This window comes from Curtobacterium sp. YC1 (genome assembly GCF_016267665.1).
Classification (GTDB): domain Bacteria; phylum Actinomycetota; class Actinomycetes; order Actinomycetales; family Microbacteriaceae; genus Curtobacterium.
On record NZ_CP066341.1, the window covers coordinates 3,254,577 to 3,301,309 of the forward strand.

51 protein-coding genes (1 of these 51 only partly in view) are annotated in these 46,733 nt (G+C 70.2%); 18 read left to right on the forward strand and 33 right to left on the reverse strand.

All coding sequences use genetic code 11. The annotated features are described in order from the left end of the window. A protein-coding gene (locus I8920_RS15435; RefSeq protein ID WP_198657137.1) for a DUF4190 domain-containing protein crosses the window boundary here: on the forward strand, positions 1–287 show its 3' portion. 37 nt of this gene lie to the left of the window's left edge; the window shows 287 of its 324 coding nt (coding positions 38–324); its start codon lies beyond the left edge, outside the window; the stop codon is at positions 285–287. Between the two features lie 64 nt (positions 288–351). Here the strand turns inward: I8920_RS15435 and I8920_RS15440 are convergent, their stop codons facing one another. The 4 genes from I8920_RS15440 to I8920_RS15455 all read right to left on the reverse strand — a co-directional run bounded on the left by I8920_RS15440 (position 352) and on the right by I8920_RS15455 (position 3,685). Beyond that, on the reverse strand, positions 352–921 hold the full coding sequence (locus I8920_RS15440) for a manganese efflux pump MntP (protein WP_198657138.1): 570 nt from the start codon (positions 919–921) through the stop codon (positions 352–354). A gap of 231 nt (positions 922–1,152) precedes the next feature. Continuing rightward, a complete protein-coding gene (locus I8920_RS15445; RefSeq protein ID WP_198657139.1) occupies positions 1,153–2,004 on the reverse strand; it encodes a LamG domain-containing protein in 852 nt (283 codons plus the stop codon). Further along, the gene (locus I8920_RS15450) at positions 2,001–2,885 is read right to left on the reverse strand and encodes a S26 family signal peptidase (RefSeq protein WP_198657140.1); all 885 of its coding nucleotides are present in this window, start codon (positions 2,883–2,885) and stop codon (positions 2,001–2,003) included. The genes I8920_RS15445 and I8920_RS15450 overlap by 4 nt, the downstream gene beginning before the upstream one ends. Before the next feature lie 146 nt (positions 2,886–3,031). Next, positions 3,032–3,685 carry a hypothetical protein gene (locus I8920_RS15455; RefSeq protein WP_198657141.1) on the reverse strand — a complete coding sequence of 218 codons (654 nt, stop codon included), beginning with the start codon at positions 3,683–3,685 and terminating at the stop codon, positions 3,032–3,034. A 168-nt stretch (positions 3,686–3,853) separates the two neighbouring features. Between I8920_RS15455 and I8920_RS15460 the strand changes: the two genes are divergently transcribed. Beyond that, positions 3,854–4,303, forward strand: a complete 450-nt coding sequence (locus I8920_RS15460) for a MarR family winged helix-turn-helix transcriptional regulator (RefSeq protein ID WP_198657142.1) — start codon at positions 3,854–3,856, stop codon at positions 4,301–4,303. Between the two features lie 41 nt (positions 4,304–4,344). On the opposite strand, the gene I8920_RS15465 is transcribed toward I8920_RS15460, so the two are convergent. The 4 genes from I8920_RS15465 to I8920_RS15480 all read right to left on the reverse strand — a co-directional run bounded on the left by I8920_RS15465 (position 4,345) and on the right by I8920_RS15480 (position 7,494). Further along, positions 4,345–5,319, reverse strand: a complete 975-nt coding sequence (locus I8920_RS15465) for an NAD-dependent epimerase/dehydratase family protein (protein ID WP_198657143.1) — start codon at positions 5,317–5,319, stop codon at positions 4,345–4,347. Next, a complete protein-coding gene (locus I8920_RS15470) occupies positions 5,319–5,906 on the reverse strand; it encodes an MOSC domain-containing protein (protein WP_198657144.1) in 588 nt (195 codons plus the stop codon). Before I8920_RS15470 ends, I8920_RS15465 begins: the two co-directional genes overlap by 1 nt. A 77-nt stretch (positions 5,907–5,983) precedes the next feature. Continuing rightward, the gene (locus I8920_RS15475; RefSeq protein WP_198657145.1) at positions 5,984–6,439 is read right to left on the reverse strand and encodes a DUF6941 family protein; all 456 of its coding nucleotides are present in this window, start codon (positions 6,437–6,439) and stop codon (positions 5,984–5,986) included. A 65-nt stretch (positions 6,440–6,504) separates the two neighbouring features. Continuing rightward, a complete protein-coding gene (locus I8920_RS15480; protein WP_198657146.1) occupies positions 6,505–7,494 on the reverse strand; it encodes an SDR family NAD(P)-dependent oxidoreductase in 990 nt (329 codons plus the stop codon). A gap of 100 nt (positions 7,495–7,594) precedes the next feature. Here I8920_RS15480 and I8920_RS15485 point away from each other — a divergent pair, with 100 nt between their 5' ends. Next, the gene (locus tag I8920_RS15485) at positions 7,595–8,434 is read left to right on the forward strand and encodes a helix-turn-helix transcriptional regulator (RefSeq protein ID WP_198657147.1); all 840 of its coding nucleotides are present in this window, start codon (positions 7,595–7,597) and stop codon (positions 8,432–8,434) included. 51 nt (positions 8,435–8,485) lie between these two features. Here I8920_RS15485 and I8920_RS15490 read toward each other — a convergent pair whose 3' ends face one another. From I8920_RS15490 to I8920_RS15500, 3 genes are all read right to left on the reverse strand, one after another. Continuing rightward, complete coding sequence (locus I8920_RS15490; protein ID WP_198657148.1) at positions 8,486–9,472, reverse strand: S41 family peptidase; 987 nt, start codon at positions 9,470–9,472, stop codon at positions 8,486–8,488. A 150-nt stretch (positions 9,473–9,622) separates the two neighbouring features. Then, positions 9,623–10,621 carry a signal peptidase I gene (locus I8920_RS15495; protein ID WP_198657149.1) on the reverse strand — a complete coding sequence of 333 codons (999 nt, stop codon included), beginning with the start codon at positions 10,619–10,621 and terminating at the stop codon, positions 9,623–9,625. 21 nt (positions 10,622–10,642) lie between these two features. Further along, entirely contained in the window at positions 10,643–11,245 is a 603-nt protein-coding gene (locus tag I8920_RS15500; RefSeq protein WP_198657150.1) for a hypothetical protein, read from the reverse strand. A gap of 119 nt (positions 11,246–11,364) precedes the next feature. On the opposite strand from I8920_RS15500, the gene I8920_RS15505 reads away from it, so the two are divergent. After that, positions 11,365–11,853: a MarR family winged helix-turn-helix transcriptional regulator gene (locus I8920_RS15505; RefSeq protein ID WP_198657151.1), complete on the forward strand. Its 489-nt coding sequence runs from the start codon at positions 11,365–11,367 to the stop codon at positions 11,851–11,853. A gap of 109 nt (positions 11,854–11,962) precedes the next feature. On the opposite strand, the gene I8920_RS15510 is transcribed toward I8920_RS15505, so the two are convergent. Continuing rightward, positions 11,963–12,703: an alpha/beta fold hydrolase gene (locus I8920_RS15510; RefSeq protein ID WP_198657152.1), complete on the reverse strand. Its 741-nt coding sequence runs from the start codon at positions 12,701–12,703 to the stop codon at positions 11,963–11,965. Between the two features lie 70 nt (positions 12,704–12,773). Between I8920_RS15510 and I8920_RS15515 the strand changes: the two genes are divergently transcribed. After that, positions 12,774–13,469, forward strand: coding sequence for a helix-turn-helix transcriptional regulator (locus I8920_RS15515; RefSeq protein WP_198657153.1), 696 nt, complete (start codon positions 12,774–12,776; stop codon positions 13,467–13,469). Between the two features lie 68 nt (positions 13,470–13,537). Here the strand turns inward: I8920_RS15515 and I8920_RS15520 are convergent, their stop codons facing one another. Further along, positions 13,538–13,966, reverse strand: coding sequence for a winged helix-turn-helix transcriptional regulator (locus tag I8920_RS15520; RefSeq protein ID WP_198657154.1), 429 nt, complete (start codon positions 13,964–13,966; stop codon positions 13,538–13,540). Between the two features lie 123 nt (positions 13,967–14,089). Here I8920_RS15520 and I8920_RS15525 point away from each other — a divergent pair, with 123 nt between their 5' ends. Then, positions 14,090–14,743: an FMN-dependent NADH-azoreductase gene (locus I8920_RS15525; protein WP_198657155.1), complete on the forward strand. Its 654-nt coding sequence runs from the start codon at positions 14,090–14,092 to the stop codon at positions 14,741–14,743. Positions 14,744–14,838: 95 nt separating this feature from the next. Here I8920_RS15525 and I8920_RS15530 read toward each other — a convergent pair whose 3' ends face one another. The 3 genes from I8920_RS15530 to I8920_RS15540 all read right to left on the reverse strand — a co-directional run bounded on the left by I8920_RS15530 (position 14,839) and on the right by I8920_RS15540 (position 19,361). Continuing rightward, positions 14,839–15,675 carry an alpha/beta fold hydrolase gene (locus I8920_RS15530; protein ID WP_198657156.1) on the reverse strand — a complete coding sequence of 279 codons (837 nt, stop codon included), beginning with the start codon at positions 15,673–15,675 and terminating at the stop codon, positions 14,839–14,841. A gap of 54 nt (positions 15,676–15,729) precedes the next feature. Next, complete coding sequence (locus I8920_RS15535) at positions 15,730–16,446, reverse strand: alpha/beta fold hydrolase (protein WP_198657157.1); 717 nt, start codon at positions 16,444–16,446, stop codon at positions 15,730–15,732. A gap of 149 nt (positions 16,447–16,595) precedes the next feature. After that, entirely contained in the window at positions 16,596–19,361 is a 2,766-nt protein-coding gene (locus tag I8920_RS15540; protein ID WP_232832899.1) for an AAA family ATPase, read from the reverse strand. A 243-nt stretch (positions 19,362–19,604) separates the two neighbouring features. Between I8920_RS15540 and I8920_RS15545 the strand changes: the two genes are divergently transcribed. Continuing rightward, complete coding sequence (locus I8920_RS15545) at positions 19,605–20,300, forward strand: helix-turn-helix transcriptional regulator (protein ID WP_198657159.1); 696 nt, start codon at positions 19,605–19,607, stop codon at positions 20,298–20,300. Positions 20,301–20,397: 97 nt separating this feature from the next. Next, entirely contained in the window at positions 20,398–20,808 is a 411-nt protein-coding gene (locus I8920_RS15550; RefSeq protein ID WP_198657160.1) for a VOC family protein, read from the forward strand. Here the strand turns inward: I8920_RS15550 and I8920_RS15555 are convergent. Then, on the reverse strand, positions 20,750–21,340 hold the full coding sequence (locus tag I8920_RS15555) for a TetR/AcrR family transcriptional regulator (RefSeq protein WP_198657161.1): 591 nt from the start codon (positions 21,338–21,340) through the stop codon (positions 20,750–20,752). The genes I8920_RS15550 and I8920_RS15555 overlap by 59 nt on opposite strands. Positions 21,341–21,457: 117 nt before the next feature. Between I8920_RS15555 and I8920_RS15560 the strand changes: the two genes are divergently transcribed. The 3 genes from I8920_RS15560 to I8920_RS15570 all read left to right on the forward strand — a co-directional run bounded on the left by I8920_RS15560 (position 21,458) and on the right by I8920_RS15570 (position 23,895). After that, entirely contained in the window at positions 21,458–22,333 is an 876-nt protein-coding gene (locus I8920_RS15560) for an alpha/beta hydrolase (protein ID WP_198657162.1), read from the forward strand. Between the two features lie 3 nt (positions 22,334–22,336). After that, positions 22,337–22,927 carry a VanZ family protein gene (locus tag I8920_RS15565; RefSeq protein ID WP_232832764.1) on the forward strand — a complete coding sequence of 197 codons (591 nt, stop codon included), beginning with the start codon at positions 22,337–22,339 and terminating at the stop codon, positions 22,925–22,927. A 95-nt stretch (positions 22,928–23,022) separates the two neighbouring features. Beyond that, positions 23,023–23,895, forward strand: a complete 873-nt coding sequence (locus I8920_RS15570) for an oxidoreductase (protein ID WP_232832765.1) — start codon at positions 23,023–23,025, stop codon at positions 23,893–23,895. 392 nt (positions 23,896–24,287) lie between these two features. Here the strand turns inward: I8920_RS15570 and I8920_RS15575 are convergent, their stop codons facing one another. Further along, positions 24,288–24,776, reverse strand: a complete 489-nt coding sequence (locus tag I8920_RS15575) for a MarR family winged helix-turn-helix transcriptional regulator (protein ID WP_198657163.1) — start codon at positions 24,774–24,776, stop codon at positions 24,288–24,290. Positions 24,777–24,883: 107 nt separating this feature from the next. Between I8920_RS15575 and I8920_RS15580 the strand changes: the two genes are divergently transcribed. Continuing rightward, positions 24,884–25,675 carry an SDR family NAD(P)-dependent oxidoreductase gene (locus I8920_RS15580; RefSeq protein ID WP_198657164.1) on the forward strand — a complete coding sequence of 264 codons (792 nt, stop codon included), beginning with the start codon at positions 24,884–24,886 and terminating at the stop codon, positions 25,673–25,675. Positions 25,676–25,991: 316 nt separating this feature from the next. Here I8920_RS15580 and I8920_RS15585 read toward each other — a convergent pair whose 3' ends face one another. Next, on the reverse strand, positions 25,992–26,378 hold the full coding sequence (locus I8920_RS15585) for a hypothetical protein (protein WP_198657165.1): 387 nt from the start codon (positions 26,376–26,378) through the stop codon (positions 25,992–25,994). A 79-nt stretch (positions 26,379–26,457) separates the two neighbouring features. Here I8920_RS15585 and I8920_RS15590 point away from each other — a divergent pair, with 79 nt between their 5' ends. Next, a complete protein-coding gene (locus tag I8920_RS15590) occupies positions 26,458–26,934 on the forward strand; it encodes a MarR family winged helix-turn-helix transcriptional regulator (protein WP_198657166.1) in 477 nt (158 codons plus the stop codon). A 123-nt stretch (positions 26,935–27,057) separates the two neighbouring features. Here I8920_RS15590 and dnaB read toward each other — a convergent pair whose 3' ends face one another. From dnaB to I8920_RS15620, 6 genes are all read right to left on the reverse strand, one after another. Then, a complete protein-coding gene (gene dnaB / locus I8920_RS15595; RefSeq protein WP_198657167.1) occupies positions 27,058–28,422 on the reverse strand; it encodes a replicative DNA helicase in 1,365 nt (454 codons plus the stop codon). A 636-nt stretch (positions 28,423–29,058) separates the two neighbouring features. After that, the gene (gene rplI / locus I8920_RS15600; RefSeq protein ID WP_198657168.1) at positions 29,059–29,511 is read right to left on the reverse strand and encodes a 50S ribosomal protein L9; all 453 of its coding nucleotides are present in this window, start codon (positions 29,509–29,511) and stop codon (positions 29,059–29,061) included. 14 nt (positions 29,512–29,525) lie between these two features. Continuing rightward, positions 29,526–29,783, reverse strand: a complete 258-nt coding sequence (gene rpsR / locus I8920_RS15605; protein WP_017887834.1) for a 30S ribosomal protein S18 — start codon at positions 29,781–29,783, stop codon at positions 29,526–29,528. Between the two features lie 100 nt (positions 29,784–29,883). After that, entirely contained in the window at positions 29,884–30,462 is a 579-nt protein-coding gene (locus I8920_RS15610) for a single-stranded DNA-binding protein (RefSeq protein ID WP_198657169.1), read from the reverse strand. Between the two features lie 3 nt (positions 30,463–30,465). Then, positions 30,466–30,849, reverse strand: coding sequence for a 30S ribosomal protein S6 (rpsF, locus tag I8920_RS15615; RefSeq protein ID WP_198657170.1), 384 nt, complete (start codon positions 30,847–30,849; stop codon positions 30,466–30,468). Positions 30,850–31,024: 175 nt separating this feature from the next. Next, entirely contained in the window at positions 31,025–32,464 is a 1,440-nt protein-coding gene (locus I8920_RS15620; protein ID WP_198657171.1) for a CCA tRNA nucleotidyltransferase, read from the reverse strand. A 127-nt stretch (positions 32,465–32,591) separates the two neighbouring features. On the opposite strand from I8920_RS15620, the gene I8920_RS16230 reads away from it, so the two are divergent. The 5 genes from I8920_RS16230 (at position 32,592) to I8920_RS15645 (ending at position 40,693) form a co-directional block, all read left to right on the forward strand. Beyond that, entirely contained in the window at positions 32,592–36,737 is a 4,146-nt protein-coding gene (locus I8920_RS16230) for a DUF6049 family protein (protein ID WP_232832766.1), read from the forward strand. A gap of 92 nt (positions 36,738–36,829) precedes the next feature. After that, entirely contained in the window at positions 36,830–37,828 is a 999-nt protein-coding gene (trxB, locus tag I8920_RS15630; protein ID WP_198657172.1) for a thioredoxin-disulfide reductase, read from the forward strand. Positions 37,829–37,891: 63 nt separating this feature from the next. Beyond that, entirely contained in the window at positions 37,892–38,218 is a 327-nt protein-coding gene (gene trxA, locus I8920_RS15635; RefSeq protein WP_017887828.1) for a thioredoxin, read from the forward strand. 149 nt (positions 38,219–38,367) lie between these two features. Further along, the gene (locus I8920_RS15640) at positions 38,368–39,669 is read left to right on the forward strand and encodes an aminotransferase-like domain-containing protein (RefSeq protein ID WP_198657173.1); all 1,302 of its coding nucleotides are present in this window, start codon (positions 38,368–38,370) and stop codon (positions 39,667–39,669) included. 61 nt (positions 39,670–39,730) lie between these two features. Beyond that, the gene (locus I8920_RS15645) at positions 39,731–40,693 is read left to right on the forward strand and encodes a D-alanine--D-alanine ligase family protein (protein WP_198657174.1); all 963 of its coding nucleotides are present in this window, start codon (positions 39,731–39,733) and stop codon (positions 40,691–40,693) included. 537 nt (positions 40,694–41,230) lie between these two features. On the opposite strand, the gene I8920_RS15650 is transcribed toward I8920_RS15645, so the two are convergent. The 8 genes from I8920_RS15650 to rpmH all read right to left on the reverse strand — a co-directional run bounded on the left by I8920_RS15650 (position 41,231) and on the right by rpmH (position 46,221). Continuing rightward, positions 41,231–42,205: a ParB/RepB/Spo0J family partition protein gene (locus tag I8920_RS15650; RefSeq protein WP_198657175.1), complete on the reverse strand. Its 975-nt coding sequence runs from the start codon at positions 42,203–42,205 to the stop codon at positions 41,231–41,233. Further along, positions 42,205–43,098, reverse strand: coding sequence for a ParA family protein (locus I8920_RS15655; protein ID WP_269802230.1), 894 nt, complete (start codon positions 43,096–43,098; stop codon positions 42,205–42,207). Before I8920_RS15655 ends, I8920_RS15650 begins: the two co-directional genes overlap by 1 nt. Positions 43,099–43,179: 81 nt before the next feature. Continuing rightward, the gene (gene rsmG, locus I8920_RS15660) at positions 43,180–43,839 is read right to left on the reverse strand and encodes a 16S rRNA (guanine(527)-N(7))-methyltransferase RsmG (protein WP_198657176.1); all 660 of its coding nucleotides are present in this window, start codon (positions 43,837–43,839) and stop codon (positions 43,180–43,182) included. Further along, on the reverse strand, positions 43,836–44,330 hold the full coding sequence (locus I8920_RS15665) for a Jag family protein (RefSeq protein ID WP_198657177.1): 495 nt from the start codon (positions 44,328–44,330) through the stop codon (positions 43,836–43,838). The genes rsmG and I8920_RS15665 overlap by 4 nt, the downstream gene beginning before the upstream one ends. Beyond that, positions 44,331–45,299 (reverse strand): membrane protein insertase YidC, encoded by a 969-nt coding sequence (gene yidC, locus I8920_RS15670; RefSeq protein ID WP_198657178.1) that lies wholly within the window; start codon positions 45,297–45,299, stop codon positions 44,331–44,333. It abuts the gene before it with no gap. An 8-nt stretch (positions 45,300–45,307) separates the two neighbouring features. Then, the gene (gene yidD / locus I8920_RS15675) at positions 45,308–45,688 is read right to left on the reverse strand and encodes a membrane protein insertion efficiency factor YidD (protein ID WP_198657179.1); all 381 of its coding nucleotides are present in this window, start codon (positions 45,686–45,688) and stop codon (positions 45,308–45,310) included. Then, positions 45,685–46,035 (reverse strand): ribonuclease P protein component, encoded by a 351-nt coding sequence (gene rnpA / locus I8920_RS15680; protein ID WP_198657180.1) that lies wholly within the window; start codon positions 46,033–46,035, stop codon positions 45,685–45,687. Before rnpA ends, yidD begins: the two co-directional genes overlap by 4 nt. A gap of 48 nt (positions 46,036–46,083) precedes the next feature. Next, entirely contained in the window at positions 46,084–46,221 is a 138-nt protein-coding gene (gene rpmH, locus I8920_RS15685; protein WP_022889115.1) for a 50S ribosomal protein L34, read from the reverse strand. Positions 46,222–46,733: the final 512 nt, after the last annotated feature.

Sequence of the window (46,733 nt, forward strand, 5' to 3'; positions counted from 1 at the left end):
CGAACCCCTACGCCGCTGGCCAGCCCTACGGCGCGCAGCAGGCATCCGACCGCTTCAACGTGATGGCGATCGTCGGCTTCATCCTCGCCTTCGTGGTGAACATCGCCGGCCTCGTGGTCTCGATCATCGCGCTCTCGCAGATCAAGAAGACGGGGGAGCGTGGCCGCGGCCTGGCCCTGGCCGGCGTCATCATCAGCGCGCTCTCCATCGTGTTCGGCATCATCTGGGTGATCTTCCTGATCGCGGTCGTGGCGAACGCCCCCGCGAGCACCACCGGCGGGTACTGACCCCCGTCCGCAACGCATCGGAGGCCCGTGGCGATCGCCACGGGCCTCCGGTCGTTGCGGGGCGTCAGCCGATGACGCCGGTGTGCTCGAGCACGATGTTGACGCCGATCAGGATGAGGACCACCCCACCGGCGATCTCGGCCGGCTTGCCGAACCGGGCACCAACCCGGCGCCCGACGACGACCCCGACGAACGACAGCACCGCGGTGGTGATGCCGATGAGCAGCACCGCGCCGCCGATCGACACCGGCAGGAACGCCAACGTGACGCCGACGGCCAGGGCGTCGATGCTCGTCGCGACCGCGAGGACGAGCAGTTGCCGGACGGGCAGCCGGTCGGTGTCCTGCTCGGTGTCCTCGTGCGCCGAGAACGCCTCCCAGAGCATCTTCCCGCCGATCAGGGCGAGCAAGCCGAACGCGATCCAGTGGTCGAACGCGGCGATGTACTGCGCGAACGCCGAGCCGAGCAGCCACCCGAGCAGGGGCATCAACGCCTGGAACACGCCGAACGTGACGGCGATGACGAGCGCGTGCCGCACGTCGAAGCGCTTCATGTGCAGGCCCTTGCCGAGGGCGACGGCGAACGCGTCGGCGGAGACACCGAGGGCGATGAGGAACAGGGCCCAGAACGACATGGGGCGGCGCCTTTCGAGACGGTCAGGAGGAGACGCCGACGTCTCGGGACCTGACGATCCTGGCACGCCGCGGAGGACGAAAAGGCCTGATCAGGGGGATTCGTCGCCCCGAATCCGCGGGTTGGTGGGCCCGGTCCGCCGTCCCGGCCCGCGTGCTCGACCCGTCCAGGGGACGGACGGGAGGCCCGGGGCGGGCGCGGCCACGGGCCTCCCGTCCGACGGTCTGGTGCGTCAGGACCCGGCGGCCGCGTGCGCGGCCACCTGGCTGGCCGTCAGCTCGGTGCCGTAGACGGCGGCGTAGCGCATCGAACCGGTGAAGTACGGGTTGCTCGTCGCACCCGGCCACCCGCTGACCACGTCGTAGCCGATCCGGAAGTACCCGGTGAAGTTCTCGGGGCTCTTGAAGGCGGCGTTCGAGGCGACGAGGGTGCCGTCCACGTACAGGCGCATCCCGTTGGTGGGCGACATCGTCGACACGGCGTGGTGCCACGCGCCGTCGTTGACGGCCTTCGGCGAGGTGAGGACCTGCGTGGTGCCGTTGTAGGAACCGAAGGCGAGCTGCCCCGTGGTGGTGAGGTAGAGCTTCCGGTCGTGCTGACCCGACGCACCGGTCTGGCTGCTGCCGAACCCCACGAGCATGCCGCCGGCGACGGTGGTGCGGAACCAGACCTCCTCGCTGAAGGTCGTCGGATTGGCGTAGGAGCGGGGCGTGGAGACGAAGCTCGTCGACCCGTTCAGCACGTAGGCGCTGCCGGCGTCGCGCGGGCAGGCGTTCGGGTTCGGCGTGGCGGCCGTCATGGTGCCCTGGTAGGTGCCGTTCGCACCGCGTCCCGACCAGTCGGTGGCGGTCCTGGCGCCCGATGCCTCGGTCAGGCGGTAGGCGAACAGGGCGTTCGCGGCGTCGGCGCCGACGGCGCCCGTGCAGGTGAAGTACGGCGCGGTCGCGGCGCTGTTCGTGGTGTTCGTCACGCGGGCAGCGAAGGCGGAGCGGGTCGGCGCGAACTGGTTGAGCAGGACGACGACGGCCAGGGCCAGCACGAGCAGGAGGGCGACGACGCGGCCGTCACGCAGTCGGCGGATCACGAGGGACGCACCGCCTCGACGCGGCCGACGACCAGGCACGCCACGAGCGGGACCGCGCAGAGCGCGATGAGGGCGATCCAGCCGACCGGGTCGAGGTCGATGTTCGACATCAGCTGGTAGTGCCCGTTCTCGGAGAGTTCGTGGATCACGACCGAGCCGACCTGGCCGTCCACCAGGTGCACCGTGTTGCCGCCGACGGCGTCCACGCGCACGGGGAAGATGCCGGACGAGACGACGGTCGCCTCGACGCCGTCCGGGCTCGACGTGTTCGTGATGGTCGTGACGTTGACGAAGGGCTTGAGGACGAAGCCCGCGTAGGCGGTGGTGAGGGCGCCACCCGCGATGCGCAGGCAGGTCCGCGTCACCCGGTCGGTGAACGCGCTGGTCAGGGTCAGGATGATCAGCGTGCCGATGAGCAGGATCGGTGCGGCGCGGAAGAGCCAGCCGATGTGCGGCACCAGCAGGGCGGGGGCGCCGATCACGTCGTCCTGGGTGAGGGTCCACGGGTCGGTGGCGCCGTTGATGTCGCCGCGGGTGTGCAGGCCGCCGTCGGCGTCGATCGAGACGATGCGGTGGGTGTAGACGACGTCCGGGTTGGCGGCGGTCTCGAAGGTGACGATGTCACCGACCTCGAGGGTGGCGACGTCGACGGGCAGGTCGAGGACGAGGGTGCCGACCGGGGCGGCCACGCCCATCGAGGGCGTCTCGACGACGAACCAGCGGCCCCCGGCGGAGAGGAACAGGAAGGCGGCGGTGAGCAGCAGCGCGGCGACCAGGGCGACCGACCAGGCGAGGACGGACTCGGCGTGGGAGACCGGACGCCCACGGAGGGCCGGGCGGTCGAGCGTGCCGCTGAGCGGGACCACTGCCGTCTGGCTCATCTGCTGCTCCGTCGTTCGGGGTGGATCGGTGTGGGTCGTACGGGGGTGGCGACGCTCGGCCGGAGGGGGGTCGGTCGAGCGTCGCCGGTCTGGGGGGAGTGGGGGATGGGGTCCGGGCCGAGCCGTGTCGCTCGGCCCGGGCGGGATCAGGCCGTGAAGGTCCAGGTCATCGGGACCGAGGCGGCGAGGCCCTGGTAGGAGTTGCCGGCGGAGGAGTCGAGCGTCACCGCGAAGTTGAAGGGCACGGTGGCGCCGGCGGCCGGGGCCTGGGGCATCGTGAAGGCCGAGGCCGGAGCGCCCTTGAAGCTGGCGAGGGTGCCGCTGAAGACCGTGGTCGAGCCCGAGGTGATGACGAGGTTCATCTTGGCGCACAGGTCTGTCGCGGTGCCGTTGGCGGTGCCGTTCGCCGACTGGGTGCAGGTGGCGCCGGGGTTCAGCGTGAAGGTGCTGGCGTTCGCGGTGCCGGTGTTCTTGATCGAGATCGCCGTGTTGACCGTGTTGCCCGGGGTCATCGTGGTGCTGCCGCCGAACTTGTTGATCGTCGAGCAGGTCGCCGAGTTGGTCGAGACCGAGCCGCCGTCGGTGCTGAGGCACGTGACGGTCGCGCCGGCGTTCTGCTCCTGCATGATCAGCGTGCCGCTGCCGGCGGTGTTGCTGCTGTTCGTGATGCTCGCGGCGAACCCGGAGAGGGTGCCGGTGAGCGACAGGGAGAGGAGGACGGCGGCGAAGATACCCGCGAGGAGCGCCACGGGGGCGAAGCGGATCCGCTTCAGTGCGGAGGTGCGGAGCTTGGTGGACACGGGGTACCTCTTCGTTCGGTGGTGGTCGTCGGTCGGAGCAACCGGTTCGGGCCGGGTTGCTTCAATGACTAAGATAGTCACCGGTTCACCAAGTTTGCCACTCGTATACTTGCCCCAGTACGGGGGACGCACTTGTCCCCCTTGATACCGACACGGAAGAAGAGCCTCGTGGCACCAGCAGGACACGACGACGCGACCGACCTGATGGCGGCGTTCACGGCCGTCGTGCGCGCGAACGCCAGCCTCGTGAGCCAGCTCAGTGCGCGGGCCGGCGTGCACGAGAACGCCCTGCGGGCCCTCGTGCTCATCAGCGACACCGGGTACTCCACCCCCACCGAGGTCGCCGGGTACCTCGGGCTGACGTCGGGTGCGGTCACCAACATGGTCGACCGGATGAGCGCGGCCGGGTTGCTCGAGCGCGCCCCGAACCCCGCGGACCGCCGGGGGTCACTGCTGCGCCTGCTGGCCCCGGGTGACGAGGTCGTGGCGGACTACCGGCAGCGGTACGCGGCGATGCTGCGTGCCGTCGACGGTGCGCACGGCGGGGAACTGCACGAGCTGCTCAACGACCTGGCGACCAGCCTGTACGAGCAGGCGGCGGCAGCGTCGACCGACTGAGCGGATGACCGGGCGGCTGCTCGACCGGGTTGGCTGGCCGACTACCGGACAGCGACGAGGACGGCGCGCTCCTCTGCCGGGGTGAGGCCCGCACGTCGTCCGCGGTCCGTCCCCCGCGCCCGCTCGTCCTCGAGCACCCGGACGACGGTGTCACGGAGTGGTCGGGTCCTGCCACCCGCCCCGACGAACGCCGCCGTCGACCGCTGCGCGAACCCGGCGTCCGACACCGGGATCCACAGCGGGAGCGAACGAGGTCCCGCCCAGTAGCGGACGTCGTGCGCGAGCAGGACGTCGTCCTCCACCGCGACGAGCTCGTCGTCGTGGTCGGTGACGGCACGGACGGCCTCGAAGAACTCCGCCGTCGACACGGCCGGCCCGACGGCGTTGACGGTGCCGACCAGCCGGTCACGCCCTGCCCGGACCAGCCACGCGGCGAGGTCGGCGACGTCGATGACCTGCACCGAACGCCCGGCGGTGGTCGGCACCAGGACCGGGCCACCACGGTCGAAGCGTGCCGGCCAGTACCCGAAGCGGTCGCTCGGGTCACCGGGGCCGGCGATGAGCCCGGGCCGGGCGACGAGCAGGCGGGAGCCGACGCGCGACCGGGTGGTCCGTTCGGCGAGCACCTTCGCGTCAGCGTACTCGGTGGGGTCGGACGGTTCCACGAGCAGCGCGGACTCGTCGGCGCCCGGCTCGTCGTTCCGTGCGTAGACCGAGACCGTGGAGACCAGCGTCCAGTGCGCGGCACGGTCGGCGAGCGCGTCGAGTGCCGGGACGACGAGCTCGGGGGCGTGGGCGAGCTCGATCACGTCGTCCCAGGTGCCGCTCACCTGGTCGAGGGCGCCGGGCAGCAGCCGGTCCGCACGGATCAGGCGCGCTCCCTCGGGCACGTCGCCCGACAACCCCCTGGCCAGGCAGGTGACATCGGCCCCGTCGGCGAGCAGGTCGTCGACGATCGCCCGTCCGAGCCAACCGGTCCCGCCGAGCACCAGGACGCGTCGCGTGGGCTGGGTCATCAGACGGGCTGGAGCGGTCGTCGCTCGCCGTCGGGGAGCTCGACCCGGATGCGATCGCCGGGCCGGACGGTGCCGCCGCTCAGCACGACGGCCATCACCCCGCCCTTGCGCTCGACCGTGCCGTCCTCGGCGCGGCCGAGCACGGCCCGCAGCAGCCCCGGTTCGAAGCCGTTGATCTGCTGACACGGGTTCCGCAGTCCGGTGACCCGCACCGACGCGCCGTCGCCGAGGTGCAGGACGGCGTCGGTGGGCAGCCCGAGCAGGTCGATGCCGCGCGTGGTGACGTTCTCGCCCATCTGGCCGGAGTCGACCGCGAACCCGGCGTCGGCGACCTCGTCGAAGAGCTCGGCGTGGAGCAGGTGCACCTGGCGCAGGTTCGGCTGCGACGGATCGCGGGCCACGCGGGAGCGGTGCTGCACCGTGGTGCCGGCGTGCGCGTCACCCTCGATGCCCCACCCCGCCACCAGGGTCACCTCGTCGACCACCGGCTTGCTGAACCGGTGCTCGTCGTCCCTGCTCACCGCGACGACGCGCGGCTGCTCGGTTCCGTCGTCGTGCTCGTGGTGCTCGCGCTGCTCGTCGCTCATGGACCGATCCCCTGCCTGTCACGCCCAGTCAAGTGCGGAACCTCGAGCTGCACAACCGGTACGGGGCCGGGGCCTCGTCACGACGTGTGCTGCACCACGCGCATCGCCAGTCGGTGCGCGATCTCCCCGTCGACCTCGATGACCCACGAGTAGCCGCCGACCCGCTCGAGCAGCAGGTCGTTGATCGTGAAGGTGACCGGGTGTGTCTGGTCGTCGCCCGCGCGCAGCAACGTGCTCCGCCCTGTGGTGAACCGGTGACCGATCGCCGCGACCGCCGTCCCCTCCGGCATGCCTGCGGCGTGCCGTGCCAGCGGGACGGGCTCACCGTCCTCGGTCTCCAGGCGGAGGGTCACGTCGTGCTCCACCCCGGTGTCGTTCCACCCCACCTGCACCAGCACGCCGACGGCCACCCGTTGCTGGACCGCGGGGACCTGGGTCACCGCGAGCGTGTCCCAGCCCGCGCCGAGGACGTAGAGCTTCCCGTTCACCGACTCGGCGCTGTCCGCCAGGAACGCCGTGATGTTGATCGTCATCTCCGGAGCGTGCCACACCCGTCCGCGACGACACCGAGCAGTGCCGGAGCAGGACAGGCTCCGGGTCAGCGCTGGGCTGCGGGCCGCACGACGATTTCGTTGACGTCGACGTCCGGTCGTTCCGCCACCGCGTAGTCGACGGCCCGGGCGATCGCGTCCGCCGGGATCGCCTCGGCGCGGTACTCGACCATCGCGGCGGCTGCCGTCTCGTCGGTGATCGTCGACGCCAGCTCCGACTCCGTGACACCCGGCGAGACGGTCGTCACCCGGAGGCCGCGCGGCGACTCCTGCCGCAGGCCGTCCGTGATCGCCCGGGCCGCGTACTTCGTCCCGCAGTAGACGGCTGCCGTCGGCGTGACCTCGTAGGCGCCGATCGACGCCATGGTCACCACGTGGCCGGTGCCCTGCGCGAGCATGGTGGGCAGCGTCGCGGCGATGCTGTACAGCAGGCCGCGCACGTTGACGTCGAGCATCCGGTCCCACTCGTCGACGAGCCCCGAGGACAGCGGCGAGAGCGGCATGACGCCGGCGTTGGCGACGAGCACGTCGATGCGGCCGAAGCGGTCGAGGGCGGCCGCCGCGAACGCCCGGGTCGAGGCGAGGTCGGTGACGTCGAGGGACACCGCGAGCGCCGTCCCACCCGCGGCCTCGATCTCGGTCACGAGGGCGTCGAGCCGGTCGGTCCGTCGCGCACCCAGCACGACCGGGTGTCCGGCTGCGGCGAGGCGCACCGCCGTGGCCCGACCGATGCCGCTTGAGGCACCCGTGACCAGGACGACCTTCCGTCGGTGCAGGACCATGCCGCCGTGGTGCAGGACGTCGTCGAGGAAATCGCCGTCCGCGGTGAAACCGGTGTCGTCGCGGTACTCGACGTGGTTGCCGCTGACCTCGTAGCGCCCGACGTAGGCCGCCTCGCGGTCGCCTCGGGCCTCGACGTAGCGGCCGTCAGCCCGCAGTTCGTGCCGGACCCGGCCGTCGGCCGTGACCCACAGGCCGACGTAGGGGTGGGAGGGGTGTGATGCGGACGGGGTGGTGGTGGTTGCGTCGTCGTTCATGCCGTCAGCCTCGGCGCCGCCGGGGATCCTTCCCGTGCCGCGTCGTTCCGGGGTGCGCCAGGACCAGGGAGGCGCCCTGGGCCACGCCTACCCTGGGCACGTGACCCCGTCCGCCCCCGACCTGACCCTCGGCGCCTACCTGCGCGCCGTCCGCTCCCGACTGTCCCCGGAGACGCTCGGGTTGCCCGCCGGTGGGCTCCGCCGCGTGGCCGGCCTGCGACGAGAAGAGGTCGCCGTGCTCGGCGGGCTGAGCGTCGACTACTACACGCGGCTCGAGCAGGGACGGGAGGTCAGCCCCGGTACCGCGGTGCTGCAGGGGATCGCCGACGGGCTCGAGCTCGACGGCGACGAGCGCGAGCACCTGTTCACCCTGGCCGGGCTCGTCGCACCACCGCGGGGCGCCCGGCCGGCGACGTCCGCCACCCCCGCACTCGGCCAGCTCCTCGACTCGTGGTCCGCGCACCCGGCGTTCGTGATCGACCCGGCACACGACGTCCTCGCCGCCAACGCGCTCGCCCGTGCCGTCTACGCACCCTTCGGACGCTTCGACAACCTGGTCCGGATGATGTTCGCCGACCCGGCGGCGGAACGGTTCCACGCGGACTGGGCCAGGGCGGCCGACGCGACCGTCGCCAGTCTGCGCGCGGCGACCGCGGAGTTCGGGGGCGACCCGCGCCTCCAGGACGTCATCGCGACCATGCGCGGGACGAGTGCCGCGTTCGACGAGCGGTGGAGCGCCCAACGGGTGCTCCGCAAGACGGTCACGGCGAAGCGCTTCGTGCACGACGCCGTGGGGCGCCTGGAGTTCGACGCCCACACCTTCGCCGTCCAGGGGTCACCGGGTCTGCAGCTCGTCGTCTACAGCTGCCCGCCGGGCTCCGCGACGGCGCAGGCGCTCACGTTGCTGTCGGCGACCCCGGCGTCCGCACGGGCGAGGTGACCTGGTGGCGGCCCCGGCAGAGGAGCTGGCCAACCGTCGTCGACGTCCTGTTCACCGTCTCCGGAGCCACACCTCGGCCGTCGCAGCGACCTGCTCAGGCGCCGACCCCACGTCGGGGACGAGCGGATCGCCGTACCGTTGCCCGGTGCGGTCGGCGTCGACGGCGACCGTGAGGTTCACCACCGCACCGTCGTACAGGCGGATCGGTTGGTTCGCCGTGCTGTAGCCGTAGGTCGGCTCGCCGAAGGTCCGGACGTTCCGCTGCCCCGTGAAGCTGATCGCCACTCCTTCGGCGGAGCTGCCGGTCATCCCGTTCACCAGCACCGCCACCGGCAGGTCCGACTTCGGCATCGAACCCGGCGCGTCGGCCTGCACTGTGCCGCGCAACATCGCGCGGTCGCCGTCGATCGAGACGTCGTCCGATCGGTCGGCGTACTCGAACGTCATCACCCGACCGTCGGTCAGGAGGGGTGACAGGGCGGCGAGCATCGGCCAGATGTTCCCGCCGTGGTTGTCGCGCAGATCGACGATCCACCCGACGTCGGTGTCCTCCCGAGCGCGGTCGAGACCCCGGCTGATGACCCTGACCCATCGATCCGTGACCTCCTGGTCCCCGCTCACGAGCGTGGGGACGACGACGGTGGTCACACCCTTGCTGGTGCGCACGGTCGGGTCCTCTGCCGTCGAGCCGCTCTCCGAGCGACCGAAGGTCTTCTCGGCTTCCGCAGGGGTGAGGAACGCGCTGTGTCCTCCGCCGAGGTCCGTGGTGGCTCCGCGGAGGGCGTCGTAGGTGTCGCCGTACTCCTCCGCCTCGCGAACCGCATCAGCGACGCGCTGCCGGACCGTGGCGAGCTGTTCCGGGGAACTCCGGATGCCCGCCCCCATCCGGTCGACCGCCCGCTCGGCGTACCGCTGCGGTGACGGCGGGACGATCTCGATGCCGAGCCGGTCCGACACCACGACGCCGCCTCCGACGACGACGGCCACGACCGTGACCGCCACACCGAGGACCACATGACGACGCTTCAGAGCAGACACACCACACCTTCTCGCGAGGCCGGGACACCCTGCGTCATCCCGCCGAGTGACGTTGGGGACGGCGGGTCCGACGCGAGGAGGAGCGGTCTCCGACCGCACACCGGACGGGAGGCACGGTGCCAGCTGGCACCGTGCCTCCCGTCCGGTGGGTCACACGTCGCAGCTGGAGCGGCCGATGCCGAGGAACCGGACGGTCACGATGCGGACGGTGCTGGCCGCCGTCGCGGTCCACGTGCCGGTGAGGTCGGTCCGGACGCTGACGGTCGAGGAGCGCCAGGTGAACAGGTTCCACGAACTCAGCGTGGCGGCTCGGGATCGTGCGGGCTGCGTCGCAGCAGCCCGCCCGTCGACGAGGACGGTGAACCGGTCAGGGTCGGCGCCGGTGTAGTTCCATCCGACGGTGACGGAGCCGTCGCTGTTCGAGGTGCACGTCATGCCGGTGACCGGTGTTGCCGTCGCTGCGGTCAACGTGCTCGCCGACGTCGGAGCTGTCGTCGCGAAGCCGGCAGCGGCGGCCGGGGCGGGGAGGGCGAGCGCGCCGATGACGCAGGTCAGCGTGACGACCATGGCGACGGAAGCGCCCGGCCGACGCTGTTCGACACGGTGTCGTGCCCGGTGTCGTGCTCCGCGTTGCGTCGACAGCGGTGACGTGCGGTCGCGGGTGGCGGGGAGGACCGCGAGCGTGGTGACGGCGAGGAGGGCACCGGCGAGCAGGACGAGCGCACCGGTGTCGTGCTGGGACACCCAGACGCTGGGTGTGCCGATGAGGGGGACGCGGAGGTACCCGACGCCGGTGACCGCGGCCCGCGTGATCGGGGTGGAGTCAGGGGCAGGGTTCGCGTCGCCCTTGGTGGTCAGTGTCCCGTCGTGGTTGAGCGTGTCGAAGCGGTGCATGCGCAGGACGCCGGCGTGGTCGGGGTCGTGGAAGAGCAGCACCTGCCCCTTGCGGAGCTGGTGTTCGTCGACGGGCATCGAGACGACGACGTCACCGACTCGGAGCGAGGGTTCCATGGACCCGGTCATCACGGTGGTGCTCTGCCAACCGAGCAGCATCGGGGCGACCGCCCAGAAGAGCATGCCGAACACCGCGGCGAGGGCTCCTCGAGCGGCGATCACCGTGGTGAACCGGACCCATGGTGTCGAGCGCATGGTCGACTCCTCCTACCGGGGTCAGGAGTTCTGGGCTTCCCAGGTGAAGCCGAGGCTCGCCGTGGCGCCCATCAGCGACGCGGGGGCGTCGGGGGAGACGGTGTAGGTGATCTGGTAGGTCCGGCTGTCGGCCTTGTCGCCGGTGGGCTTCCAGGTGCCGATGCCGGTGGCGTAGTTCGTGCGGGTGGTCGCGAACGTGGCGAGCGAGTCGTTGTAGAGGGTTCCTTCGGCGCCGGAGGACGGGGTGAAGCCGCTGCAGGTGCCGTACCCACCACCGGTGCCCTGCTTGACCTGCAGCGTCACGTACGAGGCCAGCGCGTTGGTCTGGTGCACGTCCGTGGCGTAGAGCTTCACCGCGCTCGGGAGCGACCCGCTCGAGGTCACCGCGATGCAGTTGGTGCCGGTGGCGCCGGGCTTGAGGTTCGACGCGGAGAACAGCGCGCCGTTGGTCGCATCGTTGCTGAGCGCCACGGAGCCCATGGACCAGTTGTTGGCGTTGTCGCTGGTGGTCGCGGAGAACGCCGAGTACGACGCGGTGGACACCGCCACACCGGCGGCGACGAGTGCCACAGGGATGACGGCGAAGGTGGCGACGCGGGAGAGGGTGCGGCTCGGGATGCGCAAAGGGGGGTTCCAATCTCGGATGACTCGAAAATCGATCTACTAGAGACCCTACACCTCGAATTTCGAGTCAACCGAATTTCGTGCAGAACGGATATCGTTCAGACCGCTAGGATGGGGGCATGCCTGCGGTGAGCCACGAGATCGGCGCCCTCGACGACCGGCTGCTCGACGACGCGGTCGCGGCGTTCTACGCCGCCCAGGTGGAGCACGCGCACCTGATCCAGCACCTCGCGGTCGCGCACGACCTGAACCCGGTGGACCTCCGCGCGCTGAAGTTCCTGGGCGCGGCCGACGTGGACCGCACCCCGAAGGAACTCGGGACCTACCTCGAGATGGGGACCGGTGCCGTGACGGCCCTCCTGGACCGGCTGACCAAGCGAGGGCTCCTCGATCGGGTCCGCAACCCTGATGACCGGCGGAGCGTGCGGATCGAGCTGTCCGCAGACGGTTTCGCCATCGTGGGCACGCTCCGGTCCGCGTACCGGGCAGTACTCCACTCCTCGCTGCCCCGCGAGAGCGCGGAGATCTTCATCGAGTTCACCGGGCGCATGGCGGATGCGTTCCGTGCCGCGAGCACAGCAGACGTGGAACACACGACCGGGAAGTGACGGCTGGCCCGAGTCTCGAGGCTGCTCGGCACGATCGTCGAGCCGAGCCTTCCCAGGGCCGAGGCCCGGCATCTCCGACCTCGGGTCCCACACGCCGCCACTGCACGACCTACTGACGTGCGGCCGCGTCTGCGATCACCCGCGCCAGGTCCCCGGGACGGCTCCACATCGGCCAGTGACCCGTCGGCAGGTCGACGACGTCGACTCGTTCCAGCTCGGCGACCGGCGCGAACATCGGATGCCCTCCACGAGCGAGTTCCATGACCTGCGCGCTCGGGAACGAGCAGCACACCAACGTCGTCGGCACACGCCTGCGTGCCTCGTCGTGCAGCACGACGGGATCGCGGAGGAGGGAGGCCGGCTGCGTCACGGCTCGATCCCGGAACCGCTCCAGGTCCGCGTCGCTCAGGCCCTCGATGCTGGCTTGCCCGGCGAGCTGGTCGAACGGCGGCAGCGGCAGCTCCACGACCCCGTCCGGGAGGTCAGCCGCGAACGCCGACCCGGACGCCATCGGCCCGGAGTCGACCCAGACGACGCGACGGACGAGATCCGGATGGCGATCGATGAAGACGCTCACCGGGGCGTTCGCACCGCTGTGGGCGACGATCACCGCCGGCTCGGTCCGGGACACCCCGAGATGCTCGCTGAGCCGCTCGATCGCAGCGACCTGGTCGGCGAGGGACCTCGTGGTGCGGTCCGGATCCTCGGGGTCGAGTCCCGGCAGGGTCATCGGTGCCGGTCGCCATCCTGCTGCGTCCAACTCCTGGGTGACGGCGTCCCATGCCCACGAACCGAGCCAGTGACCGGCGATGAGGACGAGGGGCGTCTTGTGCGGAGGAAGCGTTGTCATGTGATCAGCGTGCTGGCCGGCGTTGACAGCTGTGTGTCACCATCTCCGTCATGATCTCTCGACGGCTTCGATGAAACGCACCGAGCGTCTGCACGCGATGTCGGAGATGCTGCGGCGTGGAGGCGCTCGTGGGTACACCGCCGAGCGACTGGCCCGCGAGTTCTCCGTGTCGACGCGTACGGTCAAGCGCGACCTCGCCGCGCTGGCGAACAGCGGCGCGGCGGTCTGGTCCCGGCCGGGCCCGGGCGGTGGGTTCGGACTCGTCGCGGGGAACACGCTCGCGCCGGTGACGTTGTCGCCGTCGCAGGCGACCGCGTTGCTGGCGGCCGTCGCCGCCGCACCCGACGCCCCGTACTCCGACCAGGCAGCGACCGGTGTGCAGACGATCCTCGACGTCCTCGATCCGATCACGAGAGAGCGTGCGGTCGAGCTCGCTGGCCGCGTGTGGGTGAACGCCGTCCGTGGCCCGACGCGCGCTGTGCAGTCCGCGCTCGAGGAAGGCATGGCAGCGCAGCGGGTGCTCCGTGTCCGGTACCGCTCCGCCGCCGGCGCCCGAACGGTCCGCGACGTCGAACCCGTCCTGTTCGCCTCCACCGACGGACAGTGGTACCTCGTCGCGTGGTGCCGGCTCCGGGATGCGATCCGCTGGTTCGCGGTGACCCGCATCGAACGTGCGAGCGTCACTGCGCAGCCGTGCGCCGGGCACACGGTGCGGGAGGTCGGCGACCCTCCGGAGCACGCGCGACCCGCGCACGGCCGTTCGTGAGCACCGAGCGCGGCGGACATCACTGCTGACGTCCTGGTCGCACCGTCAGCCCCGCCGGGGCGTCGTCGTCATCGATCGCCGACGTCGCCGTCGAACTCCTGCCGGTTGCCGACGATCACCTCCTGGTGTTCCCGCACCCAGTCGGCCAGGGCCAGGGCCACGGACTGGAGCGACCACCCGAGCGCGGTGAGCTCGTACTCGACACGGGGCGGCACTTCGGCGTGGACCGTGCGCGACACGAGTCCGTCGCGCTCGAGTGCACGCAGGGTCACGGTCAGCATCCGGCGCGAGATGCCGGGGATGACCTCGGAGAGCTCGGTGAACCGCCGCCGTTCGTCGCCGAGCACGCCGATCACCAGCAGGGTCCACTTGTCGCCCATCCGCGCCAGCAGCGACCGGAAGAGTTCCGGCTCCTCGCTCGTGCAGAGCTCGGCCATCGTGGGCATCGACTGGTCGAGCCTGGCCTGCAACTGCTGCAGTGCTGTCCGGTCCGTCATGAGGGCTCCCGTGGTCACTGCCGGGTAACAGGGGGTCGTTTGCGGTAACGGGACCCCGGCGGGCAGGGTTACCGATCGTAACCGTACCCCGGGTTCCTGGCCCGGGACGATCGAAGGAGTGCCATGACCCTGTTCCGCCTGGACGCCAGCATCCGCACCGAGGGCTCCGCCAGCCGCGCGCTCGGCGACATCGTCGAGACCGAGTGGAGCGCTGCGCACGCCGACGCTCCGGTGACCCGCCGCCACGTCGGCACCGATCCGGTGCCCGCCACCGCCTGGGCCGACGCCGTCGCAGCGTCCGTGACGCCCGAGTCCGAGCGCACGCCGGCCCAGGTCGCCGCGGTCACCCTGGCGAGCGAACTGACCGACGAGCTCACCAGTGCGGACGCGCTGCTGTTCGCCGTGCCGCTCTACAACTTCGGCGTCTCGCAGCACTTCAAGTCGTACGTCGACCTCGTGCTGACCGACCCGCGCATGGCAGCCGGCGCCGCACCCGCCACCGCGGGCAAGCCAGCCGTCCTGGTCACGGTGCAGGGCGGCAACTACTCCGCCGGCACGCCCCGGGAGGGCTGGGACCACGCCACGGCCTGGATGCGGCGCATCCTCGAGGACGTCTGGCAGCTCGACCTCGACGTCGTGACCCGCGAGTTCACGCTCGTCGGGGTGAACCCCGCTCTCGACCAGTTCACGGAGCTCGCCGACGAGCTGCGCGTCCGCGCCGAGGACCAGGCGGCCCGCCACGGCCGCGCCCTGGCGACCGTGCCGAGGGCCGCATGAACAGCAGAAGACGGGAGGCGCGGTGCCGGTGAGTCGATCGACCCACCTGCACCGCGCCTCCTGTCAGGGTCGCTGCGGACGCAGCGTCAGCGACGTCAGCTGCGGATGAACGCGAGGATGTCGGCGTTGAGGACGTCCGCGTGGGTCGTCAGCATGCCGTGCGGGTAGCCCTCGTAGATCTTGAGGGTCGAGTCGCTGAGCAGATCGGCCTGCTTGAGGGCGGCGTCCTGGTAGGGCACGACCTGGTCGTCGTCGCCCTGCAGGACGAGGACGGGGACGGTGATGGCGCGCAGGTCCTCGGTCTGGTCCGTCTCCGAGAACGCCTTGATGCCCTCGTGGTGCGCGACGGCGCTGCCCGTCATGCCCTGACGCCACCAGTTGGCGATGACCGGCTCCGACGGCGTCACACCGTCACGGTTGAAGCCGTAGAACGGGCCGGAGGCGACGGCCTGGAAGAACTCCGCGCGGTTGGCGGCGAGCGCCTGGCGGAAGCCGTCGAAGACCGAGATGTCGGTGCCCTCGGGGTTCGCGTCGGTCTTCAGCATCAGCGGCGGCACGGCGGCCACCAGGACGGCCTTGGCGACCCGGCCCTGGGGCTGGCCGTACCGGGCGACGTACCGGGCGACCTGGCCACCACCGGTCGAGTGACCGATGTGGATCGCGTCGTGCAGGTCGAGGTGCTCGACGACCGCGGACACGTCGCTCGCGTAGTGGTCCATGTCGTGGCCCGTGGCGATCTGCGACGAGCGGCCGTGGCCGCGTCGGTCGCTCGCGACGACGCGGAAGCCCTCGGCCAGGAAGAACAGCATCTGCGCGTCCCAGTCGTCGGACGACAACGGCCAGCCGTGGTGGAAGACGATCGGCTGCGCGTCGGCGTCGCCCCAGTCCTTGAAGTAGATCTCTGCACCGTCGTCGGTGGTCACGTAACCCATGGGTGTTCTCCTGTGCGTGTTGTCGGTCGGGGTGGTCGTGGTGGTCGTGGAGGGTCAGCCGAGTTCGGCGACGGCGTCGGTGATGAACGCCGCGACCTCGGTGGGGTGCGTCTGCATCACCAGGTGCGGCCCGTCGATCTCGAGCACCCTGCGGACGCCGGCGCGGTGGTAGCCGAAGCGTTCGACGTCCGGGTTGATGGTGTGGTCGGCACCGGCGACGATGCCCCAGGACGGCCTGGTCCTCCACGCCGCGACGGACGCGGTCTCGCCGAACGCGGCGGCGGACAGCGGACGCTGCGAGACTGCGAGGACCTCGGCCTGCCGGCGGTCGAGGCCGGCCGCGAAGACGGCGGGGAAGGCGTCGACGGCCACGGAGACGTCGGTGCCGGGCTCGGCCCCGTCGACGGGGTACGGCGCGTAGACCAGGTTGGCGGCGAGGTCACTGTCGGGGAAACCGCCCTGCAGGGCACCGAGGCTCTCGCCGGCTTCGAGTGCGTACGCGGCGACGAAGACGAGGCCGACGACGTTCTCGGCGACGCCGGCGACGGTGATGACCGCACCGCCGTAGGAGTGCCCGACGAGCAGGACCGGTTCGTCGATCTGCTCGACGAACGACCGGATCCAGGCCGCGTCACCGGACAGGCTCCGGTTGAACACGGGCGGGACGAGCACCGTGTGGCCCTGGTCGAGCAGGAGCCGGGTGACGGGCGCCCAGATGCCGGCGTCGGCGAAGGCTCCGTGCACGAGGACGATGGTGGGTGACGCGGTCACGGCGCGGTCCTTCCTGGTGCACGGCTGGTGCCGGACCCGGGGCGGTGGCGGGAGCGTGTGCTCCCGTCCGAGACGCTAGGGCGAGGGGCCGGTGGTGCACATCGGTCACCGTGACCGAGATCGACGGTCGGGTGACTGAGTCGGCCGCGTCAGTCGGTCGCGTGGGTCGGCCGGGCGCGTGACGCAGTCGGCGCCGTGACCCCGCCGGACGCGGGCGCGAGGACCGCCGGCAGCTGCTGCCTGCTCGAGACCCCGAGCTTCTGGAACGCCGCGTACAGGTGGGCGCCCACCGTCCTGGGCGAGACGAACAGGTGCTCACCGATGGCCCGGTTGCTCAGTCCCTGGGCCGCGAGCGTGCAGACGCGCAACTCCTGCGGGGTGAGCAGCTCGATGCTCCGCTGCCCGTCGGTCGGCATGCGCTCGCCCGTGGCACGGAGGGCGTCGCGCGTCCGCTCTTCCCAGGTCGGCGCCGGCATCGACTCGAACAGGTCCAGGGCGGCGTGCAGGACGGCGCGTGCGGTGGCGCTGCGGTTCCCCCGACGCAGGCGGCGACCGAGTCGCAACAGCGCTCGGGCCTGCAGGTACGGGATCGGCCACCGCTCGTGCTGCAGGGTCGCCCACGCCGCCTCGAGCTCGTCGTCCGGGAGCAGCGCGGTCCGCGCGTGGTCGAGGGCGGCGCGCACCATGGGGGCGTGCCAGCGCGCGTGGAGCTGCTCGAGGTCCGCCAGCCGCTGCTCGGCGGCCGTTCGGTTGCCGGACTCCAGGGCTGCGTCGACGTAGTCGTGCGAGGTCAGCACGGCGAAGGACGGGTTGTAGGCGTCGTCGTCGGGGTCGAACAGCCGTCGGAGGGGCTCGAGCGCGTCCGCTGCCCGGCCGGCCAGCAGGTGCGCCGACCCCGTCGCGCCGAGGAGCGTCGCCCGCATCGCACTCGAGCGGAGCACCTGCGCGCCGGCCTCGGTCCCGCCGGCGATCCGCTCGGCGTCGGGGTACTCGCCCTCGAGCGCGTCGAACCACGCGAGTCCACACCGGGCCGCTGCGGAGAACCCCGCGTCGCCGAGGTCCCGGCCGAGCGACGCGGCCTGTTCCGCCAGGACCCGTGCCCTGGCGACGTCGCCGGACAGGTACGTGGTCATCGAGGTCCCCATGAGCGCCTGCGGGAACGTCCGCAGCTCACCGCGCGCCCGCATGCTCGCGAGGGCACGATCGAGCAGGACCCGGGCGGTGTCGATGTCGCCCACCAGGTTCAGCGCGTAGCCGAGGAGCCACGCCGACGCTTCGTCGTGCGCCGCCGGCGCCGCCGCCAGTGCCAGATCCCGCACCCGGTCACCGCGCGCCACCGGCTCGGTCCGGGCTGCGAGCAGGAGCGCCCGCGGGTCGTCCTCGGGCAGCGAGAGGGCCTCGACGACGACGAGCATCGGGTCGCCCGGGTCCGCTTCGGCGGTGTGGTCCCACGCGATCGCGGCGAGGTGCAGCAGTGCGTCGGTGGCGTGCTCGATGCCGCCGGCCGCCTGCATGTCGGACACCGCGTGGAGCGCCGGTCCGAGGTCGCCGACGGCCAGGCCGGTCCGACCGGTGGGCAGCGTCTCGGCGACCCACGCCGCCCGAGCCGCGAGCAGACCGCGCGGTGCCTCGTCGCGGGCGCGCTGCACCAGCAGGGCCGCTTCGGACGTCCTGCCGGACAGTCCGGCGAGCTCTGCCGCCACGATGCGCCGCTCCACCCGTCTCGCCACGTCCGACGTCAGCTCGGCCGCACGCTCGTACGCCCGGCTCGCGACGAACGGGTCGGACATGGCGGTGCGTCCGTCGCCGAGCGCGACGATCTCGTCCGCCAGGGGGTCGTCGTGCCCGGTGGCGAGCTCGGCGCGCCACCAGATCGTCCGCGCCGGGTCGTCCTGGTGCTCGAGCACGAGCGACCGCAGCACCGCCGTGCGTTCCGACGGCGACGTCACGAGCAGGACGGCGGACTGCACGAGCGGGTGCCGGAACCGGATGGCACGCGGTGGGACCCACTCCAGGAGCGACGACGCCGAGGCCTGCTCCGTCCAGTCCGGCGACGGGAACCGGCCGATGGCACGCGCGGCGACCCGGGCGGCCTCCTCGGCACTGGTGCCGCCGGACAGCGCCACGGCGAGGATCGCCAACCGGACGGACTGGTCCAGCTCCGTGTACCGCGCGGCGAACTCCTGCTCGACCCGGCCCACGACGGGGCGTTCCCGGATGCGGTCCACCACGGCAGCCGACCGCCCGAGCTCGTGCAGCGCCAGCGGGTTGCCCTCGGCCCGGAGCACGAGGTCGCGTCGGGCCTGCCCCGTGGGCGCTCCGGAGATGCCGTCGAGCAGTTCGTCGGCAGCCGACTCGTCGAGCGGACCGAGGTGCAGGCGTCGGATCCCCGGCGTCTCGACCATGTCGGTGTCCCGCGTCGTCATGACGATGACGACCGGGTCCTCGCCGACACGACGGGCCATCATGCGGATCGCCCACTCGGACGAGGCGTCCATCCAGTGCAGGTCCTCGGCGACGACCAGGAGCGGACGTCCGGCGGCGGCGTCGGAGAGCAGTGTCAGCGCGGCGAGGCCGGCGAGCAGCGGCGAGGGCTGGATGCCCGTCGCGACACCGAACGCGACGTCCAGGGCACGTCGCTGCGGCGCCGGCAGGTCCACGATGCCGCCCCGCAACGGGTACAGGAGCATGTGGAGCGCGGCGTACGGCTCCGCCGACTCCGCCAGGGTGCCGGTCGTCGTGATCGCTCGAACGTCACGGGTCTTCGCGTACTCGAGCAGATCGGCGACCAGCGACGACTTCCCGATGCCCGCTTCGCCGTCGATCACCAACGCGGAACCACCGCTGGCGACGTCGCGGACCGCATCCCGCAGGGCCGCGCGCTCCCGCTCACGCCCGATGACGGGCTGCACCATCGTCACGTCGTCAGTATGGCAGCGGTCGGCAGCGGTGCCGCCGCCGCCCTGGCCGGGACCGCCGGCCGTCCCGCGGGCCCGCGCTGAGCAGCGGACTGGAGGCGCGGTGCCGGTGAGCCGGTCGACCCACCTGCACCGGGCCTCCCGTCAGGGTCGCTGCGGACGCAGCGATCCGGTGTGGCGGACCGCCCGTCCGCTGCTCCCGCTCGACGCGGGGGAGGCGACGTGTCGGATGATGGGTCGGTGAACCGGACCGATCGTCTCTACGGTCTCGTGGAGGAACTGCGAGCCGTGTCCCCGCGCCCGCGGAGCGCCCGTCGTCTCGCGGAACGCTTCGAGGTGTCCGTGCGGACCATCGAGCGGGATCTCGCCGCGTTGCAGCAGTCGGGTCTGCCGATCTGGGCGGAACCCGGCCGGACCGGTGGGTACGTCATCGACGCCTCAGCGACGCTCGGCCCGGCGGGGTTCACGCTGGATGAAGCCCTCGCGGTGCTGATCGGGCTCGGCGCGCTCCGCCACAGCCCGTTCCGCCAGTCTGCCCAGACCGCCGCCCGGAAGGTGCTCGCGGTCATGCCGGACCGGGACGCCGCACGTGCCAGCGCCTTCGCATCCCGGGTGCACTTCCTGGAGAGTGAAGAGCACACGACCGCACCGGTCGAGTTCGCCGAGGCGCTGCGTGCGGACCGTGTCGTGCAGCTGCGCTACCAGGATGCCGGCGGCGCGGAGTCCAGTCGCGACGTCGAACCGTTGGGGTCGATCGAGAAGGGAGGGCAGTGGTACCTGATCGCCTGGTGCCGGCTCCGACAGGAGGTGCGGGCCTTCCGCGGAGATCGGATGCTCTCGGTCAGCGTCACCGACGAACGGCCTCCGGTGCGCACGCTCCGCGCCGAGGACCTCGCGATCCAGTACGGACGACTCCGGTCCGTCGTCGACGACTGATCAGCAGCCGACGTCTTCGCGAAACACCGACAGGACGGTGTCGCGACGACCGGTGATGCTGATGCTCCCACCTGCACAGCACTCCTGGAGGAAGCCCATGTCGTTCGCATCCATCCGCATCGTCACCGACGACCTCGACGGTCTCGTCGCGTTCTACGAGCGGGTCACCGGCCGGCAGGCCGAGCGCCCCGCCCCGGTCTTCGCGCAGTTCAGCGGCCCCGGCGCGAACCTCGCGATCGCCAGCACCGCGACCGTCACGATGCTGGGCGGCGCGCTCGCTCCCGCGACGAACCGGTCCGTGTTCATCGAGTTCGAGGTCGCTGACGTCGATGCCGCTCTCGCCAGGCTCGAGCCCGAGCGCGAGGACGTCGTCCTCGAACCGACCACGATGCCCTGGGGCAACCGCTCCGCACTGGTCCGTGACCCCGACGGCAACGTCGTCAACCTGTTCAGCACGCCGACCACCGACCGGGCGGAGGGTGCGACTCCGGTGCCAGGGAGGCGATGAACCGTTCTGCGGCTGCATCGACGTCGGCGTCCGCGTCGACGAGCCCTTGCAGCAGCAGGCCGCGCAGGCCGGCGATGGCGATCAGGCTCTGCTGCCTGGCGTCCGTCGGTGCGTACCCGTCACGGATCGCTGCCGCCTCGAGGATGCCCGTCAGCCCGTCGGTGGCGGCCCCGAGATCAGGGAAGGCCTCGCCCTCGTGAACCGCGAGGCCGACCACGTGGAAGAACGCGCGAGCTCGATCGTCGTGCTCCGCGCTGGAGTAGCGGCGCCAGACGGCCCGACACAGGGGACCGAACCCGATCTCCGGGTCGATGGCGGCGATCGCGGCGTTGTCGCGGGCACGCGCCTCCGCCAGGATGGCGGCCAACAGGCCTGCCCGGGAGCCGAAGTGGTAGGTCAGCAACGTGTGGTGCACGTCGAGGCGCTCGGCGATGTACCGGATCGACAGGTTCGGGTTCGGTCCACCGGCTCCGAACTCGTCGAACAGGGCGTCCAGGAGGCGCTGCTTCCCCTGCCCAGCCGGTGCTCTCATGCCACCTCCTCCGACCAGTTCACCAGTGGTGAGTATCATCGCAGACGTCGAACTCACCAGTGGTGAGTTCGACGCAAGGGCCGACCGACGGTTCGGATCGAGGGAGGACGAGGGTCGATGAGCGGGATCCTGCACGGCTGTCTGCCGGACACGGAGTACTTCGAGGTGACGGCGCAGTCGGGGCACCGCTACGCCGTCTGGGTGACGACACCGCCCGGGTACGCGGAGTCCACGGATCCCCTGCCGCTGATCTACGTCGTGGACGGCAACTGGGCCGTCGGCCTGACCGCTCCGCTGATCGTCACCCAGTCGGACCCGTTCTTGTCGGTTGCTCCGTACATCCAGGTGACTGTCGGGTACGCCGGCGCGGAAGCCGCCGACTGGGCACAGGTCCGCAACCGCGACCTCGTCCCGCCCGGCGAGCGTGTCAGCGACGAGATGGTCGCGACGGTGACGGCGGCCCGGCGAGCAGGCAGGATGACCGACGAACAGGCCGACGCGTACCTCGAGGAACTCGAGGACACGCACGCCGACGTCTTCCTGGACTTCCTGACCGCCGAGCTCCATTCACGACTGCGGTCGCAGTACCGGGTCAGCGACACCGGACACGGCCTGTTCGGCTACTCGTACGGCGGCCTCTTCGCGCTCTACGCCTGGTTGCGTTCCGCCGCTCCGTTCGCGACGTTCGGCGCCGGCACTCCCGGGGTCACGATCCCGGACAGTCAGATGTTCGCGATGGTCGATGCCCTCCCGCAGCACACTCCGGACGGGCCGGCACCGCGGCTCCACGTGACGCTGAACGAGGTCGAGGTCCTCGGCGACCTCCCGATCTACCGCGGCATGGCACGGAACGTGCTCTCGATCCTCGACGAGCTGGACCACAAGGGACGAGGACAGGACATCTCACGTGCAATGCTGCACGAGACCCACGTGACGGGGCTGCAGGCGTCGTTCCTGAGCTACCTCACGACGTGCCACTCCAGGAGGCCGTGACCGATGTTCGACCAGGTACCGATGCTGCCCGTGGTGATCCCGCTGAGTGCTGCCTTCTTCCTCGTGCTGCTGTGCATCCTGCACGCACGCCACGGTGTCACCCTGCCGCGCGCGAGCGTGGCCGCGGCCCTGGCGGTCTACGCCGGCGGCATCCTCGCGAACACGGTGTTCCCGATCTACCTCGACTCGCCCGGGTCCGACGAACCACAGCCGCTCCCGCTGAACCTGGTCCCGGTCGTCGGCTACGAGGTACGCGACGCCGTGACCAACGCCCTCGTCTTCCTCCCGCTCGGCATCCTCGTCCCGCTCCTCCTCGCCCGGCCGACCTGGTGGCGCGTCCTCGCGATCACGGCAGGAGCGAGCCTCGGCATCGAGGTGGTCCAGTTCCTGGCCGCAGGCCTCGCCGCGGGTGGCCACATCGCCGACGTCAACGACTGGCTGAGCAACATCGTCGGCGGTCTGGTCGGCTACGGGTGCTTCACACTCGCACGCAGGCAGCCCACGCTCGCAGCGCTGTCGGACCGCTTCCGCTGGCCCTCCCGGGCGCGAGACCACTCCGGCGCACGCTCCCGCGACGCCGCACCGATCCGCTAGCCGATGAGCTCCCGCGACAGGTCGCCAGCGCTGACCGGATCGGATCCGGCCCCGCCTAGGCCGTCCCCGTGGTGACCGTGGTGGAGGCTCCGAGCGTGGCCGTCATCGGCCCGGGCGCCATCGGGACCACGATCGCCGCGCTCCTGCACGAACGCCACATCGCCGTGACGATCGCGGGCCGCTCCCCACGCGGGAGCCTGCAACTCGACACGGATCGGGGTGCGGTGACGGTCCCCGGGCCCGTCCTCACCGACCCGACGCGCAGCACCGCGGCCGCAGACGTCGTGTTCCTCGCGGTGAAGGCGACACAGACCGCCGCGGCCGAACCCTGGCTCACCGCACTCTGTGAGCCGTCGACCGTGGTCTGCGTGCTGCAGAACGGCATCGAGCAGATCGAGACCGTCGCGCCGCTCGTCCCGCGATCGACCGTCGTGCCGGCGATCGTCTGGTTCCCCGCAGAGCGCCGCCCGGACGGCATGGTGCGACTCCGCGGGACACCGCGGCTCACCGTTCCCCGTACCGACGGAGCAGACCGGATCAGGGATCTGCTGCAGCACACGGGTTGCGCGCTCGAGATCGCTGAGGACTTCCGGACGCTCGCCTGGCAGAAGCTGCTGCAGAACGCGGTGGCCGGGCTCATGGCCCTCACGGGGCGACGAGCGGGGATGTTCCACCGCGGTGACGTCGGGGGAGTCGCACTGGCCTACCTCCGCGAATGCCTCGCCGTCGCCCGAGCCGACGGAGCAGACCTCGCCGACGACGAACCGGAACGCCTCCTCGAGAAGTTCCGTGCCTTCCCGTCCGACATGGGCACCTCCATGCTCAGCGACCGCGAGGACGGGAGGCCTCTGGAGTGGGAGGCGCGCAACGGTGTCATCGGGCGCTTGGGGCGTCGGTACGGCATCCCGACGCCCGTCGGCGACGTCGTGGTGCCGCTGCTCGCGGCGGCGAGCGACGGGCCGGGGTAGTCCTGCCACCGGTCGACTACGAGCACGGCGATGGGTTTGACGGCTGATCGATGATCGCGCGTTCGGTAGCCGGTCGGCTGTCGGATACTGATGCAGAGCAACCGAGCGCCACAGTACGATTCCTGTGGCTTGCCCTAGCCGGTCACCCGCCCACAGGGCCCGGCCGAGTCTGGGAGAGGGAGGCAGCCCGTTCGAGCCGGGCCAAGTGTGGGCGCCCGCGGTGCTGGCCACGGTTCTCGTCAGCGATCGGCTACCGGATTGCCACATCTCACTGCCCGTGCGTCGGCCCTGATCGGCTGGAGTTCGTGTGGAGCCGATCCTTCACCGAGACTGGTTGCGGCGAACGATCGACAGGTCCATCGTTCTCCTTCGAGGGCAGCGGAAGGTGCGGCTCACGTGTCGCTCGCTGACGGCGGCTGCCACGTCGGTGCAGTGTCGACCGCGACCGCGATGACGCGCGCGATGTCGCCGAGCTGGTGCGCCTGCTCGGCACTGATGGTGTCGAAGACCAACCGCCGGACCAGGGCCTGGTGTGCGGGCGTCGATCCTGCGACCTTCTCGTGTCCGTCGCCGGTCAGCACCGCGAGCGTGAATCGGCCGTCAGCCGGGTCGACGACACGGCGGACCCATCCCCTCCGCTCGAGTCGCGTGACCGCTCGGGACAGCCGCGACAGTGTCGAACTCGCGTACCCGGCAAGGGTACTCATCCGTAGCGTCCGGTCCGGAGCGGTGTCGAGTGCGGTGAGCACGCCGTGTTCGAAGTGGGAGAGCCCGCTGTCCCGCTGCAGCTGCGCGTCGAGGGCAGCTGGCAACCGTTCGAGCAGCGTCGCCACGGCTGCCCAGACCTCGAGTTGCTCCTCGGTGATCGTCGGTCTCGCCATGTCCCCAAGGTAGCCGGACGTGACTTGCTCAGGCAAGCGACCGGCCGTACAGTGCTTGCTCAAGCAAGTCATTGCGTCGTCCGGCGTGAGAAGACCGAGGAGGAACCGTGGACCTGCAGCTCCGGGACAAGACGGCGTTCATCAGTGGATCGACGCAGGGCATCGGGTACGCGATCGCCTCCGCACTCGCAGCCGAGGGCGCGCGGGTGATCGTGAACGGCCGGGATCGCGCCCGGGTCGACGACGCCGTCGAACGCCTCGGGCGTGAGCACCCCGGTTCCGCCCCCACGGGGATCGTGGCGGACTTCGCCGCCCCTGACGCCGTCACCAGACTGCTCGAGGACCTCGGCCAGGTGGACGTCCTGGTCAACAACGTCGGGCTGTTCGGCCTCGCCGACTTCGAGTCCGTGGCGGACGAGGACTGGGAACGGTACTTCGCGGTGAATGTGATGAGCGGTGTCCGGCTGTCGCGACACCTCCTGGGTGGGATGCTCGAACGAGGCTGGGGCCGCATCGTCTTCATCAGCAGTGAGTCCGGCGTCAACGTGCCGGCGAACATGGTGCACTACGGCGTGACGAAGGCAGCGATGATCGCCCTCGGCAACGGCCTTGCCAAGCGGACGCGCGGCACCGCCGTCACGGTCAACACCGTGCTCGGCGGGCCGACGTACTCGGACGGCGTCGCGTCGACGGTCGACGCGATCGCGGCGGCCAGGTCGTTGCCCGTCGAGACGGTGCAGCGTGCGATCATCGGCGAGAACCAGACCACTCTGCTCGAACGGTTCATCGCGCCGGCCGAGATCGCGGCGCTCGTGACGTACCTCGCGAGCCCCGTGGCGTCCGTGACGAACGGTGCAGCCGTCCGAGCAGACGGCGGGGTGCTCACGGGCCTCCTGTAGGCGCAGCGCGGATTTGCCGACTGCTCGCGCTCTTCATCGGTCTTGCTGAGCCTGCAGTGCCGGCGCAGCATCGGCCACCGCCGCACATTCCTAGCGGTGTCGACTCCGCCGCAGCGGGAGTACCGGGAATCGTGCATCCGCAAGGCAACCGGGTGGTTTGTCGACGCGGACTTCCGCATCGCCGAACGTATGATGCGCCGCATGATCTGACTGCCCCGCCCCTCTCGTCGCCTCAACAGCCGATGGCCTCCCAAGAGGACGAACGGCCGATCCTGCCGGCGGCTCGGCCGTCCGTCACCGAGTTGGGCGGTCGGGTTTACGAGGCCGTTCCCATGCTCCGGTCGGCTTCGCTTCCGCGAAGCAGGGAGGTCACCTCGTGCACCTCCGAGAACCGTCCATCATCTGCAAGGGTGGCGAAGAGGTAGACCTCCTGCACGACGAGCGTCCCGTCCACCTTCGTGGCATGAACTTCATGTCGGTCCGCGTAGGCCGTGCCCTGGACGAGCTCGTCGAGGACTCGCACCTCGGCATGCGCCACGATTCCTCGCAAGTGGGTGATGTGGTCCTCGAACTGCGCACGATCGCTCCACATGCCGTCAGTCTTCTGCCGGTAGTCGTCGGCGAAGTACCGCCCGATCGTCTCATCGACGGAACTGTCTCGGTCGTTGAGGAGCGCTTTCAGCGCTGCCGCGATGTCGGCCATGGTGCATCTCCATTCCGTGCAACTTGCACAGACGGACGGTAGCAGGGATGTGTGCGACTTGCACACGTATGCTCGAGGCATGGACGCAGCAGCAACGATCGCGAACGCCCTCGGCGTGATCCTCACCCGCGGGTTCCGCAGCGGGCTCTACGGAAGCGTCACGCTCGGCGTGGCTCCGGGGCTCACCGAGGCGAACTACCCGATCCTCAGCTCGCTCGCGCGATCCGGCGAACCACGCTCGGCAGCGTCTCTGGCTCCAGACCTCGGCCTCGACCGCTCCGTCGTGAGCCGACGGGCCTCAGAACTGATCCAAGCCGGCCTCGTCGCCCAGCAGCCCAGCCCGCGCGACCGACGCCAAGCCCTTCTCACGCTCACACCGCGGGGCCGCACAGCCATCGACGAAGCTCGCCGCCGCTTGGAGACCGTGATCGCCGACCACACGAGCACCTGGTCCGAGGCTGATCGCGCGGCGCTCGCGACGCTCTTGTCACGCTTCACCGCCACACCGCTGGCGGCGACCGAAACCGGAGATCCCACCCACGAAGGTGTCCGATAGCGGGTCCTCCGGTGGACCCCTGGTCGACGTGGCCCGTCGGTACTGCCGAACAGCGTGTCCACGTCCGTCTTGCAGACACGGTGCGTGGCAGTCGGACAAGTCAGCTGGCGGACGACACGCCTCTTACTGCGGCATGTCCACGAACCGAGAGAACATCCCGTGGAACGCCACGGTGATGGTGTCCGTCGGCCCGTTACGGTGCTTCGCCACGATCAGGTCCGCCTCACCCTGACGCGGGTTGTCCTTCTCGTACGCCGACTCGCGGTGCAGCAGGATCACCATGTCGGCGTCCTGCTCGATCGATCCGGACTCACGCAGGTCGGAGATCTGGGGCTTCTTGTCGGCACGCTGCTCGGGCCCACGGTTCAGCTGCGACAGCGCGATGACCGGCACTTGGAGTTCCTTGGCCATCAGCTTGAGCGCACGCGAGAACTCAGAGACCTCCTGCTGGCGGCTCTCGACCTTCTTGCCCGAGGTCATCAGCTGCAGGTAGTCGATGACCACGAGCTTCAGGTTGTGCTGCTGCTTGAGACGTCGGCACTTGGCCCGGATCTCGACGAGCGTCATGTTGGGGGAGTCATCGATGAAGAACGGGGCGTCGTTGATGCGACCGCGGGTCTGCGCGATGGTGGTCCAGTCGCGGGAGTCGACGGTGCCCTTGCGCATGTTCTGCAGCGGGACGCTGGTCTCGGCGGACAGCAGACGCATCGCGATCTCGGCGCGACCCATCTCGAGCGAGAAGAACGCGGCGGTCTGGTCGTGCTTGATGGCGGCGGCGCGGCACAGGTCGAGCGCGAGCGTCGACTTCCCGAGTGCCGGTCGGGCGGCGACGATGATGAGCTGTCCGGGGTGGAAGCCGTTCGTCAGGCCGTCGAGCTGCGCGAACCCGGTGGGCACCCCCGTCATCTGGCCGTCGCGGCCCTTGGCGGCCTCGATCTCGTCGAGGGCGGCGGAGATGGCGTCGGTCAGGGGGACGTAGTCCTCGGTCTGCACGCCGCCGGCCACGTTGTAGACCTCGGCCTGGGCGCTGTTGACGAGGTCGGTGACCTCACCCTCGCTGGCGTAGCCCATCTGCACGATGCGGGTACCGGCGTCGACCAGGCGACGGAGCACGGCCTTCTCGGCCACGATCCCGGCGTAGTACCCGGCGTTCGCGGCCGTGGGCACCATGCTCGTGACGCTGTGCAGGTACTCGGCGCCGCCGGCTCGTGACAGCAGACCGGTCTTCGTCAGCTCGTCGGTGACGGCGATGACGTCGGTCGGCTCACCGTGCGAGTAGAGCGACAGGATGGCGTCGAAGATGACCTCGTGCTTGGGCACGTAGAAGTCCACGCCCCGAGCCGTCTCGATGACGTCTGCGACGGCGTCCTTCGACAGGAGCATGCCGCCGATGGTCGACTGCTCGGCGAGCATGTCGTGCGGCGGGGTCCGTTCCGTGCCGCGCTCCGCGTAGTCCTGCGGTGCGGGCTCAAGATGTGCGATCGACACACGCTCTCCTCTGTTGACGACGCGGACCAAACCCTGCGGGACGACGCCCACCGACCCGGGTCCGCACCCCGTTCTTACCCCCGGCAACCGACATCCCCGAGTCGCTGGGCCAAGCTACGGCCTCAGAGTTATCCCCAACAAATGCCCCTGTGGATAACTCTGTGGAGAGGCTGCGGAACACGCCGAACCGCAGTGTGGAGAACTGTGGACTGGGTTGGGGATAACAAGCCATGGGAACACAGTTTCGACCGCCTGACCTGGGGTTTCGAGTTTCAGACGGTGTGTGGAAAAGTGGGCTTCAAGTGCGCGTTGAAGGTTCCGATTTGACACGTTTCCACTGTGTAAAACGACTTGACAAGCGCCTCCCCTGTGGGGAGCGTTCTCGGGTCGCTCCCAGCAAGCCGAGGGTGCGGCAGAGCGGTAACCAGCCAGCCCAAGCCGAGCCGCGCCTCCAGTCCGACGCATCGTGAGCAGAAGATGTCGGGTCCGGCCCCGCGAGCCGACCATTCCTGCTCACGAAGCGACCCGAGCCGACCCGACTCCAGCCGACCCGACCCCGCCCGCAGTACCCCACACACGCAACGACGGGCGGGCCTCCCGGAGGAGACCCGCCCGTCGTGGAGCGGAACGTCAGTGCTACTTGGCAGCGACGACCTTGAGCGAGATCACGGCAGTGATGTCCTCGCGCAGACGCACGGTGGCCTCGTGGTCACCGACGGTCTTGATGGTCGCGGGGACCTCGACCTTGCGCTTGTCGAGCGAGCCGACGCCCTGCGCCTGGACGGCGTCAGCGACGTCCGCCGGACGCACGGAGCCGAACAGACGACCGTCCTTGCCGGCCTTGACCGACAGCTGGATGGTGGCGTTCTCGAGCTTCATCTTGAGGTCCTGTGCCTCTTCGATGGTGGCGAGCTCGCGCGCGGTACGCGCGGCACGGATCGACTCGACCTGCTTCTCGCCGCCCTTGGACCACGCGACAGCGAAGCCCTGGGGGATGAGGTAGTTGCGGGCGTAGCCGTTCTTGACGTCGACGACGTCACCGGCGGAACCGAGGCCGGAGACCTCGTGGGTGAGGATGAGCTTCGACATGTGTCGACCTCCGATCAGCGGCCGGAGCCGGCGTAGGGGAGGAGCGCCATCTCACGGGCGTTCTTCACGGCACGGGCGATGAGGCGCTGCTCCTGGACGGAGACGCCGGTGATGCGACGGGCGCGGATCTTTCCACGCTCCGAGATGAACTTGCGAAGGGTCGCGACGTCCTTGTAGTCGATGACGCCGACCTTGATCGACTTCGCGGGAGCGGCGTTCTTGCCGCCCTTGCCGCGAGGCTTCCGGCGATCGCCGGTGCTCTTTCCAGCCATTGTGGTTTTTCCTTAGAAGAAGAGTTGTGTGTCCGTCGGGACGCTGAGGATCAGAACGGAACTCGCAGTTGCCGCTGTCAGGCGGCGCTGCGTGCTCCGATCAGAACGGGGTCTCGTCGTCGAAGTTGCCGCCGGGGGTGCTCCACACGTCGTTCGACTGTGCGTTGCCGCCACCCTGCTGGCCACCCTGCGGGGACCACGGCGCGTCGGACTGACCGCCACCGTTGTTGTTGCCGCCGCCGTTCCAGCCGCCGTTGCCACCGCCGCCGGAGTTGCCTCCGCCGACCTGGCCACGACCGCCGCCGCCACTGCCACCCGCTGCGCGGGTGATCTGTGCGGTGGCGTACCGGAGCGACGGGCCGATCTCGTCGACCTCGAGCTCGATGCTCGTGCGCTGCTGACCCTCACGGTCCTGGTAGGAACGCTGACGCAGACGACCCTGCGCGATGACGCGCGAGCCCTTCGTCAGCGACCCCGCCACGTGCTCGGCGAACTCGCGCCACACACTCGCGCGGAGGAACAGCGCGTCGCCGTCCTTCCACTCGTTCGCCTGACGGTCGAACGTGCGAGGGGTCGACGCGATGGTGAAGTTCGCCACGGCGAGCCCGTTCTGCGTGTAGCGCAGCTCGGGGTCCGCGGTGAGGTTGCCCACCACCGTGATGACGGTTTCGCCGGCCACGGGTTACTCGGCGCTCGCGGTCGCGGTTGCGGACGCGTTGGCGGCCTTGCGGGCCGCACGTGCCTCGTCGCGCTGCTTCTGGGCGGCGACCTGCGCGATGCCCTCTTCGGCGCGGAGGACCTTCGTGCGGAGCACGGCCTCGGAGAGCCCGAGCTGACGGTCCAGCTCGTTGGCGGCCTCGGGGGTCGACGTGAAGTCGACGACGGCGTAGATGCCCTCGGACTTCTTGGCGATCTCGTAGGCCAGGCGGCGACGGCCCCAGACGTCCACGTTGTCCACGGTGCCACCCGCGTTGCGGATCACGGCGAGGAACTTGTCCAGGCTGGGAGCGACGGTGCGCTCGTCGATCTCGGGGTCGAGGATCGCCATCAGTTCGTACTGGTGCATGCGGAACCCACCTCCTCTGGTCTCAGCGGCCCCGGGCAGTTCCCGGGGCAGGAGGGTTGATGCATGTGCCCCGTCAACGCAGGTGCGCGAGGGGCAACCTGGGTAGCCTACCGGACTGCCTGGAGGCGCGCCACCGGCCTGTGGAGAGCGGTCGCGCCCGTCAGGCGGTCGCGTATCAGGCGCTGGTGTCGCCTCGGGCGCTCCACCAGGCGCGCAGGCGCGCCTCGGCCTCGTCGGACCCGAGGGGTCCTTCGTCCATCCGCGCCTCGAGCAGGAACCGGTAGGCCTCGCCCACGGCACGCCCCGGTGGGATGTCGAGGATCCGCATGATGTCGTCGCCGGTCAGGTCCGGCCGGATCGAGTCGAGTTCCTCCTGCTCGGACAGCACCCGGATGCGGTCCTCCAGGTCGTCGTACGCGAACGCCAAGCGGTCGGCCTTCCGCCGGTTCCGCGTGGTCACGTCGGAGCGGGTGAGCTCGTGGAGTCGCTCGAGCTGGTCCCCGGCGTCGCGGACGTAGCGGCGGACGGCCGAGTCGGTCCAGGCGCCCTCGGTGTACCCGAAGAACCGCAGGTGCAGCTCGATCAGGCGGGACACCGCGGCGATCGTGTCGTTGTCGAACCGCAGGGCACGGAGCCGCTTCTTCGCCAGCTTCGAGCCGACCAGGTCGTGGTGGTGGAAGCTGACGGCGCCGCCCGGTTCGAGCTTGCGGGTCGCCGGCTTGCCGATGTCGTGCAGCAGTGCCGCGAGTCGGAGCACGGTGTCCGGGGGATCGCCGGCGTGCCGCTCGGCCTCGTACCCGATGGCCTGCTCGAGCACGGTGAGCGAGTGCTCGTAGACGTCCTTGTGGTGGTGGTGCTCGTCGATCTCCAGGCGCATCTCGGGCAGCTCCGGCAGGAACCGCTCGGCCAGCCCGGTGTCGACGAGCAGCCGGATGCCGGGCACCGGGTCGCTCGTGTTCAGCAGCTTGACGAGTTCGTCGCGCACCCGCTCGGCCGACACGATGTCGATCGACCCGGCGAGCTCCTGCATCGCGGCCCGCACGTCGTCGTCGACCGTGAACCCGAGCTGCGACGTGAACCGTGCCGCTCGCATCATCCGCAGCGGGTCGTCCCGGAAGGACACGAGCGCAGCCTGCGGGGTGCGCAGGCGGGCGGCCAGCAGGTCCTCGACACCGCCGTGCACGTCCACGAGCTCGCGGGCCGGCAGCCGCAGGGCCATGGCGTTCACCGTGAAGTCACGGCGGAGCAGGTCGTCCTCGATGGTGTCGCCGAACGCGACCTCGGGCTTGCGGGTCTCACCGTCGTAGACGTCGCTGCGGTACGTGGTGATCTCGACCTGTTCGCCGGCGATCCGCGCGGCGATGGTGCCGAACTGTCGGCCGACGTCCCAGGTGGCGCTCGCCATCGGGTCCACGATCCGCAGGATCGCGTCGGGACGGGCGTCGGTGGTGAAGTCGAGATCGGTCACGGGCCGGCCGAGGAACGCGTCACGGACGGGTCCGCCGACGAGGGCGAGTTCGTGTCCGGCGTCGGCGAAGGCCCGAGCGAGGAGGGCGACGGGCTCGGTGGCGGCGAGTGCGTCGAGTCGTTCGACGGCCTGGGCAACGGACTGCATGACGGTGCTCATCCTCCCAGATCGAGGCCCCGAGTTCTCCACGAACCCCGCGCGCACGGGACCTGTTCATGGCAGTGCCTCATACACTCGTGCTCGGCCCGAACCGACCCCGTGGCCCGCTCCTCGTATGCAGATGCTCCGCACCACGCTCGCCGCAGCCGCGTCGACCCTCGTCGCGCTCGGCCTGGTCGTCGCGCCCGTCACCACCGACCACGCCTCGGCCGCCACGGTCTCCGTGCCGAAGACGCACGCCGCCGCTCCGGCCGCCGCCGACGAGGGCAAGGCGACCATCGCCATCGCCCCGGCGAACCGCGGGGTCGTGCAGCGCGACCAGGACCTCACCCTGTCGGTGACGGTCACGAACGACACCGACGCCGACCTGCCCGCGGGCACGGCCGAGTTCGACATCTTCCGTTCGGTGAGCACACGAGCCGTCCTGGCGAGCTGGCTCAGCGACACCACCACAACCGGTTACCTCGGTGCCCTGATGGACTCGGTGGACATCCCGGCGATCCCGGCGCACCGTTCGGTGACCATCGACTCGGTCGAGATCGTCTCGGGCAACGTCGCACTCGGCGGGTACTCCACGTTCGGTGCCCGACGCATCGCCGCGGAGTACACGGCGGGGGACGCGTTCGCCGTCGACCGCTCCGCCATCACCTGGTACCCCGACTTCGTGCAGGCACCGGTGAGCGTCTCCGTGGCCATGCCCGTCACCGTGCCGAGGTCGACCGACGGCGTCCTCACGCCCGCGGTGCTGGCCGCCGCGACGTCGATCGACGGCACCCTCACGCAGCAGCTGCGTGCCGCCGAGGACCACAACGTCGCCGTCGCCGTCGACCCCCGGATCATCGCGTCGATCCGGATCCTGGGCGACAACGCGCCGTCGAGCGCGACGGCCTGGCTGCAGCGCCTCGAGTCGCTCCGCAACGAGACCTTCGCGCTGCCCTACGCCGACGCCGACGTCACCGGCCTGCGGCAGGCGGGCGCGGACGGCATCCTGTCGCCGATCTCGCTCGACCAGTCCGTCGATCCCGAGGACTTCCCCGGCGCCGAGACCCCGGCGCCGACCCCGACCGCCACCCCGGGACAGACCACGTCGCCGACCCCGAGTGCCGCGCCGGGCGAGACCCCGGACGACGGCACCGACGAACCGCAGGAGACCCTGCCGACCACCGAGTCGCTGCTCGACTTCCCGTACTCGATGGAGTCCATCGCCTGGCCGACCGAGGGAACGGTGTCCTCTGCCGACCTGCCGGCACTGGCACGCGCGGGGACCGAGACAACGATCGTGTCGAGCGGCAACACCTCGGCCGGACCGGACACCACCATCGCCGCGTCCGAGAAGATCGGCGACGAGCACGTGCTCGTGTCCGACCAGTCGATGTCGTCGCTCCTCCGCACCGCCGCGACCGCCGGCGACCGCCAGACGTACGCGTCGTCGATGTCCGAGCTCACCGCGACCCTCGCCACGGCCGTCCCCACCGAGTCCGCCGCCGGGCCGATCCTGCTGACGCTCGGGCGGGAGTGGCCGTCCGACTCGACCCGCCTCGGCCAGGCCCTCGACGCCCTCGAGAACACGGCGTGGGTCGCCCCCGCCGACCTCTCCGTCGCCTCGGACGCGGTCGCCGGCTCGCTCACGCTCAGCAGTGCCTCCACCGGGAAGGCCCGCATCGACGACCTCCGCCGCCTGGTGCGGGGGGAGCAGGGGCTCGCGGCCTTCGCCACCGTCCTCGACACACCCGCCGAGATCACCGCTCCGGCTCGACTCCGCCTGCTGGCACTCGCGTCGAACGCCTGGCGTGACGACCCGCAGGGGCTCGGGTCCGCCATCGAGGCGCGCACCGCCGCATGGGCGAAGAGCACGACCGAGGTCGGCATCGTCGACTCGAGCAGCCTGACCCTGCTCGGCGACCAGTCCGCCCTGCCGGTCTCCATCCGGAACAGCTCCGCCCACCCGGTCACCGTGCGCCTGTCGGTGCGACCGTCCAACTCCGCGCTCCGGGTCGTCCGGAACGACATCGTCGTCGAGATCCAGCCCGACTCCTCCACCCGCACGACCGTCCCCGTGCAGTCGGTGGCGAACGGCACGGTCCAGCTCACCATGTCGCTGTCGAGCCCGACCGGCGTCACGATCTCCGACCCCGCGACGGTCGAGCTCAACGTGCAGGCGCAGTGGGAGACGCTGATCACGGCGGCCGCGGCGATCGCCCTGATCGGCATCTTCGGCTTCGGCATCTTCCGCAGCATCCGCAAGCGCGCCCGACGTCGCAACGGCGAGGTCGACGACGACGACGAGGACCCGAACCGCCCCCTGGCGGTCCAGCCCACGGTCGGAGGCACCCCGGCGCCCACAGAGCGGCCTGGAGGCTCGGATCACCCCGCCGCCGCCTCCACCGTCCCGGACGTGGCCGGGTCCGGCACCGGCGCAGCCGGTGTCGCCGGCGTCGGAGCGGGTCTGAGCGACGCGAGCCCGGCCTCGGCCGCGGTCGCAGCACCGGGCGGCGACCCCCTGCAGGACGCCATCGCTCGTGCCGGGGCCGAACCGCGCCTCCCGTCCGACACCGCACGCAACACCGTCGCGGACGACCGTGACCCCGAGGAGCCGACCATCAGCAGCAGCCAGCCCCAGCCCGACGTCGACGCCGAGCAGGGCGCCGAGCGCAACCTGGGCCGCGCGAGCGCGATGCTCGCCGCGGGCACGATGGTGAGCCGCATCCTCGGCTTCGCGAAGACCTTCGTGCTCGCCTACGCGATCGGGCAGAACGCGAGCCCCTCGGCGAACGCCTTCGCGGTCGCCAACCAGCTGCCGAACAACATCTACGCGCTGATCGCCGGGGGTCTGCTGTCTGCGGTGCTCATCCCGCAGATCGTCCGCGCGATGAAGAACGGGACCGACGGCGGGCAGTCCTACGTCAACAAGATCGTGACGCTCGGTGGCTCGGTGTTCATCGTCATCGCGGTCGTCGCGACGGCGATCGCGCCGCTGCTCGTGCGCTTCTACACGTCCTCCTCGTCGGACGCCGGTCCGGCAGCCACCGACCTCGCGGTCGCCTTCGCCTTCTGGTGCCTGCCGCAGATCCTCTTCTATGCGATGTACTCCCTGCTCGGCGAGGTCCTCAACGCCAAGCAGGTGTTCGGGCCGTTCACGTGGGCGCCGTTGCTCAACAACGTCATCGCGATCGCCGGGCTCGTGGTCTTCATCGCCTTGTACGGCGGCAGCGGCAGCCAGCTCGACGAGTGGACACCGGCGAAGATCGCCCTGCTCGCCGGCAGCGCCTCGCTCGGGGTGTTCGCCCAGGCGGCGTTCCTGCCCTTCTTCTGGAAGCGCGCCGGACTGACGTTCCGACCGGACTTCCGGTGGCGCGGTGTCGGTCTGAAGTCGACGGGCACGGCGGCCGGCTGGCTCTTCGCGATGATCCTCGTGACGCAGCTCGCGGGGGTCGTGCAGTCGGCCGTGGCGTGGAAGGGGCAGGACGACGGGCCCGGCAACGCCGTGCTCGGCAACGCGTGGCTCATCTTCATGCTCCCGCACTCGATCATCGCGGTCTCGATCGCCACGGCCTACTTCACGCGCATGAGTCATGACGCCGAACGTGGTGACCTGGACGCAGTACGCCGCAACCTCTCGCTGTCGCTCCGCATCATCGGGCTCTTCACGGTCTTCGCCTCCGTCGCCCTGGTCGTCGTCGCGGTGCCGTTCGGTCGCCTGTACGAGGGCACGTTCGAGAGCGCGCTGCAGGTCGGCGCCGTCCTCGTCGCGTACATGCCGGGGCTCGTGCTGTTCAGCATGCTGTTCGTGATCCAGCGGGTGTTCTGGGCCATGCACGACCACCGCACGCCGTTCCTGATGCAGTGCGTCCAGTCGGTGCTGTTCGTGGTCGGTGCCCTCGCCGTGTCGACCTTCCCGACCTCGGTGATCGGCATCGGTGTCGCGGCGTGCACGACGATCGCCGGGACTGCCCAGACGATCGTGGCGCTCGTCCTCGTGCGTCGGAAGCTCGGCAGCATCGAGGGTCCGGTCGTCACGCGGTCCCACGTGCAGTTCGTCATCGCCGCGCTGATCGCCGGCGTCGCCGGGCTCCTCGTCGTCAACTTCTTCGGGGCGTTCTCCGAGGCCGGGTTCGCGATGTCCGACCGCACGGGTGCCCTCATCACCATCGTCCTGACCGGCGCGGTGATGGCCCTGGTGTACTTCGGGGCGCTCGTCGTCGCGAAGAACGGCGAGATCGGCAACGCGGTCACCCTGCTCCGGAACAAGCTCGGCCGCTGAACGACGCCGATCACCGCACGCACGGGCCGCGTGGAATGCCGCGTCGCTACGATGGGTTGACCCGGTCAGACGCAACGGAAGGGCACTCAGGCATGCGCCAGCTCATCATCATCGGTTCCGGCCCGGCCGGGTTCACCGCCGGCATCTACGCCGCGCGCGCGGAGCTCAAGCCGCTCATCGTCGCATCCAGCGTCGAGACGGGCGGTGAACTCACCAAGACGACCGAGGTCGAGAACTTCCCCGGCTTCCCCGAGGGCATCCAGGGCCCCGACCTCATGATCAAGATGCAGGAGCAGGCCGAGAAGTTCGGCGCCGAGGTCCTGTACGACGACGCCGTCTCGGTCGACCTGACGGGCAAGATCAAGAAGGTCACCGTCGGCTCCGGCGAGACCTACGAAGCCCTCGCGGTCATCTACGCGACGGGTTCGGCCTACCGGCACCTCGGCCTCGCCGACGAAGAGCGCCTGTCCGGTCACGGCGTCTCGTGGTGCGCGACCTGCGACGGGTTCTTCTTCCGCCAGAAGAACATCGCCGTCGTCGGCGGTGGCGACTCCGCGATGGAGGAGGCGACGTTCCTCACCCGCTTCGCCGACAAGGTGACGGTCATCCACCGCAAGGACAGCCTGCGTGCGTCGAAGATCATGCAGGACCGCGCGATGAACGACCCGAAGATCGAGTTCGCGTGGAACAAGGAGGTCACCGGCATCACGGGTGACTCCGCGGTCGAGGGTGTCAGCCTGCGGGACACGGTCACGGGTGAGGAGTCGGAGCTCGCGCTCGACGGCCTGTTCATCGCGATCGGCAACGACCCGCGCACGCACCTGATCCACGGTCAGATCGACATCGCGCCCGAGGGCACCATCGCGGTGCAGGGCCGCTCGTCGAAGACCAACCTGCCCGGTGTCTTCGCCGCGGGCGACGTCATCGACCCGACCTACCGCCAGGCCATCACGGCGGCCGGCTCCGGCACGGTCGCGGCGCTCGACGCCGAGAAGTACCTCGCCGAGCTCGAGGACTCGCTGACCGACGAGGCAGAGGGTGTCGGCCCGACCGAGCCCGCCATCCTCGACGTCACCTCGGCGCACGCCTGACCCACGGAATACCACGACGGCCTCGCCGTTGTACCCCCTGAACGACTTCTCGAAGGAGCACACATGTCCAACGCCAAGGCTGTCACCGACGCCACCTTCTCGGACGAGGTCCTCAAGTCCGACAAGACGATCCTGGTCGACTTCTGGGCTGAGTGGTGTGGCCCGTGCCGCGCGGTCTCGCCGATCCTCGACCAGATCGCCGAAGAGCACGCCGGCAAGATCGAGATCGTCAAGCTCAACGTCGACGACAACCCTCAGTCGGCCATGAACTACCAGATCACGTCGATCCCGGCGATGAAGGTCTTCAAGGGCGGCGAGGTCGTCAAGACCGTCATCGGCGCCAAGCCGAAGCCCGCGCTCGAGGCCGACCTCGCCGAGTTCCTCGCGTAGGTCTCCCACACGAACGGCCCCGCTCTCCACGGAGAGCGGGGCCGTCGTCGTTCCGGGCCACGCGTTCGCGATCGGCCCCGTCGCGGAGCCGTGGTTCCCGAGGTCGATGTCGTAGTGTGGCGGGAATGTCCCACTGAACGGAGCACTCGATGACGAACGGCAACAGCCTCGACCCCTGGTACGACTCCTACGCCCAGCGCACCGCCGGGCTGAGCGCCTCCGAGGTCCGAGCCCTGTTCGCCGTCGCCTCGCGCCCCGAGGTGGTCTCCCTGGCCGGCGGGATGCCGTTCGTGTCCGCGCTCCCCAGAGAGCTCGTCACGGGCTCTCTGGACCGTGTCATGCACGAGGACGCCGCCATGGCGCTGCAGTACGGCGGGGGACAGGGCCTGCGGTCGCTCCGTGAGCACATCGTGGACGTCATGAGCCTGGAGGGCATCCGCGCGAGCGCCGAGGACGTCGTCGTGACGACCGGCTCGCAGCACGCCCTCGACCTCGTCACGCGGCTCTTCATCGACCCGGGTGACGTGGTGCTGGCCGAGTCGCCGTCCTACGTCGGCGCCATCGGTGTGTTCCGCTCGTACCAGGCGGAGACGGTGCACGTCGCGACCGACGAGCACGGGCTCGTCCCCGACGCGCTGCGCGAGGCGATCGCGAACCTGCGTGCCCAAGGCAAGCGGATGAAGTTCCTCTACACGATCCCGAACTTCCACAACCCGGCCGGCGTCACGATGAGCCGGGAGCGCCGCATCGAGGTGCTCGACATCTGCCGCTCCAACAACATCCTGGTGCTCGAGGACAACCCGTACGGGCTCCTCTGGTTCGACGAGCCGGCGCCGCAGGCGATCCGCTCCATCGACGAGGAGGGCGTGGTGTACCTCGGCTCCTTCTCGAAGACGCTCGCGCCGGGGTTCCGCGTCGGCTGGGCGCTGGCACCCCACGCCATCCGCGAGAAGCTGGTCCTGGCGAACGAGTCGGCGGTCCTCGCCCCGAACTCGTTCGGTCAGTACGTCGTCAACAACTACCTGGACGCCGCCGACTGGAAGGGCCAGGTCGACACGTTCCGCGGCATCTACGCCGAGCGCCGCGACGCGATGCTGTCCGCGCTCGGGGAGTTCCTGCCGGACCTGTCGTGGACGAAGCCGAACGGCGGGTTCTTCGTCTGGCTCACGCTGCCGGAGTCCCTCGACTCGAAGGGCATGCTGCCGCGCGCCGTCAAGGAGCTCGTCGCCTACACCCCGGGCACGGCCTTCTACGCCGACGGTCGCGGTGGCGGGAACATCCGGCTGTCGTTCTGCTACCCGACGCCGGAGCAGATCCGGATCGGCGTCAAGCGACTCGCGAACGTGGTCAACGACGAGCTGGAACTCATCGAGACCTTCGGCCCGGCGACCCGCCCCACCGCCGTCACCGAGTCCTCCTCGGTCAGCGCGCCGCCGCCGAACATCTCCTGACCAGCGCTTTTCCGCTGCGCGGGCCGCGCAGCACCGTACCTGCACACCGGAGGATCCCCGCATGGCCGAGCTCACCCGTCGTCACGTCGTCGTCGTCGCGGGAGGGATCTCCCACGAGCGGGACGTGTCCCTCCGCTCGGGCCGACGGGTCGCCGACTCGCTGACCGGCTACGGCTGGCAGGTCGACCTCCGTGACGCCGACGCCATGCTCCTGCCTGCACTCGGCAAGGAGCGCCCGGACGTCGTGTGGCCGGCCCTGCACGGCGCCTCCGGTGAGGACGGAGCCCTGCGGGGCGTCCTGGAGGCTCTGGACATCCCGTTCGTCGGCTCGCGTTCCACGTCGGCTCGGCTGGCATGGGACAAGCCCACGGCTTCGGCGCTGGTCGCCCGCGCCGGCGTCCGGACGCCGAGGTCGGTGACGCTGTCCCACGACGTGTTCCGCGAGCTCGGTGCCGTCGGGGTGCTCGAGGCCATCGCCGCCGAGCACCCGGTGCCGCTCGCGGTGAAGCCCGCTCGGGGCGGCAGCGCCCAGGGAGTCACGCTCGTCGACGACGTGCACGACCTGCCCCGCGCGATGGTGGCGGCCTACACCTACTGCGACGACGTCGTGATCGAGCAGCTCATCCGCGGCACCGAGGTCGCGATCGGCATCATCGACACCGGCGACGGTCCCGCGGCACTGTCCGCGGTGGAGATCGTCCCTCGCAACGGCATCTACGGGTTCGAGGCCCGGTACAACGCGGGGGAGACCACCTTCTACACGCCAGCTCGCCTGCCCGAGGAACACGCCGCGGCAGCCGCCGAGGCAGCGGTGGCAGCGCACCGCGCGCTGGGTCTGCGCCACCTGTCCCGTGTCGACCTGATCATCGACGCCGCCGGCACCCCATGGTTCCTCGAGGCGAACGTCCTCCCCGGGCTCACGGAGACGTCGCTCCTGCCGCAGGCGCTCTCCGCGTCGGGCTTCGACCTCGGTTGGACGTACGCCGAGCTGGCCGAGCAGGCCATCCGCGACCACCACTCCTGACCCAACGGTGTTCCACGTGGAACACCGACACAGCGCGAGGGCTTGGCGCGGCATCGTCCAGCGTGCCGAGAAGCGCACCCGCGGTCCGCGCTCGTGTTCCACGTGGAACACGCATCCATCGCTCGGATGGTCTCTGCGCTCAGCGGCGCTGTGCCGCCCGAAATCCCGCCGAGCGGGCACGAGGCCCCCGCGGAGCGTCCGCACCGCCCAGGAGCCCACTCAGGCGCTGCGTGGCACCACAGAGCCGAGCGGCGCTCCGGGTTGGAGCGCAAACCGGCCGTGCGCCTGCCGTCGCGCACCAATCGACGCGATCAAAACTCCTCAACGGTGCATGCGCCCAATCCATCGCGGCGCAGACATCATCCAAGACGTTTCGCCGGCACCTGTCGACAGGGACAGCGCGGCACAGCCTCGGGGCCCGTGCAGCACGATCGCCTGGCCTGCGCACGGGGAAGCGTTTCACGTGGAACACCGCCCGCGGCGAGAGCGGCGAGAGCGGCGAAGGCGGCGGGATCGCTGAGACGTCGCGCCGACGCCTCAGCTCGAGACGTCGCTGATGCCCAGCTCTCCGAGGATCCGGTTCAGGTCGTCGCCGTTCGCGAAGTCAATCGTCACCGAGCTCTTGCGCGCACCGACGGCGATCTTGACCCGGGTGTTGAGCCGGTCGCCGATCCGCTCGGCCAGGTCGTCGAAGTGCGCCTGCCGCTTGTTCGGCTGCGTGACCTGCTTCGGCGGGGTCTTCGACGACAGCTGCTGAGCGATGGCCTCCGCCGCACGGACGGACAGGTCCTCGTTCACGATCTTCTCAGCGAGGTACTCCATCGCCTCGGCATCCGGAGCGGCGAGGATGGCACGAGCGTGCCCGGCAGACAGCACACCTGCAGCGACTCGACGCTGCACGGGGGAGGGGAGCCGCAGCAGACGGATGGTGTTCGTGATCTGCGGGCGCGAGCGGCCGATCCGCTGCCCGAGCTGCTCCTGGGTGATCCCGAAGTCGGCGAGGAGCTGTTGGTACGCCGACGCCTCTTCCAGCGGGTTGAGCTGCGCGCGGTGCAGGTTCTCGAGGAGCGCGTCCCGGAGCATGGCGTCGTCCGGTGTGTCCTTGACGATCGCCGGGATCGTGCTCAGCCCGAGTTCCTTCGTCGCACGCAGACGCCGCTCACCCATGATGAGCTCGTACTGCGGCTCCGTCCCGGTGGCGCCCGCGATCGGGCGGACGACGATGGGCTGGAGCACACCGATCTCGCGGATCGAGTGCACGAGTTCCTGGAGCTCCTCTTCGCGGAACTCCTTGCGGGGCTGCTGCGCGTTCGGCACGACGTCGAGCGGGTTGAGGTTGGCGAGACGCGCACCCGGCACGGCCACCAGTTCATCGGCCGTCGGTGCCGCGGACGGCGATGCCGGCGATCCACCGGTGGGGAAGAAGACGTCGACCGGACGGTCCTGCTGCTCCGTCGCGGTCGGGATGAGTGCGCCGATACCGCGGCCGAGGCCGGTTCGCTTGGGTGCCATCAGTGCTTCGCTCCTCGTGCTGCGATCTCGGCGGCCGCTTCCAGGTAGGAGAGCGACCCGGTGGAGTTCACGTCGTACGCCACGACGCTCTGCCCGTAGCTCGGGGCCTCGCTGACGCGGACGGATCGGGGGATCATCGCCTGCAGGACCTGGCTGCCGAAGTGCTCCCGGACGTCGTTCGCCACCTGGTTCGACAGGTTCGTGCGGCTGTCGTACATCGTGAGCAGGATCGTGGAGACCCGGAGCTTCGGGTTGAGGTGCCGCTCGATGAGTTCGATGTTCCGCAGTAGCTGGCTCAGCCCTTCGAGCGCGTAGTACTCGCACTGGATCGGGATGAGGACCTCTTGCGCGGCGACGAACGCGTTGATTGTGAGGAGTCCGAGAGACGGCGGGCAGTCGATGAAGACGTAGTGGTACGGCTCGTCGAGCGACTGCAGGTACATCTCGAGGGCGGTCCGCAGCCGCTGCTCACGAGCGACCAGGGAGACCAACTCGATCTCGGCCCCGGCCAGGTGGATGGTCGCCGGCACGCACCACAGGGTGTCCGACTCGGGGGAGGCCTGCACGGTGTCCGCCATCGGAGCCTCGTCGACGATGACGTCGTAGATGCTTGCAACCTCGGCCTGGTGATCCACACCGAGCGCAGTCGAAGCGTTCCCCTGCGGGTCGAGGTCGATCACCAGCACGCGCGCACCGCCGTGGGCGAGCCCCGCGGCGAGGTTGACCGTCGTCGTCGTCTTGCCGACGCCGCCCTTCTGGTTCGAGACGGTGATGATCCGGGTCTCGGAGGGCAGCGGGAACTGCTGTGTTGCGATCGCCCGTCGACGACGGTTCAGGTCGGCGATCTCTCGGGCGAGTGGCGTCGATGCGTCGTAGTTGGTCGATGAACTCAACGAGTGCCTCTTCCCCGGTTCAGTGTTTCACGTGGAACGCGGGGCCACTGGCGGCCGGATGAACCGACCCGCGCCGCAGCGTCAGTCAACTGTAGCCCGGAAGACCCGCGTGGTCTCGGTGACCACACCGTCCCCGAGCTCGAGTACCTCGACATCAGCGAGGCGCTTCCGGAGGATCACCTTCCGCGCCTTCTCGATCTCCTCGTCGACCCGCGCACCCTTCATGAGGATGAGCTGCCCGCCGGACCGCGCGAGCGGCACCGTGAGCGGGATGAGCTTCGAGAGCGCACTCACCGCCCGTGCTGTGACCTGGTCGGCAACGATGTCGTCCGCGACGTCCTCAGCTCGGCCGCGGACCACGGTGACGTTCTCGAGCCCGAGGCGGTCGGCCTCGCTCCGGAGCCAGTCGGTCCGGCGCTCCATCGGTTCGATGAGCGAGAACTCGACGTCCGGACGGGCGATCGCGAGCACGAGGCCGGGGAGGCCGGCTCCGGAGCCGACGTCGGCAACGCGGCCACGGGCCTCCAGGAGGGGTGCCAGCAGAGCGGAATTGAGGATGTGTCGCGTCCACAGCCGGGGGAGCTCAAGCGGGCCGATCAAGCCCAGCTCCTCGCCTCGGCGAGCGAGCTCGTTCGTGAACGAACGTGCGAGGTCGATGCGGTCGCCGAAGAGCGTGATCGCGGCGGCGGGCTCGACCTCGAGCGCCGGCGCCTCCTCGGTGGGGACGGGTGCGTCCGTCATCGGGTGACGACCGTGTGGCGGTCCCGACCCTCGCCCTCGGACTCGGAGTGGAAGCCCTTCTCGGCCACCAGGTCGTGCACCAGCTTGCGCTCGTACGACGACATCGGGGGGAGTGCCGCGGTCGCCGAGCCAGCCTCGATGCGCTCCACGGCCGTGTCGACCAGGCGCTGCAGCTCCTCGGCGCGGGCGTCCCGCGACCCGCCGACGTCCAGGATGAGTCGGCTGAACTCGCCGGTCTCCGCCTGCACGGCGATGCGGGTGAGCTCCTGCAGCGCCGTCACGGTGTCCGGCTTGGACAGCACGCGAAGCGCCTCGCCGTCGTCCGTGACCGACAGGTACACGCGGCCGCCGCGCTCCTCGATCTCCAGGTCGCCGTCGAGGTCGCAGATGTCGAGGAGTTCCTCGATGTAGTCCGCAGCGATGTCCGCTTCGTCGCGGGCGTCCTCGGCCTCGGTGGTGTCGACGGCCGCGGCGGTGTCCTGCTCGGTCACTTACTTCTTCCCGTTCTTCTTCGAGCGCTGCTTGCCGACCGGCTGCTGACGCTGGGTGGTCACGCGCACGGCCTCGATCTCCGCCGCACCGGCACCGGCACCGGCCTCGGCGAGCACCGGGGTCGCGGTTCCGCGACGCTGGGCCTTCTTCGCCAGGCGCGCCTCACGCGCGAGCGCTGCCTCGGAGCCGGGGGTCGGCATGCTGCGGATGACGAAGTACTGCTGCGCCATCGTCCAGACGTTCGAGGCGAGCCAGTAGAACATGACGCCGAGGGGGAAGCTCAGGCCCGAGATGATGAAGACCAGCGGGAGGATGTACAGCATCATCTTCTGCTGGCGGTACATCGGAGACTCCTTGGTCTCCGGCGACATGTTCTTCGCGACGAGCTGCAGCTGCGTGATGAACTGCGAGGCGGTCATCACGACGATCATGACGCCCGCGATGACGCGGACCTCCCACCCGGAGGCGTTCGTGAAGGTCTCGTGCAGCGGTGCCCCGAACAGGGCCGCGTTGCCGAACGACGCCGCGAGGTCGTTCGTGAGCAGACCGATGCCCTTCTGGTTGATCTGTGCCTCGTGCAGCACGGAGTACAGCGAGAAGAAGATCGGCATCTGCAGCAGCAGCGGCAGGCAGGAGCTCAGCGGGTTGGTCCCGGTCTCCTTGTAGAGCGCCATGGTCTCGCGGCTCATGGCCTCACGCGAGAACTGGTCCTTCTTGCCCTTGTACTTGTCCTGGATCTTCTTGAGCTGCGGCGCGACCTCGAGCATGCGGCGCTGCGACTTGATCTGCCGCACGAAGATCGGGATGAGCGCGGCACGGACCACGAACGTCAGGAAGATGATCGAGAGGACCCACGTCACGCCCGCGCCGGGGTCCATGCCGATGGTCTCGAAGATCCAGTGGAAGCCGACGAGGATGGCCGAGACCACCCATTTGAGTGGCCAGAGGATCGTGTTGATGATCACCATGGGGACGGCTACGCCTTTCGAGTGCGCTGGGGGAGCAGGACCGGCCGGGCCGTTCCGACCGCGGGGTGCGGCTGCTGCGGGATCGGCGCGAGGACGAACCCGAACCGGTTGACGACGAAGGGGCGACGGCGTTCCTGCACGTCGTCGATGCCACCTGCAGCCCAGGGGTTGCAGCGGGCGATGCGCCAGGCGCCCTTGGCGGTCCCGCGTACGACGCCGTACTGCTGGATCGCTTCGAGGGCGTACCGGGAGCACGACGGGTGGTAGCGGCAGACGTTGCCGTACAGCGGGGAGATCACCGCACGGTAGGCCCGGAGCACGACGACGCACGCGTTGCGTGGGAGCAACGCGACGACCCAGGCCAGCCGGGTCCACAGAGTGCGGTTCATGCTGCCTTCTCCACCCCGCGCGCGAAGGAGCGCGTGACGTCTTCGAGCAGGGTAGGCCATCCGGCCTGCGATGCGGCTGGCAGTACGCGGACCACCACGTCGAACCCCTCGGGGGCTCCGACGAGCAGGTCGTGGGCGATCGCCTTGCACCGCCGTCTGATCAGGTTCCGGGTCACGGCGTTGCCCACCGTCTTCGCGACGATGAAGCCGAACCGCGTCGGGCCGCGGTGGTCCGCCGGCTGACGGACCACGGACACGACGACGTGCGCCGTGGCGCTCTTGCGACCACGACGCACGACGTTCCGGTAGTCGTCCCCGCGGACGATGCGGTTGGCGCTGGCCAACACTGCGACGCCGGGGTCAGACCGAGGACCGGATCAGGCGGAAGAGGCTGATCAGGCCGAGAGCTCGGTGCGGCCCTTGGCGCGACGCGCCGACAGGATGGCGCGGCCGGCACGCGTCCGCATGCGGAGGCGGAAGCCGTGCTTCTTGGCGCGACGACGGTTGTTCGGCTGGAAGGTGCGCTTGCTCATGATGTTCTCCACACGGCTGCTCGCGGCGAGCCGTCACGTACGTGTAGCCGTCCGGGTGTCGAACGGCGCAGATGGGCGCGACCGAACGGCCGCAGTCAACTGGTTAACGGTACGTGACGGGGACGGGCAGGTCAAACCCCGCCTGACCGCCCGGTGGCCCCGACCACCGGTGGCGGTCGCCCGAGGCGATTCTCCACATTGGGGAGAACTTCCGTTCGGTGCGGTCGCGTCCGGTCCTTTACAGTGGGGGGATCGATCGGCTCTCCGGCCCGGTACGACAGGGAAGTACTCCTGTCGGAGGACACGGAGCCATCGTGGACAAGACTGTGGACAACCCTGTGGGAACCTCCGCGGCGACGGAGCGACGACGAAGCCCCAGGAGCCACCGACGAACCGCCGGCGACGACCCGGTCCGAGTGCGGTCGCCCAGGACGCCACACCATGTCCGACCCCGCAGGGCGCACCCTCGCCCGGCAGCGAACGCACGACACGACCCTGGAGACGAGCGCGAC

What these genes read in the sequence shown, in the direction of transcription:
- I8920_RS15440 (WP_198657138.1), bottom strand. Translation starts at nt 921, where the DNA reads ATGTCGTTCTGGGCCCTGTTCCTCATCGCCCTCGGTGTCTCCGCCGAC.
- I8920_RS15450 (WP_198657140.1), bottom strand. Translation starts at nt 2,885, where the DNA reads ATGAGCCAGACGGCAGTGGTCCCGCTCAGCGGCACGCTCGACCGCCCG.
- I8920_RS15465 (WP_198657143.1), bottom strand. Translation starts at nt 5,319, where the DNA reads ATGACCCAGCCCACGCGACGCGTCCTGGTGCTCGGCGGGACCGGTTGG.
- I8920_RS15470 (WP_198657144.1), bottom strand. Translation starts at nt 5,906, where the DNA reads ATGAGCGACGAGCAGCGCGAGCACCACGAGCACGACGACGGAACCGAG.
- I8920_RS15475 (WP_198657145.1), bottom strand. Translation starts at nt 6,439, where the DNA reads ATGACGATCAACATCACGGCGTTCCTGGCGGACAGCGCCGAGTCGGTG.
- I8920_RS15480 (WP_198657146.1), bottom strand. Translation starts at nt 7,494, where the DNA reads ATGAACGACGACGCAACCACCACCACCCCGTCCGCATCACACCCCTCC.
- I8920_RS15495 (WP_198657149.1), bottom strand. Translation starts at nt 10,621, where the DNA reads ATGCGCTCGACACCATGGGTCCGGTTCACCACGGTGATCGCCGCTCGA.
- I8920_RS15505 (WP_198657151.1), top strand. Translation starts at nt 11,365, where the DNA reads ATGCCTGCGGTGAGCCACGAGATCGGCGCCCTCGACGACCGGCTGCTC.
- I8920_RS15510 (WP_198657152.1), bottom strand. Translation starts at nt 12,703, where the DNA reads ATGACAACGCTTCCTCCGCACAAGACGCCCCTCGTCCTCATCGCCGGT.
- I8920_RS15515 (WP_198657153.1), top strand. Translation starts at nt 12,774, where the DNA reads ATGAAACGCACCGAGCGTCTGCACGCGATGTCGGAGATGCTGCGGCGT.
- I8920_RS15520 (WP_198657154.1), bottom strand. Translation starts at nt 13,966, where the DNA reads ATGACGGACCGGACAGCACTGCAGCAGTTGCAGGCCAGGCTCGACCAG.
- I8920_RS15525 (WP_198657155.1), top strand. Translation starts at nt 14,090, where the DNA reads ATGACCCTGTTCCGCCTGGACGCCAGCATCCGCACCGAGGGCTCCGCC.
- I8920_RS15530 (WP_198657156.1), bottom strand. Translation starts at nt 15,675, where the DNA reads ATGGGTTACGTGACCACCGACGACGGTGCAGAGATCTACTTCAAGGAC.
- I8920_RS15540 (WP_232832899.1), bottom strand. Translation starts at nt 19,361, where the DNA reads ATGGTGCAGCCCGTCATCGGGCGTGAGCGGGAGCGCGCGGCCCTGCGG.
- I8920_RS15550 (WP_198657160.1), top strand. Translation starts at nt 20,398, where the DNA reads ATGTCGTTCGCATCCATCCGCATCGTCACCGACGACCTCGACGGTCTC.
- I8920_RS15555 (WP_198657161.1), bottom strand. Translation starts at nt 21,340, where the DNA reads ATGAGAGCACCGGCTGGGCAGGGGAAGCAGCGCCTCCTGGACGCCCTG.
- I8920_RS15560 (WP_198657162.1), top strand. Translation starts at nt 21,458, where the DNA reads ATGAGCGGGATCCTGCACGGCTGTCTGCCGGACACGGAGTACTTCGAG.
- I8920_RS15565 (WP_232832764.1), top strand. Translation starts at nt 22,337, where the DNA reads ATGTTCGACCAGGTACCGATGCTGCCCGTGGTGATCCCGCTGAGTGCT.
- I8920_RS15575 (WP_198657163.1), bottom strand. Translation starts at nt 24,776, where the DNA reads ATGGCGAGACCGACGATCACCGAGGAGCAACTCGAGGTCTGGGCAGCC.
- I8920_RS15585 (WP_198657165.1), bottom strand. Translation starts at nt 26,378, where the DNA reads ATGGCCGACATCGCGGCAGCGCTGAAAGCGCTCCTCAACGACCGAGAC.
- I8920_RS15590 (WP_198657166.1), top strand. Translation starts at nt 26,458, where the DNA reads ATGGACGCAGCAGCAACGATCGCGAACGCCCTCGGCGTGATCCTCACC.
- rplI (WP_198657168.1), bottom strand. Translation starts at nt 29,511, where the DNA reads ATGTCGAAGCTCATCCTCACCCACGAGGTCTCCGGCCTCGGTTCCGCC.
- rpsR (WP_017887834.1), bottom strand. Translation starts at nt 29,783, where the DNA reads ATGGCTGGAAAGAGCACCGGCGATCGCCGGAAGCCTCGCGGCAAGGGC.
- rpsF (WP_198657170.1), bottom strand. Translation starts at nt 30,849, where the DNA reads ATGCACCAGTACGAACTGATGGCGATCCTCGACCCCGAGATCGACGAG.
- I8920_RS15620 (WP_198657171.1), bottom strand. Translation starts at nt 32,464, where the DNA reads ATGCAGTCCGTTGCCCAGGCCGTCGAACGACTCGACGCACTCGCCGCC.
- I8920_RS16230 (WP_232832766.1), top strand. Translation starts at nt 32,592, where the DNA reads ATGCAGATGCTCCGCACCACGCTCGCCGCAGCCGCGTCGACCCTCGTC.
- trxB (WP_198657172.1), top strand. Translation starts at nt 36,830, where the DNA reads ATGCGCCAGCTCATCATCATCGGTTCCGGCCCGGCCGGGTTCACCGCC.
- trxA (WP_017887828.1), top strand. Translation starts at nt 37,892, where the DNA reads ATGTCCAACGCCAAGGCTGTCACCGACGCCACCTTCTCGGACGAGGTC.
- I8920_RS15640 (WP_198657173.1), top strand. Translation starts at nt 38,368, where the DNA reads ATGACGAACGGCAACAGCCTCGACCCCTGGTACGACTCCTACGCCCAG.
- I8920_RS15645 (WP_198657174.1), top strand. Translation starts at nt 39,731, where the DNA reads ATGGCCGAGCTCACCCGTCGTCACGTCGTCGTCGTCGCGGGAGGGATC.
- I8920_RS15650 (WP_198657175.1), bottom strand. Translation starts at nt 42,205, where the DNA reads ATGGCACCCAAGCGAACCGGCCTCGGCCGCGGTATCGGCGCACTCATC.
- rsmG (WP_198657176.1), bottom strand. Translation starts at nt 43,839, where the DNA reads ATGACGGACGCACCCGTCCCCACCGAGGAGGCGCCGGCGCTCGAGGTC.
- yidC (WP_198657178.1), bottom strand. Translation starts at nt 45,299, where the DNA reads ATGGTGATCATCAACACGATCCTCTGGCCACTCAAATGGGTGGTCTCG.
- yidD (WP_198657179.1), bottom strand. Translation starts at nt 45,688, where the DNA reads ATGAACCGCACTCTGTGGACCCGGCTGGCCTGGGTCGTCGCGTTGCTC.
- rpmH (WP_022889115.1), bottom strand. Translation starts at nt 46,221, where the DNA reads ATGAGCAAGCGCACCTTCCAGCCGAACAACCGTCGTCGCGCCAAGAAG.